The organism is Tepidiphilus succinatimandens (assembly GCF_006503695.1).
Classification (GTDB): Bacteria; Pseudomonadota; Gammaproteobacteria; order Burkholderiales; family Rhodocyclaceae; genus Tepidiphilus; species Tepidiphilus succinatimandens.
In genome coordinates, this window is record NZ_SBIK01000009.1 from 1 (window position 1) to 57,671 (window position 57,671).

At 66.3% G+C, this 57,671-nt stretch carries 43 protein-coding genes and 1 tRNA gene (1 of these 44 running past the window's edge); 24 read left to right on the forward strand and 20 right to left on the reverse strand.

Annotated features, from left to right (window positions below):
* Positions 1–93 precede the first annotated feature (93 nt).
* Both EPD82_RS06635 and EPD82_RS06640 read right to left on the reverse strand, forming a co-directional pair.
* The gene (locus EPD82_RS06635; protein ID WP_170210801.1) at positions 94–2,052 is read right to left on the reverse strand and encodes a putative bifunctional diguanylate cyclase/phosphodiesterase; all 1,959 of its coding nucleotides are present in this window, start codon (positions 2,050–2,052) and stop codon (positions 94–96) included.
* The gene (locus tag EPD82_RS06640; RefSeq protein ID WP_055422790.1) at positions 2,049–2,813 is read right to left on the reverse strand and encodes an oxygen-binding di-iron domain-containing protein; all 765 of its coding nucleotides are present in this window, start codon (positions 2,811–2,813) and stop codon (positions 2,049–2,051) included. Before EPD82_RS06640 ends, EPD82_RS06635 begins: the two co-directional genes overlap by 4 nt.
* Positions 2,814–2,951: 138 nt before the next feature.
* Between EPD82_RS06640 and EPD82_RS06645 the strand changes: the two genes are divergently transcribed.
* Both EPD82_RS06645 and EPD82_RS06650 read left to right on the forward strand, forming a co-directional pair.
* A complete protein-coding gene (locus EPD82_RS06645; protein ID WP_141056192.1) occupies positions 2,952–3,746 on the forward strand; it encodes a thymidylate synthase in 795 nt (264 codons plus the stop codon).
* The gene (locus EPD82_RS06650; protein ID WP_141056193.1) at positions 3,743–4,237 is read left to right on the forward strand and encodes a dihydrofolate reductase; all 495 of its coding nucleotides are present in this window, start codon (positions 3,743–3,745) and stop codon (positions 4,235–4,237) included. The genes EPD82_RS06645 and EPD82_RS06650 overlap by 4 nt, the downstream gene beginning before the upstream one ends.
* On the opposite strand, the gene EPD82_RS06655 is transcribed toward EPD82_RS06650, so the two are convergent.
* From EPD82_RS06655 to apbC, 5 genes are all read right to left on the reverse strand, one after another.
* The gene (locus EPD82_RS06655; protein WP_206202225.1) at positions 4,234–6,330 is read right to left on the reverse strand and encodes a putative bifunctional diguanylate cyclase/phosphodiesterase; all 2,097 of its coding nucleotides are present in this window, start codon (positions 6,328–6,330) and stop codon (positions 4,234–4,236) included. The two genes, EPD82_RS06650 and EPD82_RS06655, sit on opposite strands and share 4 nt — an antisense overlap.
* A gap of 10 nt (positions 6,331–6,340) precedes the next feature.
* A complete protein-coding gene (locus tag EPD82_RS06660; protein ID WP_141056194.1) occupies positions 6,341–7,660 on the reverse strand; it encodes an ABC transporter substrate-binding protein in 1,320 nt (439 codons plus the stop codon).
* A 53-nt stretch (positions 7,661–7,713) separates the two neighbouring features.
* The gene (locus tag EPD82_RS06665) at positions 7,714–9,948 is read right to left on the reverse strand and encodes an arginine/lysine/ornithine decarboxylase (protein WP_141056195.1); all 2,235 of its coding nucleotides are present in this window, start codon (positions 9,946–9,948) and stop codon (positions 7,714–7,716) included.
* Positions 9,949–10,000: 52 nt separating this feature from the next.
* Complete coding sequence (gene dcd / locus EPD82_RS06670; RefSeq protein WP_028874211.1) at positions 10,001–10,567, reverse strand: dCTP deaminase; 567 nt, start codon at positions 10,565–10,567, stop codon at positions 10,001–10,003.
* An 85-nt stretch (positions 10,568–10,652) separates the two neighbouring features.
* The gene (apbC, locus tag EPD82_RS06675; protein WP_141056196.1) at positions 10,653–11,741 is read right to left on the reverse strand and encodes an iron-sulfur cluster carrier protein ApbC; all 1,089 of its coding nucleotides are present in this window, start codon (positions 11,739–11,741) and stop codon (positions 10,653–10,655) included.
* A gap of 111 nt (positions 11,742–11,852) precedes the next feature.
* Here apbC and EPD82_RS06680 point away from each other — a divergent pair, with 111 nt between their 5' ends.
* The 3 genes from EPD82_RS06680 to EPD82_RS06690 are packed head-to-tail and all read left to right on the forward strand — an operon-like array spanning position 11,853 to position 14,807.
* Positions 11,853–12,698, forward strand: coding sequence for a squalene/phytoene synthase family protein (locus EPD82_RS06680; RefSeq protein ID WP_141056197.1), 846 nt, complete (start codon positions 11,853–11,855; stop codon positions 12,696–12,698).
* Positions 12,695–13,870 carry an FAD-dependent oxidoreductase gene (locus tag EPD82_RS06685; protein WP_141056198.1) on the forward strand — a complete coding sequence of 392 codons (1,176 nt, stop codon included), beginning with the start codon at positions 12,695–12,697 and terminating at the stop codon, positions 13,868–13,870. Before EPD82_RS06680 ends, EPD82_RS06685 begins: the two co-directional genes overlap by 4 nt.
* A gap of 28 nt (positions 13,871–13,898) precedes the next feature.
* Positions 13,899–14,807 (forward strand): DMT family transporter, encoded by a 909-nt coding sequence (locus EPD82_RS06690; RefSeq protein WP_170210802.1) that lies wholly within the window; start codon positions 13,899–13,901, stop codon positions 14,805–14,807.
* On the opposite strand, the gene EPD82_RS06695 is transcribed toward EPD82_RS06690, so the two are convergent.
* The gene (locus tag EPD82_RS06695) at positions 14,801–15,499 is read right to left on the reverse strand and encodes an ABC transporter ATP-binding protein (protein WP_055422800.1); all 699 of its coding nucleotides are present in this window, start codon (positions 15,497–15,499) and stop codon (positions 14,801–14,803) included. The genes EPD82_RS06690 and EPD82_RS06695 overlap by 7 nt on opposite strands.
* On the opposite strand from EPD82_RS06695, the gene EPD82_RS06700 reads away from it, so the two are divergent.
* A complete protein-coding gene (locus EPD82_RS06700; RefSeq protein ID WP_141056200.1) occupies positions 15,498–16,184 on the forward strand; it encodes an arylesterase in 687 nt (228 codons plus the stop codon). The genes EPD82_RS06695 and EPD82_RS06700 overlap by 2 nt on opposite strands.
* A 13-nt stretch (positions 16,185–16,197) precedes the next feature.
* On the opposite strand, the gene selD is transcribed toward EPD82_RS06700, so the two are convergent.
* Positions 16,198–17,280, reverse strand: coding sequence for a selenide, water dikinase SelD (gene selD / locus EPD82_RS06705; RefSeq protein ID WP_141056201.1), 1,083 nt, complete (start codon positions 17,278–17,280; stop codon positions 16,198–16,200).
* Positions 17,281–17,302: 22 nt separating this feature from the next.
* Here selD and mnmH point away from each other — a divergent pair, with 22 nt between their 5' ends.
* The gene (gene mnmH / locus EPD82_RS06710) at positions 17,303–18,418 is read left to right on the forward strand and encodes a tRNA 2-selenouridine(34) synthase MnmH (RefSeq protein ID WP_141056202.1); all 1,116 of its coding nucleotides are present in this window, start codon (positions 17,303–17,305) and stop codon (positions 18,416–18,418) included.
* On the opposite strand, the gene EPD82_RS06715 is transcribed toward mnmH, so the two are convergent.
* Positions 18,415–20,067 carry a fatty acid--CoA ligase gene (locus tag EPD82_RS06715; RefSeq protein WP_141056203.1) on the reverse strand — a complete coding sequence of 551 codons (1,653 nt, stop codon included), beginning with the start codon at positions 20,065–20,067 and terminating at the stop codon, positions 18,415–18,417. The two genes, mnmH and EPD82_RS06715, sit on opposite strands and share 4 nt — an antisense overlap.
* A 172-nt stretch (positions 20,068–20,239) precedes the next feature.
* Here EPD82_RS06715 and EPD82_RS06720 point away from each other — a divergent pair, with 172 nt between their 5' ends.
* A complete protein-coding gene (locus tag EPD82_RS06720; RefSeq protein ID WP_055422803.1) occupies positions 20,240–20,548 on the forward strand; it encodes a DUF485 domain-containing protein in 309 nt (102 codons plus the stop codon).
* Entirely contained in the window at positions 20,545–22,293 is a 1,749-nt protein-coding gene (locus EPD82_RS06725) for a cation acetate symporter (protein ID WP_055422804.1), read from the forward strand. Before EPD82_RS06720 ends, EPD82_RS06725 begins: the two co-directional genes overlap by 4 nt.
* A gap of 51 nt (positions 22,294–22,344) precedes the next feature.
* Here the strand turns inward: EPD82_RS06725 and EPD82_RS06730 are convergent, their stop codons facing one another.
* Positions 22,345–23,817 (reverse strand): DNA recombination protein RmuC, encoded by a 1,473-nt coding sequence (locus EPD82_RS06730; protein ID WP_141056204.1) that lies wholly within the window; start codon positions 23,815–23,817, stop codon positions 22,345–22,347.
* An 89-nt stretch (positions 23,818–23,906) separates the two neighbouring features.
* Between EPD82_RS06730 and EPD82_RS06735 the strand changes: the two genes are divergently transcribed.
* Positions 23,907–24,119, forward strand: coding sequence for a YgaP family membrane protein (locus EPD82_RS06735; RefSeq protein WP_055422975.1), 213 nt, complete (start codon positions 23,907–23,909; stop codon positions 24,117–24,119).
* Positions 24,120–24,142: 23 nt separating this feature from the next.
* On the opposite strand, the gene rsmA is transcribed toward EPD82_RS06735, so the two are convergent.
* The 4 genes from rsmA to EPD82_RS12260 are packed head-to-tail and all read right to left on the reverse strand — an operon-like array spanning position 24,143 to position 29,569.
* Positions 24,143–24,949: a 16S rRNA (adenine(1518)-N(6)/adenine(1519)-N(6))-dimethyltransferase RsmA gene (gene rsmA / locus EPD82_RS06740; RefSeq protein WP_141056205.1), complete on the reverse strand. Its 807-nt coding sequence runs from the start codon at positions 24,947–24,949 to the stop codon at positions 24,143–24,145.
* The gene (gene pdxA, locus EPD82_RS06745) at positions 24,946–25,923 is read right to left on the reverse strand and encodes a 4-hydroxythreonine-4-phosphate dehydrogenase PdxA (RefSeq protein WP_141056206.1); all 978 of its coding nucleotides are present in this window, start codon (positions 25,921–25,923) and stop codon (positions 24,946–24,948) included. Before pdxA ends, rsmA begins: the two co-directional genes overlap by 4 nt.
* A complete protein-coding gene (locus EPD82_RS06750) occupies positions 25,920–26,927 on the reverse strand; it encodes a peptidylprolyl isomerase (RefSeq protein ID WP_141056207.1) in 1,008 nt (335 codons plus the stop codon). Before EPD82_RS06750 ends, pdxA begins: the two co-directional genes overlap by 4 nt.
* Positions 26,927–29,569 (reverse strand): LPS-assembly protein LptD, encoded by a 2,643-nt coding sequence (locus tag EPD82_RS12260; protein ID WP_141056208.1) that lies wholly within the window; start codon positions 29,567–29,569, stop codon positions 26,927–26,929. Before EPD82_RS12260 ends, EPD82_RS06750 begins: the two co-directional genes overlap by 1 nt.
* 83 nt (positions 29,570–29,652) lie before the next feature.
* Here EPD82_RS12260 and EPD82_RS06760 point away from each other — a divergent pair, with 83 nt between their 5' ends.
* The 8 genes from EPD82_RS06760 (at position 29,653) to dnaE (ending at position 42,502) form a co-directional block, all read left to right on the forward strand.
* The gene (locus tag EPD82_RS06760; protein WP_141056209.1) at positions 29,653–30,648 is read left to right on the forward strand and encodes an aminoglycoside phosphotransferase family protein; all 996 of its coding nucleotides are present in this window, start codon (positions 29,653–29,655) and stop codon (positions 30,646–30,648) included.
* A gap of 13 nt (positions 30,649–30,661) precedes the next feature.
* Positions 30,662–31,369, forward strand: a complete 708-nt coding sequence (murU, locus tag EPD82_RS06765) for an N-acetylmuramate alpha-1-phosphate uridylyltransferase MurU (RefSeq protein ID WP_141056248.1) — start codon at positions 30,662–30,664, stop codon at positions 31,367–31,369.
* The gene (locus tag EPD82_RS06770; RefSeq protein WP_141056210.1) at positions 31,366–32,724 is read left to right on the forward strand and encodes an aminopeptidase P N-terminal domain-containing protein; all 1,359 of its coding nucleotides are present in this window, start codon (positions 31,366–31,368) and stop codon (positions 32,722–32,724) included. Before murU ends, EPD82_RS06770 begins: the two co-directional genes overlap by 4 nt.
* Before the next feature lie 83 nt (positions 32,725–32,807).
* Positions 32,808–33,914: an FAD-dependent monooxygenase gene (locus EPD82_RS06775; RefSeq protein WP_206202227.1), complete on the forward strand. Its 1,107-nt coding sequence runs from the start codon at positions 32,808–32,810 to the stop codon at positions 33,912–33,914.
* A gap of 190 nt (positions 33,915–34,104) precedes the next feature.
* A complete protein-coding gene (locus EPD82_RS06780) occupies positions 34,105–35,634 on the forward strand; it encodes a GGDEF domain-containing protein (RefSeq protein WP_141056212.1) in 1,530 nt (509 codons plus the stop codon).
* Positions 35,635–35,734: 100 nt separating this feature from the next.
* On the forward strand, positions 35,735–38,035 hold the full coding sequence (locus tag EPD82_RS06785; RefSeq protein ID WP_141056213.1) for an NADP-dependent malic enzyme: 2,301 nt from the start codon (positions 35,735–35,737) through the stop codon (positions 38,033–38,035).
* A 19-nt stretch (positions 38,036–38,054) separates the two neighbouring features.
* Complete coding sequence (locus EPD82_RS06790; RefSeq protein WP_141056249.1) at positions 38,055–39,038, forward strand: quinone oxidoreductase family protein; 984 nt, start codon at positions 38,055–38,057, stop codon at positions 39,036–39,038.
* The gene (dnaE, locus tag EPD82_RS06795) at positions 39,038–42,502 is read left to right on the forward strand and encodes a DNA polymerase III subunit alpha (RefSeq protein WP_141056214.1); all 3,465 of its coding nucleotides are present in this window, start codon (positions 39,038–39,040) and stop codon (positions 42,500–42,502) included. Before EPD82_RS06790 ends, dnaE begins: the two co-directional genes overlap by 1 nt.
* Positions 42,503–42,535: 33 nt before the next feature.
* On the opposite strand, the gene EPD82_RS06800 is transcribed toward dnaE, so the two are convergent.
* The 3 genes from EPD82_RS06800 to EPD82_RS06810 form a co-directional block, all read right to left on the reverse strand.
* Positions 42,536–45,592 (reverse strand): AAA family ATPase, encoded by a 3,057-nt coding sequence (locus EPD82_RS06800; RefSeq protein WP_141056215.1) that lies wholly within the window; start codon positions 45,590–45,592, stop codon positions 42,536–42,538.
* The gene (locus EPD82_RS06805; RefSeq protein ID WP_141056216.1) at positions 45,589–46,743 is read right to left on the reverse strand and encodes an exonuclease SbcCD subunit D; all 1,155 of its coding nucleotides are present in this window, start codon (positions 46,741–46,743) and stop codon (positions 45,589–45,591) included. The genes EPD82_RS06800 and EPD82_RS06805 overlap by 4 nt, the downstream gene beginning before the upstream one ends.
* A gap of 146 nt (positions 46,744–46,889) precedes the next feature.
* Positions 46,890–48,200, reverse strand: coding sequence for an AmpG family muropeptide MFS transporter (locus EPD82_RS06810; RefSeq protein ID WP_072247891.1), 1,311 nt, complete (start codon positions 48,198–48,200; stop codon positions 46,890–46,892).
* A 473-nt stretch (positions 48,201–48,673) separates the two neighbouring features.
* Here EPD82_RS06810 and EPD82_RS06815 point away from each other — a divergent pair, with 473 nt between their 5' ends.
* Complete coding sequence (locus EPD82_RS06815; protein WP_141056217.1) at positions 48,674–49,522, forward strand: thioredoxin family protein; 849 nt, start codon at positions 48,674–48,676, stop codon at positions 49,520–49,522.
* Positions 49,523–49,577: 55 nt separating this feature from the next.
* On the opposite strand, the gene EPD82_RS06820 is transcribed toward EPD82_RS06815, so the two are convergent.
* Positions 49,578–49,654 (reverse strand) — tRNA-Arg (locus tag EPD82_RS06820).
* 39 nt (positions 49,655–49,693) lie between these two features.
* Positions 49,694–52,075: a phosphoenolpyruvate synthase gene (ppsA, locus tag EPD82_RS06825; protein WP_141056218.1), complete on the reverse strand. Its 2,382-nt coding sequence runs from the start codon at positions 52,073–52,075 to the stop codon at positions 49,694–49,696.
* 101 nt (positions 52,076–52,176) lie between these two features.
* Here ppsA and ppsR point away from each other — a divergent pair, with 101 nt between their 5' ends.
* The 5 genes from ppsR to EPD82_RS06850 all read left to right on the forward strand — a co-directional run.
* A complete protein-coding gene (ppsR, locus tag EPD82_RS06830; protein WP_055422824.1) occupies positions 52,177–53,016 on the forward strand; it encodes a posphoenolpyruvate synthetase regulatory kinase/phosphorylase PpsR in 840 nt (279 codons plus the stop codon).
* Between the two features lie 23 nt (positions 53,017–53,039).
* The gene (locus EPD82_RS06835; protein ID WP_055422825.1) at positions 53,040–54,239 is read left to right on the forward strand and encodes a DUF2863 family protein; all 1,200 of its coding nucleotides are present in this window, start codon (positions 53,040–53,042) and stop codon (positions 54,237–54,239) included.
* Positions 54,240–54,257: 18 nt separating this feature from the next.
* Entirely contained in the window at positions 54,258–56,693 is a 2,436-nt protein-coding gene (locus tag EPD82_RS06840) for a DNA internalization-related competence protein ComEC/Rec2 (RefSeq protein WP_141056219.1), read from the forward strand.
* A 110-nt stretch (positions 56,694–56,803) separates the two neighbouring features.
* A complete protein-coding gene (locus EPD82_RS06845; RefSeq protein ID WP_141056250.1) occupies positions 56,804–57,658 on the forward strand; it encodes an alpha/beta fold hydrolase in 855 nt (284 codons plus the stop codon).
* 7 nt (positions 57,659–57,665) lie between these two features.
* A protein-coding gene (locus EPD82_RS06850; protein ID WP_141056220.1) for a DUF2062 domain-containing protein crosses the window boundary here: on the forward strand, positions 57,666–57,671 show its 5' end (the start). Its footprint extends 564 nt past the window's final position; only the first 6 of its 570 coding nucleotides appear in the window; it begins with the start codon at positions 57,666–57,668; its stop codon lies beyond the right edge, outside the window.

Sequence of the window (57,671 nt, forward strand, 5' to 3'; positions counted from 1 at the left end):
GTGCAGTCGAACCATCATGACTTTTGCCTCCGTAGTTCCTCGATCAGCTCACGCATCGTCTCGCGACCTATGAATAATGCACGACGTCGCGGATCAATGCAATCGTCCGGGACCTGACACGAAGTCGAATTCCAGTTCGCGCAGGTAGTGGAAGGAGTTGTAGCCACTGCCGAAATCGTCGAGAGCGAAACGAAATCCTTTCTTGCGCAGCGTCGTGAGGAAACGGCGGATCTTCTCCATGTCGGAAATGGCATCGCGCTCCAGCAGCTCGAAGACGATGCGATGAGGGTCGATCTCCCACTGATAACAAAGGCGGGAGGCAAAGGTCAGTACGTTGCGGTTCTGGATCTCCTGCACCGAGAGATTGAGAAAGAGCAGCGGGGCCGAATCGTTTGCCGTCGGCGGCAGACGGCGCAGGGCATCGAGCGCGGCAGAGATCATGCGACGGTCGAGCTCCCGGCCCATGCCGTACTTTTCGATGGCGTCGATGAAGCGGGCGGCGGAGACGATCTCGCCATCGTCGGCGATCAGCCGCGCGAGCACCTCGTAGGCGACGACCCGGCCACTTCCCGTTTCGATGATGGGCTGGAAATAGGGGACGATGCGCCCCTTGCGTAAAGCGGCGCGCACGACCTCCGCTTCCTGGCGACGGTGCTGGGCGATGCGCTGCACTTCCTCGCCGCGGTCGATGTCGCTGTAGTGAAAGACGCCGTCCTTGCCCCGTTTCTTCGCTTCATAGGCGGCGAAGTCGAGCCGGGTCATCAGATCGTTTTGATTGGCTCCGTCGGCGGGATAGGTGACGATGCCGATCGAGGCGGTGAGATGGAATTCAAGCTGGGAAGCGTGGACGGGATGCTCGCGCAGACGGTCACGGATGGTACGGGCAAGGCGTTTGGCTTCCTCTTTGCCCGTCTCCGGCAAGAGGATGACGAATTCGTCGCCTCCGATGCGGCAGACAAGATCGCCCGGCCGCACACAGGTCTTGAGGTGACTTGCGACCTGGCACAAGGCTTCGTCGCCCACGGGATGGCCGAAGGTGTCGTTGACGTCCTTGAAATCGTCGAGATCGACCATCAGCAGAGAGAATTCGTGCTGGTGGCGCTCGCTGCGCGTGATCTCGTACTGCAGCATGGAGAGAAAATGCCGCCGGTTGTAGAGGTTGGTGAGGGGGTCGTGCAGCGAATAGTATTCGAGCTCGGCGAGCGACTGCCCCAACGCGCGGCTGGAGCCGACCACGATGACGACGATCGCCAGAAGCGAGCGGATCACCGCCTCTTCCTGCGGCGAGAGCTTCTCATGCACGCCGAAGGCCGCCCCGAGGATGCCGGCGAGCTTGGTGTGCCGCTCCGGCACCCGCTCGGTGATCAACATCATCGATTCGACCGGCTTCGCCTCGGCGGGTTGGGTCGTGAGGAAATGCTCTTCGATGTCAAACGCCGCATCGGGAGGCTGACCCAGGGAAGCGAGGACGTGCTGCGAGACGCGATGCAAGAGCTGCTCTCGCATGGCCGATTCCAGCGCCGCAGGGTGGAAGACCTTGAGCGTCAGCCCGTGCTTCTCGGCAAAAGCGACGAAGAACGCATCGAACGGAAAGATCTGGTAAAAATCGGTGAGGATCTCCTTGAGGAACTCCATCCATTGGGAGATGCGCTCATAGGAAAAGATGATGCGTTCGAGCACGGCGCGCTGCCGGTCGATGAGCTCCTTCTCCACCAGGGTCTGGGTGAGTTCGGCGCTGGCTGCTTCAAAGTGGTGCAGCAAGGAGACGATGGCCTCGGTCTGGGCCCGCCCATCCTGGTCGAGGAGCTCGTGGAGCAGACCGACCATACGGTCGAGGCGGGCAAGCTGGGAGCGGGGAGATTCCGCCTCGGCCGTTCCTTCGGCCGGCGGATGCTCGAGCGTCGCCGCCAGACGGCGATGGGCGCGCTCGAGTGCAGCCGCCATGGCCGAAAACCCGAGACGGAAACGGGTCTCATGCTCGAGGATACCGGTGATCGCTCGCAGGCTATCGCGCCGCAGACGCAAGAGATCGGGGGGAATGAAACGGTTCATCGCCGAAACACTCCCCCGGGCTGCAGGAGATCGACGCCGCATTCGAGCCCCTCGAGCCAGCCGAGGAACTGGCCAACGGCAGCGCCGCGATAGACCGGCCCGTGCTGTGGCGCCAGCAGCTCGACCGGCCGCTCGCCCAAGGTTTCCCTCCACGCTTTGATGGCGCGGTTGCTCGCCATGTAGCGGCGATGGAACCCCTCGATGCGGGGCAGATGCGGCGCCAGATCCTCGATGAAGGTCTGCGTCTCGGCACCGCTCAGTTCCGAAGCCCCCACGTCGCCGGAAAAGAGGATCTTCGCCCGCGGATCGTAGACCTGGAAGTTGCCCTCGGAATGCAGGAAGTGCGCCGGAATCAGGTCGAGAACGGCGGAGGTTCCAAGATCGATCTGGGCGCCGGTATCGGGGATGGCGACGATACGATCGGTGTTCGGAAGGCCATAATGAGGGATGAAACGCGTCCACAGGCGCGAGATGAGCACGGTGGCGCGCGTGAGTTCGAGCCAGGAGGCAAGGCCGCCCACGATGTCCGGGTCCTGGTGCGACAAGACGATGTAGCGGATCTGCTCCGGCTCGCAGTAGGCGAGCATGGCATCGAGCACGTCGGGCATCACCCCGAAGCCGCCGGGATCGAGCAGGACGCCGAACTCCTGATGCAGGATGAGGAACTGGTTGGAGTGGATGCCGCCCTCATCGAGCTCCTCGCTTTCGTTGAGCAGCACGCACAGATGGGCATCGTCCCGGTAGAGCTCTACGTTGTGCATGGATGTTCCGTTCCTGAAAAGGGGCATGCCGACGCAGGAAAGAATAACACCGACTCACCCGAGGATAAACCCTGACGGCGGTGTTGCCGCCGCGCAGCTGCGCTAGAATAAGGGTCGATTTTTTCCTCCGACACGGCAATGCGACCCTACCTCGACCTCCTGCGGCACATCCTGGAGCACGGCACCCGCAAGGCGGACCGCACCGGAACCGGCACCCTGTCGGTCTTCGGCTGGCAGATGCGCTTCGATCTGCGCCAAGGCTTTCCGCTGCTCACCACCAAGAAACTGCACGTCAAATCGATCATCCACGAACTGCTGTGGTTTCTGCGCGGCGACACCAACGTGGCGTACCTGCGCGAGCACGGCGTGACGATCTGGGACGAGTGGGCCGACGAGCGCGGCGAGCTCGGGCCGGTCTATGGCAAGCAATGGCGGCGCTGGGAGGCGCCGGATGGGCGTCGCATCGACCAGATCGCCCGCCTCGTCGAGGGGCTGAAGACGAATCCGGATTCGCGCCGCCACCTGGTCGTGGCCTGGAATCCGGCCGAGGTGGACCAGATGGCGCTGCCGCCGTGCCACGTGCTCTTCCAGTTCTACGTCGCCGAGGGCAAACTCTCCTGCCAGCTCTATCAGCGCAGCGCCGACGTCTTTCTCGGCGTGCCGTTCAACATCGCCTCCTACGCGCTGCTCACCCTGATGGTGGCCCAGGTCTGCGGCTATGAGGCGCACGAGTTCATCTGGACGGGGGGAGATTGCCATCTCTACCTCAACCACCTGGAGCAGGCCCGGCTGCAGCTTGGCCGCGAGCCGCGGCCGCTACCCAAGATGAAGCTCAACCCGGAAGTGACCGATCTCTTCGCTTTCCGCTACGAAGACTTCACGCTGGAGGGCTACGAGCCGCATCCGCACATCCCCGCGCCGGTGGCCGTATGAGCGAGTGGGTGATCGTCGCCGCAGTGGCGCGAAATGGCGTGATCGGTCGCGGCGGGGCGCTGCCCTGGCGGCTGAAATCCGACTTGCGGCACTTCCGCCGCCTCACCACCGGGCACGCGGTGCTCATGGGGCGCAAGACCTGGGAATCGCTCGGCCGGCCGCTGCCCCATCGCCGCAACGTGGTGGTGAGCCACGATCCCTCTTTCACGGCCCCCGGCGCGGAAGTCTATCCCTCGCTCGAAGCCGCGCGGGCGGCGCTCGAGGCTGAGCCGGTGGTCTTCGTGATCGGCGGAGCGCAGATCTATCGCCAGACACTGCCGTTTGCCGATCGCCTGGTGATCACAGAAGTGGACGCCGAGCCTCAGGGGGATGCGTTCTTCCCTGAATGGGACCGGAGGCGCTTCGCCGAAGTCGGCCGCGAACGCCCCGAGGCGGATCCTGACGACGAATACCCTTACCAGATCGTCACCTACCGCCACAGCGACGCTTAGCGCCCCGAATCCGTCGGTAGTCCAATTTCCCGCTGGACGAGAAGGAACCCGCGCAAGGTCTCCTCGAAACGCTCGATCGGCACGGGTCGCGCGAAATAATAACCCTGGTAGGCGGGGCATCCTAGCTCGGCCAGGAACTTCCATTGCTCGGGCGTCTCCACCCCCTCGGCGATCACCTCCAGCCCCAGGCTGTGGGCGAGCGCCACGATGGTGCGTGCGATGGCCGCATCGTTGGAGTCGGTGAGCACGTCGCGCACGAAGGACTGATCGATCTTCAACTCGTCGAGCGGCAGGCGCTTGAGGTAGGTGAGCGAGGAATACCCCGTGCCGAAGTCGTCCAGGGCGAAGCCAATGCCTTTCTGTTTGAGAAGACGCATCTTCTCGATGACGCCAGCAATGTCGGAGGCCAAGGTGCTCTCGGTGAGCTCCAGTTTGAGGCGGCGCGGATCCGCACCGCTCTTTTCGACCACCTCCAGCACCTGATCGACGAAATCCGGCTGATAGATCTGGCGGGCGCTGACGTTGACCGAGAGGGTCAGCTGGGCCGTCTCCGGCGTGCTTGCCCAAGAAACCAGCTGCCGGCAGGCCGTCTCCAGCACCCAGCGCCCGAGAGGGACGATGAGGCCGGTTTCCTCGGCGAGCGGAATGAACTCGGCCGGCGAGATCATGCCGCGCTCGGGATGCGGCCAGCGGATGAGCGCCTCGGCGCCCACGGCCTGATGGGGGCCACGCACCTGCAGCTGGTAATACAGGACGAACTGGCCGGCCTCGATCGCCTGCTCCAGATCCCGCTCGAGCTCGGCGCGGTGACGCACGGCGCGCGCCATCTCTTCATCGAAGAAACACAAGCGGTTACGGCCGCTGGCCTTTGCGTGGTACATCGCCAGTTCGGCGCGCTTGAGGAGCTCGTCGAGCCCGACCTGCGCCCCGTGAAACAGGGCGGCGCCGCAGCTGGCGGTGGTGCGCATCTGCGCGTGTCCGATGCGACAGGGTTGAACGAGCAAGGTGCGCAAGCGTTCGAAGAGCGCCTCGATGCGGCCTCTGGCCTCGGCTTCGTCCTCGTCGAGCCCGGTAAGGACGACGAGGAACTCATCGCCACCGGCACGCGCGACTTGCGCTTCGCCTCCCAATCCATCGCGCAAACGCTCGGCCACCTCGCGCAACAGCTCGTCGCCGGCTTCGTGGCCCAAGGTCTCGTTGAGCGTTTTGAAGTCGTCGAGATCGAAGAGCAGCAGCGCCCCATGACTTCCGCCATCGTTGCTCAGAACCTCCCGGAGGTATTCGAGAATGGCTACTCGGTTCGGCAAGCCGGTGAGCTGGTCATAGAAAGCGAGCTGGCGGATACGCGCCTGCGCCTGCTTCTGTTCGGCGATGGTGGCGGCGAGCTTTTCCGTCATCGAATTGATGCCCTGCTGCAAGTCGCCCAATTCGTCGGTGGCGGTGATGGAGATGCGCATCTCCAGGGCTCCGTCCTCGATCTGCTTGAGCGCGCGCAGGGTATGCTGCACCCGGCGCGTGATGAGGCGGTGCGCCAGGAAGACGATGGCAAACGACGTGAAGAGGAGGAAGGCCAGAGACAGCGCTGCGCCCCAGGCAATCACCTCACGGGTGGCGGCACGCAGCTCGGCGGTGTCGAAGGTGAGCACCACGGTATAGAGAGGAGCGGAGGACTCCGGCCCTCGCACGTGCAAGACGGCGGTGAGCCGTTCGGGCGCGAAGAATGCTTCGAACCCTGACCGTACGGAGGCATTCAACCAGGAAGGGTCGAATCCCGGCACTTCATCGGCTTTTTTTCCCAACAGCAGGGGGTCACTTGCGACGATCACCCGGCCGCTGCCGCCGAAGACGAATCCTCCCTGGTAGCCGAGGCCGATGAGGTCGGACATCAGCGCTGGCGTGGACACCGCGTTGAGCGGCAGGTTTTCTTCCCGCAGCATGCGGCCGACGCGCTGCAGCTGCGTCTCGATGCGCCGCTCCATCAGGGTGCGCGAGCGGTCGAGATACACGGCCGTGAGCGCGCCGAAGGCGAGCGCCTCGATCGCCAGGACCAGCCAGGCGATGCGGGCGATGAGACCGAAGCGGGGACGGCGCATGCCTGGCCTCTCAAGGCGTATAGGAAGGAGTTTCCTCGAAGGATTCGAGGCGGGTGGCGTCTTCCCCCTCGTAGCGTGCCTCCTCGGGGCTCAGGTGCCCGAGGATTTTGATGCCGGCAGCGGGGTTGGCGGGATCATGGCGCCAGGTGGCGGTATAGACGGATTGCTGCAGGTGATGGCTTGCCGGATCCATGTAGGCGTCGTCGTGCTGCATGCGCTCGCGCGCGCTCCAGCGCATCGTCTCGAGCGTGCGGATCACGGCATGGTTGTGCGTCGTACCGGCGCGTTCGATCGCCTGCAGCAGCGCCCGCATGGCCAGATAGGCGGCGTGCGTCACGTCGCCGGGATAATCGAGCACCGTGTTGCCGTAGCGCTGCCGGTAGCGTGCCACGAACTCGGCCGTGCCGGGCGTGTCGAGGTTCCACGCCCAGGTGGTGCCGAAGAGCGGCCGCGGCGTACCGGGCGCCGGATAGAGTTCTTCCCAATCGACCTCCCCCACCACCCACGACTGCCGCTCGAAGAGCGCGGGGTCGATCTGGGCGAAGAGCCGGATCTGGTTGTTGCCGCTCAGGTTCACGGCGACGACGTCGATGTCCATGGCGGCGATGCGCGTGGCAAGCCCCGCCGGATCGGGCAGCGAGACGGGCACGACGACCTCCTCGACCACGCTGCCACCGTAGCGCTCGATGTAGCCGCGCGAGGCCGCCGCGTTGCTGTGCCCCCAGACGTTGTCCTCTGTGAGCAGGATGGCGCGCTTGCGCGGATGCCGATCGAGGGCGTATTTCAGGAGCGCCTTGTTGAAGTTGGCTCCGTTGGCGTCGAACACGAACTTGGTGCGATGTGCGTTCTCCACCGCCTCCGAGGGCGAGGAGGAGTTGGTGTTGATGAAGATCACGCCGTATTTCTGACATACCGCCGACATGGCAGCGGCCACGCCCGAGTCGATCGCCCCGACCATGAAGGCGATGTGGTTCTGCGTGATGAGCGCCTCGGCGATCTCGGCCGCCTTCGCTGGATCAGTGGTGGCGTTGCGTGTGAGCAGAACCAGGTCTCGCCCCAGGATTTTGCCGCCGAAATCCTCGATCGCCATCTCCACGCCGCGCCGGTCGGCCTCGGCGTGTAGGGCGAAACGGCCCGTGGTGGGCATCACGTGGGCGATGAGCAGCGGCGGCAGGGTCTGGGCGAAGGAGATGCTACTCAGGAAAAGGAAGGGTAGAAAGCAGGCCCCTGCCTTGCGCCAAGAACAAGAAGAGCGGAAATGCCCCAGGCGCAGCAGGCAAAAGACGAAAAACCTCGCCGCCGCTGGCAGATACCTTCCGAAACGCTGCATGTCGCCCCCCTTTGTCGTCGCTAGCGTGTACGGCGGCGCGCCGCGTTCAGCCGCTACGAACGCACGCAGTCGACATGATAGTTCCCTTCAGAGTCCTTGACCAGACCATGGATATCGGTCTCGAAACCGGGAAAGCGCCGGTTGAAGTCGCGGGCGAACTGGAGATAGCGCACGATGGTGGCGTTGAAGCGCTCGCCGGGGATCAGCAACGGAATACCGGGAGGATAAGGCGTGACGAGCATGGCGGTGATCCGGCCTTCGAGCTCGTCGATGGGGACGCGGTCGATCTTGCGGTGCGCCATCATGGCGAAGGCGTCGGACGGGCGCATCGCCGGCACCATCTCGGAGGTGTACATCTCGGTGGTGAGCCTAGCCACGTCGTGCGCCTTGTAGAAGGCGTGGATGCGCTGGCACAGGTCGCGCAGCCCCCAGTCCTCGTACTGCGGGTGTTTGGCGACGAATTCGGGCATCACCCGCCACAGCTTGCGGTTGCCGTCGTAGTCGTCCTTGAACTGCTGCAGCTCGGTGACCATGGTATTCCAGCGGCCCTTGGTGATGCCGATGGTAAACATGATAAAAAAAGAATAAAGGCCCGTTTTCTCGACCACGATGCCGTGCTCGGCAAGGTAACGCGTCACCACGCCGGCCGGAATGCCCCATTCGTCGAATTCGCCTTCGACGTCCAGCCCCGGGGTAATGATGGTGGCCTTGATCGGATCGAGGATGTTGAACCCTTCGGCCACGGCGCCGAAGCCGTGCCAGCGGTCGTTGGGGCGCAGCAGCCAGTCTTCGCGCTGGCCCACCCCTTCTTCGGCGAGGTAATCCGGACCCCAGACCTTGAACCACCAATCCCCGAGTTCGGCTTCCACGTCGCGCATGGCGCGGCGGAATTCCGCCGCTTCCATGAGGGATTCCTCCACGAGCGCCGTGCCGCCGGGCGGCTCCATCATGGCGGCAGCGATGTCGCACGAGGCGATGATGGCGTACTGGGGCGAGGTGGAGGAGTGCATGAGGTAGGATTCGTTGAACACGTCGCGGTCGAGCTTGCGCGTGCGCGATTCCTGCACCAGGATCTGCGAGGCTTGGGACAAACCCGCGAGCAGCTTGTGCGTCGATTGAGTGGAAAAGATGAGCGAGTGCTCGCAACGCGGGCGATCCTCGCCGATGGCGTGATAGTCGCCATAGAAATCGTGGAAGGCGGCGTGCGGCAGCCAGGCTTCGTCGAAGTGCAGCGTGTCGATGTAGCCGTCGAGCTTCTGCTTGATGGTCTCGACGTTGTAGGCAATGCCGTCGTAGGTCGACTGCGTGATCGTCAGGATGCGCGGCGTGCGGCTGTTGGCCTGATCGATGAAGGGGTGCGCATCGATCTTGGCCTGGATCGAGGCCGGTTCGAACTCTTCGAGCGGAATCGGGCCGATGATGCCGTAGTGGTTGCGCGTGGGCGGCAGGAAGACGGGAATCGCCCCTGTCATGATGATGGCGTGGAGGATCGACTTGTGGCAGTTGCGGTCGACCACCACGATGTCGTTGGGCGCCACCGTGGAGTGCCACACCATCTTGTTCGAGGTGGAGGTGCCGTTGGTGACGAAATAAAGGTGGTCGCAGTGGAAGATGCGCGCGGCGTTGCGCTCGGAGGCCGCCACCGGTCCGGTGTGATCGAGCAACTGCCCGAGTTCCTCGACGGCGTTGCAGACGTCGGCGCGCAACAGGTTCTCGCCGAAGAACTGGTGGAACATCTGTCCCACCGGGCTCTTCAAGAAAGCCACCCCCCCCGAGTGCCCAGGGCAGTGCCAGGAGTAGGAGCCGTCGGCGGCGTAATGGGTGAGCGCGCGGAAGAAGGGCGGCGGCAGGCTCTCCAGGTAATTGCGCGCCTCGCGCACGACATAGCGGGCGATGAACTCGGGCGTGTCCTCGAACATGTGGATGAAGCCGTGCATCTCGCGCAGCACGTCGTTGGGGATATGGCGGCTGGTGCGCGTCTCGCCATAGAGGAAAATGGGGATGTCGTGGTTGCGAAAGCGCACGGCGCGCACGAAGCCGCGCAGCCGGGCGATGGCGCGTGCGGCATCTTCCGGCGCCTGGAATTCCTCGTCGTCGATCGACAGCAGGAACGCGGAGGCGCGGCTCTGCTGCTGGGCGAACGAGGAGAAATCGGCAATGCTGGTCACGCCGAGCACTTCCATGCCTTCGGCTTCGATCGCCTTGGCCAGCACCCGGATGCCCAGGCCGCTCGCATTCTCGGAGCGGAAGTCTTCGTCGATGATGACAATAGGGAAATGGAAGCGCATGGGACCCGCCCTCGCAGCAAGAAACGGCATGGATCGAAGACCGGGAGGCGACTCAGAGACGCGGCAACGTCACGCCACGCTGGCCGAGATATTTGCCGCCGCGGTCGCGGTAGGAGGTTTCACAGACTTCGTCGGACTCGAAGAAGATCATCTGCGCCACGCCTTCGTTGGCGTAGATTTTTGCTGGCAGCGGCGTGGTGTTGGAAAATTCCAGCGTCACGTAGCCTTCCCATTCCGGTTCGAGCGGCGTGACATTGACGATGATGCCGCAGCGCGCGTAGGTGCTCTTGCCCAGGCAGACGGTAAGGACGTTCCTGGGAATGCGGAAGTATTCCACCGTACGGGCGAGCGCAAAGGAGTTGGGCGGGATGATGCAGACTTCGCCCTTGAAATCGACGAAACTGCGCTCGTCGAAGGCCTTGGGGTCGACGATGGTGGAATTGATATTGGTGAAGATCTTGAATTCGTCGGCGCAGCGCACGTCGTAGCCGTAGCTGGAAGTGCCGTAGGAGACGATCTTGCCGCGCTCGGTCTGGCGCACGAGCTCGGGCGCGAAGGGTTCGATCATGCCATGCTCTTGCGCCATGCGCCGTATCCAGCGATCCGATTTGATGCTCATCGTACTCCCGTTCGTGGCCTGGGTCGAAAACGGCGCGACCGGCAACCCTGCGCGCCCAGAATTGCCGCGAAGTGTACGCCAAAACTCAGCGGTTTTGCACCACGACGGTAGGGAATTTGTGGCTGAGATCGCGCGGCGCGCGCGCGAGCGCCAGCGCCACACGGCGGGCGATGTCGCGGTAGCGGGCGGCGAGGGGCCCTTCCGGTTCGGCCACGACGGTGGGCGTTCCCGAGTCGGTTTCCTCACGGATGCGGATGTCGAGCGGCAGCGCTCCCAGGAAAGGCAGGCCGTATTCCTGGGCCATCTTCTCGCCGCCGCCGCTGCCGAAAATGGGCTCGGCATGACCGCAGTTCGAGCAGACGTGGATGCTCATGTTCTCGACGAGCCCGAGGACCGGGACATTGACCTTCTGGAACATCTTCACCGCCTTGCGCGCGTCGAGCAGCGCGATGTCCTGCGGGGTGGTGACGATGAGCGCGCCGGTGAGCGGCGCCTTCTGCGACAGGGTGAGCTGGATGTCGCCCGTGCCCGGCGGCAGGTCGACGACGAGATAGTCGAGCTCGTGCCAGTTCGTCTGGGTGAGCAGCTGCAGCAGCGCCTGGGAGGCCATGGGCCCGCGCCAGATCATGGGCGTTTCGGGATCGACGAGAAAGCCGATGGAATTGACCTGCAGGCCGTGGGCCATGAGCGGTTCCATGCTCTTGCCGTCGGTCGATTCCGGCGGCTGATGCCCCAGACCCAGCATCTGGGGAATCGAGGGACCGTAGATGTCGGCATCGAGCACGCCCACGCGCGCCCCTTCGGCCAGAAGCGCCAAGGCGAGGTTCACCGCCGTGGTGCTCTTGCCTACCCCGCCCTTGCCGGAAGCCACCGCGATCACGTTGGCCACGCCGGGCAGGGGCTGGGTGCCGGGCGGGATCTTGTGGATCTCGATGCGGGAGAGAAGCTCGACCTGCACCGACTCCACCCCGGGCAGCCGGCTGAGCGCCTGCGTCACCGCCTCGCGTACCGCCTCGCCCATCGTCGCCACGGGGTAATCCAGAGCAAGCCGCACGCGCACCGTGCCGCCTTCGGTCTCTAGCCCCGCGATCGCCCTTTTACCCAAGGAGGTTCCAAGGTTGGGATCGGTCAGGGCTGCGAGGGCGTCGCGGATCGCATCAGGGGAAAGGCTCATCTCGGGACTCCAACAGGGTTCGGGTATCATTGCTGCGGGTTTGCCCCGATCTTACTGCAAAGCGCAGGATGGCAAACCCGCCGCCCTTCAGGGTTTCCGTCAGGTCCGAGGATGAGTCCAGACATCGACCATTGCCGCGAGCGTCTCGAGCGCCGTCCCGATGCCCGCTACTACAGCCTTCTGCTGCTGCGTGGCCCGAGGCAGGAGGCGCTCTTCGTGCTCTATGCGCTCATCGACGCGCTGGAAGACGCCGTGCGTTCCTGCCGCGAGCCTGAAGTAGCGCTCACCACCCTTTCCTGGTGGGCGAACGAAGTCGCAGCCGCCTTCTCTGGAACGCCGACCCACCCCATTACGCGGGCGTTGCGCCTCGTGCTGGCGGATCTCCCCTGGGAACGGGCTTTCTTCGACGAACTGGTGCTCGCGGCGCGTCTGCGGGCGGCGACGATGCGCTGCGCTTCCAGCGCCGAGCTGCAGCAATTGACCTATCGCCTGGGGGCGGTGCCGGCGCTGCTGACGGTGCGCGCCCTGGGGGGCTTGGAGCGTGAGGCCCAGCAGGCGGCGCAGGAATTGGGCATGGGGCTCGCGCTTGCCGAGCTGCTGCTGGGCGTTGGGGCGGACGCACGCACCGGGCTCATCCTATTGCCGGTGGATCAGCTGCAGCGCCACGGCGTGCCCGCCGCGCAGATCCTCGAAGGGCGCTGGAGCGAAGCCTTCGCGGCGCTGATGCGGGCCCAGGCCGAGCGGGTGCGGCACCACTTCCGGGCCGCCGACGAGGCGGCCACCGCCCAGATGCGCCAGGCGCTGCGTCCCCTGATGGCGCGCCGCACGGTGACCGAAGCCCTGCTGGCCGAAGCCGAGGGGCTCGACTATCGGCTGCTCGATCGTCGCCTCGAACTGCCGCCGCTGCGGCAGCTGTGGCTGACCTGGCGCGGCTGGCGGAGGAAACCCGGCCGATGAGGGTGGCGGTCGTCGGCGCCGGGGTGGCGGGGTTGGTGTGCGCCCTGCGGCTGGCGGAAGCCGGAGTCCGGGTGGCGGTGTTCGAGCGCTCGCCAAGGCTGGGCACGGGCATCTCCTGTCTGAGCGCGGAAATTTTGCCCCTGTGGGGGGCGAGCCCACACCTTTTTGCCTGCGCCCGCCGCCTGGGCCTGTCGCCGCGCCACCTGAAAACGTCGACGCCAGGATGGACGGTGGTGGGTGCCGGATCGCTCACCCTGCGCACGCGCTGGAGCGGTCTGGAAGTATGGGGCGAGCCGGAAGGAACGCTCTCTAGCAGGGAACGACGCGCGACCAGCCGCGCCTTGCGGCGGCTGCTGCGCGCCGGCCGGCATGGCGGGAGCGCCCTACCCGACCTACCGCTCGCCCAGACGGCATTGCCGTGGGGCGACGAAGCGGCGCTGCACCTCTTGTGGCGCCCCCTGTGCCGCCTTCTGTGCCTTGCTCCGGCCGAAGAGACCCCTCTGCCCCGCTTCGCCCGTCTTCTCGCCGCCGCGCTGGGCGCACGGGCGCACCGCCAGTGGTTCCGCCTGCCGGATTCCTTCGTCGAATGGTTTGCCGTGCCGCTTGCCCGCGCGCTGGGGCGACGCGGCGGCGAGGTGGCGATCGCCGCGCCGGTGCAGTCCCTGGAGCCGGCGGAAGGCGGATGGCGCCTGCCGCAGACCGACGTCCGCCATTTCGATCACGTCGTGCTCGCCGTTCCGCCCCGGGACGCAGCGTCCCTGCTCCGGGGAATCGCCGGGCTCGAAGCGCTGGTCGCACGGCTTTCGAATTGGCCGGAGATCCGGCTCTGGAGCGCGATCGCCCCCCATACCACGCACGGATGGTGCTTCACCCCCGAAGCCGATGCCTGGCAAGCGCCGGCGGGCGGTGGCCGCACCGCATTGGCCTGTCTCGCCCCCCCCGGGCCGGAGCGGCTCCTCCCTTTGGGCGAAGAAGCGCTCGCGGCGCCATGGTGCGACGAGCGCTTTCCGTTGCCTGCACCTTCTCCCCCGCCCCTGCACCCTTTCCCTGGCCTTTGGCTCGCCGGTGGCTGGATGGCGCCGGAACCGACCCTGCCGGGGGCGGAATCGGCGGCGGCCAGCGGCTGGCGCACGGCCGGGGCGATCCTGCGTCCGGCAACGGCGGCAGGATAGAATCGGGTTTTCGGTTCCGGATTCCTCCATGCCGCGTTTCTCCCGCGACCACTTCCTGCTCCTGCTCGTCGCCGCCATCTGGGGTAGCACCTTCGTCGCGCAGCGCCAGGCAATGGCGACGATGGAGCCTTTCGCCTTCAACGCCGCCCGTTTCGCCCTGGCAGCGGTGGCGCTGCTGCCGCTGTGGTGGGCCCTCGAGCGCCAGCGCCGTGGAGTCTCTCTGAAGCGCTGGCTACGCGCCTCGATCGTGACGGGGACGCTGCTCTTCGCGGGATTCGCCTTCCAGCAGATCGGCCTGACCGAGACGACCGCCGCCAATGCCGCTTTCATTACGGCGAGCTACATCGTCTTCGTTCCTTTGCTCGGATGGCTGCGCGGCGTGCGACCGCCGGCAGCCTTCTGGCCCGGCCTGGCCGCCTGCGTCGCCGGCCTCTACTTTCTGTCGGTGCAGGGGAATCTGGAGGTGCATCGCGGCGACCTCCTCGAGCTCGTCGGCGCGATCTTCTGGTCGGCGCACGTGATCGCCCTGAGCCATTACGGGCGGCACTTGCCGACCGTCGGATTCTCTGCCGGCCAGTTCGCCGTGGCCGCCGTGCTCTCGGGCCTATGCACCCTGCTGTGGGAACAACCGAAGCTGGAGTCGCTCGCCCATACCTGGCTGCCGCTGCTGTGGGCCGGAGTGCTCTCGAGCGCCGTGGCCTTCACCTTGCAGATCCAGGCGCTGCGCACGGTGCGACCCATGCACGCCGTGCTGATCCTCTCGCTCGAGAGCGTCTTCGCCGCGCTGGCAGGCGCCCTGTGGTTGGGCGAGACGATGACTCCGCGCCAGTGGCTCGGAGCGGCGATCCTCCTTGCCGGCATCCTCTGGGCCCAGACGAGGGAACGGGGCCGGGAAGCGGCGGAGCTCACGCGCGCCGAAGCGCACACCCCTCACTGAACGAGTCGCCCCGCATGCATCTTCAAGATACGGTCGCAGCGCCTGGCCAGCGAGACATCGTGCGTGACGAGCACGAGCGTGGTGCCTTCGCGCTCCCGCAAGGCAAACATCAGCTCGATCACCGCCTCGCCGGTGGCGGTGTCGAGGTTGCCGGTAGGCTCGTCGGCCAGGATCACCTTGGGCGAAGTGACGAAAGCGCGCGCCAGCGCCACGCGCTGCTGCTCGCCGCCGGAGAGCGTACGGGGATAATGGTGCAAGCGGTGGGACAATCCCACCCGTTCGAGCCACTGACGGGCCCGCTCCGCGGCCGCGGGCACGCCGTTCAACTCCAGCGGGAGCATGACGTTTTCCAGGGCGGAGAGGGTGGGCAAAAGCTGGAAATTCTGGAAGACGAAACCGATCGTGCGGCCGCGCAGGGCCGCGCGTCCATCTTCGTCCAGAGCAAAGAGCGGCGTTCCATCCAGAAGCACCGCCCCCTCGCTGGGGATATCCAAGCCGGCGAGCAAACCGAGCAAGGTCGATTTCCCCGAGCCGGAGGCCCCGACGATGGCCACCGCTTCGCCCTGCAAAACGGCAAGATCGATTTGGTCGAGGATCACGAGCGGCTCCTCGCCGCGGCGTAAAACGACCTTGCGCAGTTTCTCGGCGCACAATATGGGGGTGACGTTTTTTCCCGGAGTCTCATTGCCCATGTCGATCCTTTCTCCGCGCTTCCACCCAAAGGGTGGTCGATTCATTCCCGCGTTGCTCTTCCTCGCGTTTGCCCTGCTCGCAACGGCTTTACCGGCCAGCGCAGCCACGATTCTCGTCTTCGGCGACAGTCTCTCTGCGGGCTATGGGCTACCGCCGCAAAGCGGCTGGCCCTACCTGCTGCAGCGCCAGCTCGATGCGCTCGAACCTGGAGCACACCGCGTCATCGACGCCAGCGTCTCGGGGGAGACCACGGCCGGGGGAGCCTCCCGCCTGCCGAGGCTGCTCGAACGGCACCGACCCGATGTCGTCGTGCTCGCCCTGGGCGCCAACGATGGCCTGCGCGGCCTGCCGCCGAAAGCGATGGAGACCAATCTCGAGCGCATGATCCTCATGGCCAAACAGTCCGGCTGCGAAGTCGTGCTCGTGGGCATGAGACTGCCCCCCAATCTGGGGCCCGATTACACTGCCGAGTTCGATGCGGTCTATCCGCGCCTCGCAGCCCGTTACCCCGTGCATTTCGTCCCCTTCCTGCTCGAAGCGATCGCGCTCGACCCTGATGCGTTCCAGGAAGACGGGCTGCACCCGGTGCTGGAGGCCGTGCCCAAGCTGTCCCAGACGGTGTGGCCGGCGATCGCCTCGGCGCTGGAGGCGGTGCGCAAACGCAGCGCCGCCTCCGGGCGTTGAAACACGCATGCATTCAGCGCAGCACGACCCGCGGCAGGGGCGACTCGACGATCTCGCCGATCTTCCAGCCGCCCAGCGCCTGGTGCGCCCGGATCTCGGCCATCACCCCTTCGGCCGCTTCTGGCGCGCAGGCGATCAAGAGCCCCCCGCTCGTTTGTGGGTCCGTGAGCAGGGTGCGCCACAGCGCCGCCTCCACTTCGTCTTCAGTGAGCGCCGACAGATCGACCTCCTCGCCGTAACTCGCCCAGTTGCGCTTGGAGGCCCCGGTGGCCACGCCCTCTTCGGCATATCGCCGCGCACTGGCGAGCACGGGGATCGCCTCCCGGTCGAGCACCGCCGCCACGCCGCTCGCACGGCAGACTTCCAGGAGGTGCCCCGCCAGGCCGAAGCCGGTGACGTCGGTCATGGCGTGCACCGCTTCGCGACTGGCGAGCGCCTGCCCGGCGCGGTTCAAGGTCATCGTCCACAGCCGCATCTCGGCGTATTCACTGCCGGAGAGCCGACCCTGCTTGAGCGCCGCCGAGAGGATGCCGATGCCAAGCGGCTTGCTGAGAATGAGGACGTCGCCCGGGCGCGCTCCGCCGTTCGTCTTCACCTGCTCGGGATGCACCACGCCCAATGCCACCAAGCCGTAGATCGGTTCGACCGTGTCGATCGAATGCCCTCCGGCGAGCGGAATGCCCGCCTCACGGCACACGCCCGCGCCGCCCTCCAGGATGCGGGTGATCGCCTCCTCGGGCAGCTTGCCGACCGGCATGCCGACGAGGGCCAGCGCCAAAATCGGCCGCCCGCCCATGGCATAGACGTCGGAGAGCGCATTGGTGGCGGCGATGCGGCCGAAATCGTAGGGGTCGTCGACCACGGGGGTGAAGAAATCGGTGGTGGCGACGATCGCCAAATCCTCGCGCAGGCGGTAGACTGCCGCATCGTCGCTCGCCTCGGTACCCACGAGCAGCTCCGGCGGACACAACCCGGGAGGCAGCGAACCGAGCAGGCGCTGCAGCACCGCCGGCGCGATCTTGCAGCCGCAACCGCCGCCGTGGGCCCATTCGGTGAGCCGGATGCCGTGCGCCGAAGTGCTTGTTCCTCGTTCCATATATTTGACCTCCTCGAGATCCATGGCTGCCAAAGACAAAGACCGGATTGTACCGCTCGAACGGATGGACGAATTCGACGCGATCATCGACGCACGCTCGCCCGCCGAGTTTCTCGAAGACCACATCCCCGGCGCGATCAACCTGCCAGTGCTCGACGACACCGAACGGCGCATCATCGGCACCATTTACAAGCAGCACTCGGCCTTCGAGGCGCGCCGGCTCGGGGCCGCCTGGGTAGCCAAGAATCTCGCGCGTCACCTGCAGGAACGCCTGCAGCAGCATCCTCCTTCCTGGCGCCCCCTCGTCTACTGCTGGCGCGGCGGGCAGCGCAGCGGCGCCTTCGTCACCTGGCTGCGTATGATCGGCTGGTCAGCGGCGCAGCTGGCGGGCGGCTACAAGACCTATCGCCGCTGGGTGCTGGAGCGGCTCGCCGAGCTGCCGGCGCACTTTTCTTGGCGCGTCATCGCCGGCCCCACCGGCTCGGGCAAGACGCGCGTACTGCAGGCGCTCGAGCGCCGCGGCCATCAGGTGCTCGACCTCGAAGCCTTGGCGCGTCATCGCGGCTCCATCCTCGGCGCCTGGCCGGGAGGCGAAGCCCAGCCCACGCAAAAAGCCTTCGATACGGCGCTCGTCGCGGCGCTGCGCCGCTTCGACCCTTCCCGGCCCGTCTTCGTCGAAGCCGAGAGCAAGCGCATCGGCCTGGTGCAGCTGCCCGAGGTACTCCACGAAGCAATGCGGCTCGCCCCCATGATCGTGCTCGATACGCCCCAGGAGTGCCGCCTGCAGCTCCTGCTCGAAGACTATGGCTGGCTGGGCGACGAGCCTGAGGCGCTCGCGCGGCGGCTCGAGCGCTTCAAAGGCTTCGTCCCGAACGAGACCTTGCGCCGCTGGCAGGAACTCGCCCTTCGCCGCGATCTGGCAACGCTCTTTGCCGAGCTCATTGCCCGGCACTACGATCCCCTCTACCGCCGCTCGCTCGCCCGCCATCCGGAGCTCGTACAGGCGCCCCGGGTACGGCTCACGGAGCTGGACACCGCCGCGCTGGAGGCCGCCTGCGGGGAGATCGAGGCGTGGGGATCGGCTTCCGAACTCCTTCCCCGACCGTCTTCGGCCGCCGCCTCGGCCCGCCCTCCTTAAGCGGCGCCGTAGCGCTCGCGCAGGGCCCGCTTGTTGATCTTGCCCACGCTGGTTTTCGGGATTTCCTCGAGGAAGACGATGCGATCGGGCACGGCATAGCGCGAGATTTCCCCTGCCTCGGCGGCGCGCCGCAGCGCCTGGAGGATTTCTTCGGAACTCACCGCCCCCGGTCGGGACGGCACGACAAAGGCCAAGGGGCGCTCCCCCCAGCGCTCGTCGGGTACGCCGATCACCGCCACTTCGGCCACCCCCGGCACCCGAAGGATGTGCCCTTCGATCTCGAGCGAACTGATCCATTCCCCGCCCGATTTGATCACGTCCTTGAGCCGGTCGGTAATGCGCAGGAAGCCGTCGGGGTCGATCACGCCGATGTCTCCCGTGTGCAGCCATCCGCCGCGCCACAGGCGCTCGGAGCCCTCGGGATCGTGCAGGTAGCCCTGGGTGAGCCAGGGCGCGCGCACCACCACTTCCCCGGCACTCTTGCCATCGTGCGGCAGTTCGTTCATCGCCCCGTCGACGATGCGCAGCTGCACCAAGGGGATCGGCCGTCCCGTCTTGGCCCGTTGCCGGGCTTGGGCTTCCAGGTCCCACGACAGCATGTCTTCATCGAGGAAGGCCACGGTCAGGATGGGGCAGGTCTCGGACATGCCATAGCCGGTGACGACGTCGATGCCGCGCTCCAAGGCGGACTTGGCCAATGCAGCTGGCAGGGCCGAACCGCCGATGATCACTTTCCAGCCGGACAGATCGGTCGTGGCCGATGCCGGACTCATCAGCAGCATCTGCAAGATGGTAGGCACGCAATGCGAAAACGTCACGCCATGCTCGGTACGCAACTTCAGGAGGCGCTCCGGCACGTAGCGGCCAGGATAGACCTGCTTCAGACCGAGATTCGTCGCCACGTACGGCATGCCCCAGGCGTGGACGTGAAACATGGGCGTGATGGGCATATAGACGTCCCGTTTGTCGAGACGACAGTGCGCCGCAGCGCCCAGCGCGAGCTGGCAGGCGATCGTGTGCAGCACCAGCTGGCGGTGGCTGAAAAACACCCCTTTGGGCAGGCCCGTAGTGCCGGTGGTATAGAAAGTGGTGGCACGGGTATCTTCGTCGAGCTCGGGAAAGAGGTAATCCGGCGAAGCCGCCGAGAGCAGCGCCTCATACTCCCCGGCGCAGCGCAAGCCCTGCAAATCTGCCTCGCGAGCCTTTCCTTCGTCGTCGAGCAGCACGACTGCCCTGACGGTGCGCAATTGCCCGGCGATACGCTGCAGCAGCGGCAAGAACTCGACATTGACGAGCAGGATGTCGTCGGCGGCGTGGTTGATCGTATAGACGATCTGCTCCGGCGAAAGGCGCACGTTGACCATGTGCAGCACCGCACCCATCATCGGCACGGCGTAGAAGCATTCGAGATAGCGGTTCGTATCCCAGTCCATGACCCCGACGGTGCTCCCTCGCCCCACCCCGAGTGCGGCAAGGGCATCGGCCAGCCGTCCGACCCGTTCGCGCAATTGCCGGTACGAATGGCATGTCTGGCCATAGACGATCAGGGAGGCAGGGTGATCGGATACCGCCCGTTCGAGCATGTGCCGTATCAGCAAGGGATAGGGATAGGCAGAGGGAGTCCGCTCGGTGCGTGATGTGGTGTCCATGGTTCGGTCCTCTCCAAGGAAAAAATACTTGAAGGGCGGTGACATCTCACCGCCGCGTTCTTGGCGCGAGATTATCAAATAATTTTTATTTTTGCACGCGTAAGCATTTTGTAAGGCTTCCCCTCTAGCCTACGATCTGCAGACCCCTGCAAACGCTTAGGAGGAGAGCACCATGCAAAACGACATCTACGAGCGGATTCGGGCGAATCCGAAGTACCAGCGCCTCGTGCAGGAGCGCGGGCGTTTCGGCTGGATCCTGACGATCCTCATGCTGATCGTCTACTACGGCTACATCGCGCTGATCGCCTTCGACAAGGAGTTCCTCGCCAAGCCCATCGGCACCGGCGTCACCACCCTTGGTATCCCCATCGGCGTCGGTGTCATCCTCTTTGCCATCATCATCACCGGTATCTATGTGCGCCGCGCCAACACCGAGTTCGACGCCCTGACCGAAGAGATCCTCAAGGAGGTGCGCAAATGAGAACGGCGACGAAACTGTGCGGCGCGCTGACGCTGCTCGCAGCCACTGGGGTTGCCTTCGCGGCCGGTGGCGACCTGGGGCAGACCGTCAAGCAGGAGACGAACTGGACCGCGATCATCATGTTCCTGATCTTCGTCGGTCTGACGCTGTGGATCACGAAGTGGGCGGCGGCGCGTACGAAGACGGCGGCGGCTTTCTACACCGCCGGAGGCGGCGTCACCGGGTTCCAGAACGGACTGGCGATCGCCGGCGACTACATGTCCGCGGCCTCCTTCCTCGGCATCTCGGCGGCCATCATGGCCAACGGCTACGACGGGCTGATCTACTCGATCGGTTTCCTGGTCGGCTGGCCGATCATCACCTTCCTGCTCGCCGAGCGGCTGCGCAACCTCGGTCGTTTCACCTTCGCCGACGTGGCGGGCTACCGCTTCCGGCAGGGGCCGATCCGCACCTTCGCCGCCGCCGGTACCCTGGTGGTCGTGGCCTTCTACCTCATCGCGCAGATGGTCGGCGCCGGGCAGCTCATCAAACTGCTCTTCGGCCTGGACTACTGGATGGCCGTGGTGATCGTCGGCGTGCTGATGATGGTCTATGTGCTCTTCGGCGGCATGACCGCCACCACCTGGGTGCAGATCATCAAGGCGTGCCTGCTGCTCGCCGGCGCTTCCTTCATGGCCTTCGCCGTGCTCTTCCACTTCGGCTTCAACGTGGAGGCGATGTTCGCCAAGGCGGTGGAGATCAAGACCAACCTGGCGCTCAATGATCCCAAGGTGGTCGCCAAGGCGGCCGAGCAGGGCAAGGACGTGATGGAGGTGGCGCAAAACGTCGGGCGATCGATCATGGGACCGGGCAACTTCATCAAGGACCCGATCTCGGCGATCTCCTTCGGCATGGCGCTGATGTTCGGCACGGCCGGCCTGCCGCACATCCTCATGCGTTTCTTCACGGTGCCGGATGCCAAGCAGGCGCGCAAATCCGTGCTCTGGGCCACCACCTGGATCGGCTACTTCTACATCCTCACCTTCATCATCGGCTTTGGCGCGATCATCTTCGTGCTCACCGATCCAAGCTTCCTCGACGCCAAGGGCGCGCTCAAGGGCGGTAGCAACATGGCGGCGATCCACCTCGCCAACGCGCTCGGCGGCAACATTTTCCTCGGCTTCATGTCGGCGGTGGCCTTCGCTACCATCCTCGCAGTGGTGGCGGGACTCACCCTGTCGGGCGCCTCGGCCGTGTCGCACGACCTCTACGCCACCCTCTTCAAGGAGGGCAAGGCGGATTCGGCCTCGGAGCTGCGCGTCTCGCGTATCGCCACCCTGTGCCTGGGCGTGGTGGCCGTGCTGCTCGGCATCGCCTTCGAGAAGCAGAACGTCGCCTTCATGGTGTCGCTCGCCTTCGCGGTGGCGGCTTCGGCCAACTTCCCGGTGCTGCTGCTGTCGGTGCTGTGGAAAGACTGCACCACGCGCGGCGCGGTGATCGGCGGCTTCCTCGGCCTGATCGCCTCGGTCGGGCTCACCGTGGTCTCGCCGGCGGTGTGGGAAGACGTGCTCGGCAATCCCAAGGGTTCGGCCTGGTTCCCCTACACCTCGCCGGCGCTCTTCTCCATGCTGGCCGGTTTCCTCGGCACCTGGCTCTTCTCGGTGCTCGACCAGAGCGAACAGGCGAAGAAAGAGCGCGCGGCCTACGCGGCCCAGCGCGTGCGCTCCGAGACCGGCTTCGGCGCGGCGGCGGCTTCAGACCACTGATCGTCCCTACAAGGCAATCCCTTTCACCCCCGGCCCCGTCCGGGGGTTTTTCTACCTCCTCGGCTCCTCCGCCGTCTCCGCCAATGGGCCGTCTGCTTCGGGATCCTCGCCGAGCAGGCCGAGCGGTAGATTCTTCCCTGGCTTGACTCCCAGAGCCTTGAGCGACTCGGCCCGGTGCAGCAGGTTTCCCCTGCCGGCGACGAGCTTTGCCATCGCTTTGTCGTACTCGCTGCGTGCCTGCTCCAGGCGCTGCCCGAGCGCTTGCAAGTCGGTGACGAAGCCGGCGAGTTTGTCGTAGAGCTCGGCGCCGCGTTTGGCGATCTCCTGGGCATTGCGATTCTGCTGCTCCTGGCGCCACAGATGCGCGACCGTACGCACGACGAAGAGCAGGGTCGAGGGGCTCACCAGCAGCACGTTACGCTGCCAGGCGTCCATGAAGAGCTCTTTGTCATGCGTGACGGCGAGCATGAAGGCCGGTTCGATCGGCACGAAGAGCAGCACGAAGTCGAGCGAGGAGACCCCATAGAGCTGCTCGTAGCGCTTCTGCGACAGCCCTTTCATGTGGGTGCGCACCGAGTCGAGATGGCGCTTGAGCGCACCTTGACGCTCGCCGTCGTTCTCGGCGGCGACGTAGGCTTCGTAGGCGTTGAGCGAGACCTTGGCGTCGATGACGAGGTGGCGCCCCTCGGGCAGGCGAATGACGACGTCGGGTTGCAGGCGCCGCCCTTCGCCGTCGGTGTGGGCGACCTGCACCTCGTACTCTTCGCCGCGGCGCAGCCCCGAAGCTTCGAGCACCCGCTCGAGCACGAGCTCTCCCCAGGTGCCTTGGGTCTTGCTCGAGCCCTTGAGGGCTTCGGTGAGCTGCCGCGCTTCACGGCTCAGGGTTTGGTTGAGCGCCATGAGCTGTCGCACCTGCTCGGCGAGCGCGGTGCGATCCTTTCCTTCGGTGACGTAGGCCTCTTCGACCTTGCGCTGGAATTCGGTCAGACGCAGCTTGAGCGGTTCGAGCAAGGCACCCAATTCGTTCTGGTTCTGCTCGGTGAAGCGGCGAGATTTCTCTTCGAGGATGTCGTTGGCCAGATTCTTGAACTGCTCGGTGAGCTGCTGGCGCGCGTCTTCGAGCAAGCGCAGTTTCTCTGCTGCCGCCCGGCGCTCGGCTTCCAGCTCCTGGGCCAGAGCCGCCTGCCGTTCGGCCAGACTCCGGTTTTCTTCCAGTGTCTGCTGCCAGCGGTCCTGTACCTCCGCAAGGCGCTGCTTGGCCTCGGCGAGCCGCTCTTCGAGCCCGGCGCGATGCGCGAGCTCGCCGCGCAGCTGCGCCACCTCCTCGTGCAGCGCGCGGCGCTCTCCTTCGATCGCTTCGATGCGCTGGCGCAATTCGCTCTGCAGGCGCAGCTCGGCCTCCTGGCGCTGGGCGAGCTCGCGCTCGAAACTCGCCCGCTGGGCCGAGAGCGCCAGACGCGCCCCCAAGAAGGACAAAGCAGCGCCGACGGCTGTGGCCAGCACGATGAGTAGCAAAAAATCCATGACCGGAAACTCCAAAATCCGCCGAAGTGATCTATGATGATACGCGGGTTTACTGGAAGCACAGGAAGCACAGGAGAAGCGAGATGGAAATGAAACGAAACGTCGGCGGCATCGATAAAATCGCGCGCATCGTCGTCGGGGTGGTGCTGATCGTCCTCGCTTTGATGGGTATCGGTACGCCGTGGACGTGGATCGGCGTGCTGCCGCTGGCTACGGGGCTGCTCAACTGGTGCCCGCTGTATACCCTGATCGGCGTCAACACTTGCCAGAAGAAGGAATCCGGCTCCGGTCAGGCCTCCTGAGTTGAGGAGACATCCGTCGAAGCTCAGTCGGCGGATGTCTCTGGCTTCTCGCGCGAGAGCGCATTGGCCAGCCGCACGAAATCGGCCACGGACAGCATCTCGGCGCGCAGACACGCATCGATGCCGGTACGGGAAAAAATCTCGGCCGACGCCAGCGCTTTCAAGGCATTGCGTAGCGTCTTGCGCCGCTGGTTGAATGCTGCGGCCACTACGCGCGCAAACGTGGGGAAGTCGTCCACCTCGTACCTGCCTCGAGGCAACGGGGTGAGGCGCACGATGCTGGAAGTCACTTTCGGCACCGGCACGAACGCGCCCGGCGGCACGTCGAAACACTTGCGCACGGCAAAGCGCAGTTGCAGCATCACCGACAATCGCCCGTAGGCGGCGCTGCCCGGCTCGGCCGCCATGCGCTCGACTACCTCCTTTTGCAGCATGAAAGTCATGTCTTTTATGCGATCGGCGTACCCAGCGAGATGGAAGAGGAGCGGCGTCGACACGTTATAAGGCAGGTTTCCCACCACGCGCAGCGGCGCCGGCAAGGTAGCGAAATCGAAGCGCAGGGCGTCGCCCTCGATGAGCCGCAGCCGCTCCTCGGGAAAACGCTCCCGCAAGCGGACGGCGAGATCACGGTCGAGTTCGATGGCCGTGAGATGGCCGGCAGCATTGATGAGCGGCTCGGTGAGCGCGCCGAGTCCGGGGCCGATCTCGACCAGATGCTCGCCGGGTTTCGGGTCGATGGCGGCGACGATGCGCCGGATGATGTTGGGATCGCGCAGGAAATTCTGTCCGAAGCGCTTGCGCGCCCGGTGGCCTTGTACTTCGGCGCTCACGTACCGCTTTCTCCTTGGGCAGCAAGGCGCTCCTCGACGGAAGCGAGCAGGCAGGCGAGCGTGACCGCTTCGAAGAGGCTGCCTGGATCGGCGCGCCCGGTTCCGGCCAGATCGAGCGCCGTGCCGTGATCGACCGAGGTGCGGATGAAGGGCAGGCCCAGGGTGACATTGACCCCGTTGCCAAAACTGGCGTATTTGAGCACCGGCAGGCCCTGGTCGTGGTACATGGTGAGCTGCGCGTCGCTGCCGGCGATGACGCGGGGGGTGAAGAGCGTATCGGCGGGCAGAGGGCCGATCAGGGTCATGCCCTCGGCACGCAGGCGCTCGAGCACCGGGGTGATGACCTCGCGCTCTTCGCGCCCGATGTGGCCGCTCTCGCCGGCGTGCGGATTAAGGCCGGCCACCAGGATGCGCGGCTGCGGGATACCGAAACGTCGGCGCAGATCCCGATCGAGGATGCGCAGCACGGCTTCGAGCCGCTGCGGCGTAACCGCGGCAGGCACTTCGGCGAGCGGCAGATGGGTGGTGACCAGCGCCACGCGCAGCCCCGCGCCCACCAGCATCATCACCACGAGCGGAGTGCCGCTGCGCTCGGCGAGATACTCGGTGTGTCCCGTAAAGGGGTGACCCGCGTCGGCGATGAGGCTTTTCTGGATTGGTGCGGTAACGATGGCGCTGAAAAGGCCGCCGAGCACGCCGTCGATGGCCGTATCGAGCACTTCGAGCACGTAAGGCGCGTTGGCCGGTTCGAGCCGGCCGGGGATGGAAGGCGCGCGCAGCGGCACATGGCGTATCGACAAGGGTGCGGGATCAGCCGGATCGAACTCGGGCAACGACGACACGCCGCGCTCGCGCAGCAACTTCCGGTCGCCGATCAGCACGAGCGGCGCAGGCCACAGACGGTCGGCGAGCCGGGCGCAGAGCTCGGGCCCTACTCCGGCGGGCTCACCGGTGGTGATGGCGATCGGTTTCATTTCGCCTCCAGCGCATCGCGGCGGATCTCGACGAAGGCCTCGGCCCGGATCGTCTGCAACCAGGCATTATAGGCCTGCTCCATCTTTTGCCGGCGCAGCAACTGCCGGGCGTAGTTGCGGCGGTAGTCCTCGGAGGCGGTGAGCGGACGGCGTTCCAGCACCTGGATCAGGTGCCAGCCAAAGGGGGTTTTCACCGGCTGGGAAATCTCACCCGGAGCGAGCCGGTTCATCGCTTCTTCGAATTGAGGAACGGTATCGCCGGGGTTGATCCAGCCGAGATCACCGCCCTTGAAGGCGGAGCCGTCGTCGGAGTTGGCCTTGGCGAGCTCGGCGAAATCGACGCCATTGACGATGCGCTCGCGCAGCGCCAGCAATTTGGCCTTGGCTGCCTCGTCGTTGGTGGTCTGGTTGGTACGGGCCAGGATGTGGCGCACGTGGGTCTGCGTCACGTTGCCGGCTTCCGCTTCGATGCGGCGCATCACGTCGGGGTTGTTGGCGAGGAAGTGGTCGACCTCGGCATCGGACACCGTCACCCGCCCTTCCATTTCGCGGTCGCGCAGGCGGGCAATGGTCATCTCGCGGCGAATCTGCTCGCGGAACTGCTCGAAGGTGATGCCGTCGGCGGCGAGCGCCTGTTTGAGGGCATCGAGCGTCATATTGTTGCGCCGGGCGATGTCCTCGATGGTGCGATCGATGGCCGTATCGTCGACGGTGATCCCCATGCGCTTGGCCACCTGCAGCTGCAGTTTCTCCAAAATCATCTGTTCGAGCACCTGCTGGCGCAGCTCGTCCTCGGGGATCTGCACCCCTTGCTTGGCCACTTGCCGCTTGGCACGCACCATGTACTGCTGCAGCTCGGTGGAAGTGATCGGTTCGTTATTGACCACGGCCACGACCCGAGTGAGCTCGGCGGCAGCGGTAGATCCTGCCCACAGCGCGAGCAGCAATAGCGCAGAGCGAAAAACCGCCCCGAGCAGCGGAAGCGAGCGTCGTTTCACTGCCATCACATTCCTCCTGCGGATCCGAACAGGGTGCTGGTGGCGGTAGGCGAGATCTTGCCGTAACCCGGCACCGAGCGGCGCAGCAGCGTCTCGGGGCTCGAGCCGAGGCTCCCCAGGCCCGTGAGCTCGAGCTGCACGAAAAAGGCGGTGTTGTTGTCGTTCTCCGACAAGGCGTAGCGGTGGAAGACGGTTCGCAGCACCCAGCAGCCGCCATCGTACTCGAGGCCGAGGATGGCCTCGGTGAGGCGCTCTTCGAGAATCGAGCGGCTCAGGCGCCCCACGCCAACCCAGCCACGGGCAAGCGGCCACTGCGCCCCGATTCCCACGTCTTCGAGCAGATCGCGCGTATAACGGTAGTCGAGATTGAGCACCCGCGCGAATCCGGCCTGATAACGCACCCCGGCGTTGAAGCGCTGCGTCAGGTCTTCGCTGGGGTTGTATTGCCAGAACGATTTGAACTGCATCCGGCGGGTGAGATGCACATCGGCCTCGCCAAGGACATCGGTGCGCCGGTCGACGATGGGGCTCTCGTCGGGCATGAGCACCTCCGGCGTCTCGAAATAATAGCGTTGACCCAGCGTGAGCCGCAGGCGTTCCCAGCCGGTGTCCGATTCCAGGAGACGGGTGGTCGCCGCCACCGTGACCTGGTCGGCATCGGAGATGCGGTCGTCGCCCACGTAGCGGTTCGGATAAAAAATCTGGGCAAAACCGTAGCCGAAGCGCGCCGTGTCGAAGAGCGGGATGTCATCCTGGCGGCGATAGGGGGTTTTCACGTAGTAGATGCGCGGCTCCAGGGTCTGGAGCCAGTCACGGCCGAAGAAGCTCGCGTCGCGCTCGAAGGCGAGCCCCATGTCGAGCGAGGCGATCGGAACGCTGCGATCGATGGACGTGCGCCCCCCCCCCAGGGCCGGCTGATCCAGGTCATAGCTCGTGTAGTGCCACTGCAGGCTCGGTTCGAAATGCCACCAGCTACGATATATGGGCAAAGAGATGGAAGGGTTGAGCACGGCTCGGTCGCCATCGACCCAGTTCATGCCGTAATCGCCGCGCTGGCCGGCGTCGTCGTGACGGAACTGGGTGTAGAGCGTGCGCAGCTTGAACTCGAGCCCACCCGGCAATTCGACGGGCTGGTGCCACAAGGAAAACTCCGGCAGGCGCCGGTAGGGTTCGCTCACCTCCCGGTCGATCGTCTGATACTGCTGCATCAGCAAAGACCCGCCCCAGCCCGAGGAATTCTGATAGTTCAGCACCCCCTGCTGCACGAGATGGGCGGTGGAGGAAAGCTCGATGCGGTTGCTCAGATCGTTGAAATAGTCTTTGTCGCTGACACGGTTGAAATCCAGCCCATAGGACCATTCCGGGCCGAGGCTTTGCTGGTGTTGAAATGAGGCGAGCGCCCGGTTGCGTTCGGCCTCGCGGTCATCGGGCAAGACCTCGGCGCGAATCTGCCCTTGGTAGGAAGGCGTGAGGTAGCGGTATTCGCCCCCCAGCTGGAGGCCGCGCCGCGCGATCGCCCTCGTGGTCAAGGTTGCGTCGTAGTTGGGCGCGAGGTTGAAATAGTACGGCACGGCCACGTCGAAGCCAGAATTGGTCGACATGCCGACGCTGGGGGTGAGGAAACCGGACTTGCGCTCCCGCCCCAACGGAAATTCCGCATAAGGTGCAGCTAGGATCGTCGCGCCGTGGAACACCAGCGCCATGTTTCGCGCCTGGGCCTGGTTGCGGTCGTAGTCGAGCTTGAGCTCGTCGGCCCTCACGTACCAGGCCGGGTCGGGCGCCGCGCAGCTCGTCCAGGTGCCATTGAGCAGGCGGTAGCGGTTCTCTCCTTCGAAGAAGAGTTTCTCGCCGGCACCGTGGCCCGCGCGGCTCTGCTCCTTGACGTTCTCCGGCGGGTCGTAGCGATAGACCGGCTGCTCGATCTCGCCTTCCTTGGCGGTGACGTAGAGTCGGCCGCGAGGTCCTTCGACCTGAAAGCCCTTGGCCGTGTCCTGGATGAAAAGATTCCCCTCGCCGCTCGCCTCGTCGGTGAGCTCGTCGAAGCGCAGGCGATCGCCCTGAATGCGGATGTTGTCGCGCACGAGGATGGCGTTGCCCACGGCTTCGACGGCGGCGCCCCGCTCGCCGCGGATCTCGTCGGCCTCGACGATCGTTCCCTGGGGCAGGAGGGGGATCTCGACGCCGCTTGCCGTGTCGGTGGAGAGGCGGATACGGGGGGGTTCCTGCGGTTGAGCCACTCTTGGCCCGGCAGGGGGCGAAGGAGCCGGAACCGTTCCCGCTGGCGCCTGGGTTGAAGCCGCAGCAGGGGCAGCTGGCGAAGCGGCGGCCGGCGCTTGCGCCGGCTCGGCTGCGGATGGAGTCGCTTGCTGCCGTGCAGAGGGAACGGCTTGGGGTGCGCCGGCCGGAGGCAAAGGCTGGGCGCTTCCTCCCGCAGGCGAAGGAACGACGGTGACCGTAGCGCCGGAAGGCGATGTGGCGGGCGAGGCGGAGGGCGCAGGCGCAGGCTTGGGCGCCGGCGGCAGGCCGAGGAGCTCCGGTTTCACGGGCAAGGGCGGCAAGGGCTGAGCGACCGCCTTGGCGCAGGGTAGGCTCCAGGCCAAGAATACCGCTGCCCAGGCGAGCAAGGCGAAATTTTCCCCGTCACGCAAAATCCTACTCCCCGGAAGTCACGGGCGTGCAGCCTCGGCTTTGTTAAAATCGTCCGCCATTGTACCGCAAGGAACTCTTCCTCATGGATCGATTCGCGCGCCTGTGTCACTGGCTGGCCGATCTGGGCATCGCCGCCGAACCCCGTCCGGCGAGCGCCGACGCCAGTTTCCGCCGCTACTGGCGCGTCGTCCTGCCCGACGGCGGCACGCGCATCGTCATGGACGCCCCGCCCGACAAGGAGCCGCTCGCCCCCTGGCTCGCCGTACAGCGTCTGTTGTACGGGGCCGGCATCACCGTGCCGCGCCTCGAATCGGTCGACGCGGCCGAAGGATTCGTGCTGATGGAGGATTTCGGCGATCTCCCCTACGCCGGCAACGTTTCCCCAGAATCCGCCCACGAGCGCTACGCCCAGGCTCTGGGGGTGCTCGCGGCGATGCAAGCCCTGACGCGCCCGGATTGGCTGCCGGAATACGACCGGGAAAAACTGCTCGCCGAGCTGCGGCTCTTCCCCGAATGGTACCTGCGCCGCCACCTGGGCGTGACCCTCGCGCCGAGCGAAGAAGCGATGCTCGAACGGCTCTTCGAGGCGTTGGTCGCGCGGGCGCTCGCGCAACCGCGGGTCTTCGTGCATCGCGACTACCACGGCCGCAACCTGATGCTGCTCGACGATGGCCGCGGTCCGGGCGTGCTCGATTTCCAGGACGCGGTCTGGGGTCCCGTCACCTACGACGCGGTCTCGCTCTTCAAGGACGCCTACGTCGATCTGCCCGAGGAATTCGCGCTCGACCTGCTGGTACGCTACTGGCAGGTGGCCAAGCGCCTGGGGCTGCCGATCCACGCCGAGTTCGAGGCCTTCTACACCGATTACGAATGGATGGGCGTGCAGCGCCACCTGAAAGTGCTGGGCATCTTCGCGCGACTCGCGCATCGCGACGGCAAGACGCGCTACCTCGAAGACCTGCCGCGCGTGCGCCGTCATCTGCTGCTCACGAGCCGCCGCTACGGGGAACTCGCCCCCTTGCGCCGGCTCCTCGAACGGTTGCATCCCGAGGAACTGGCCGTTGGCTACACATTCTGAGGGTTTCGCGGCCATGGTACTCGCCGCCGGACGCGGCGAGCGCCTGCGCCCGCTCACCGATACCTGCCCCAAGCCACTCGTGGAGGTGGGCGGCAAGGCGCTCATCGACCACTGGCTCGAGCGGCTCGCCGAGGCCGGTTGCAGCCGCGCCGTGGTCAATCCCTGCTGGCTCGGCGAGCGCATCGTCGCCCACCTGGGGCAGCGGCAAAGAAGCACGATGGAACTTCTCTTCAGCCCGGAGCCGGCACCCGGCCTGGAGACGGCCGGAGGCGTGCGCCAGGCGCTGCCCCTGCTCGATGCCGAGTCGTTTCTCGTCGTCAATGCCGACGTCTACTGCCCGCTCGACGTGGCCGCCTTCGTGCGCCGTGCCCGGCAGCGGCTCGAATCCGGGTTCCTGGCGCACCTGCTGCTCGTCCCCAATCCGGCGCACCGTCCCCAGGGAGACTTCGCCCTGGGGGAGGATGCGATGGTGTATCCTGATGCGCAGGAGGCGCGCGGCACTGCACTCACCTTCGCCGGCATCGGTTTTTACCGCGCCGAGCTTTTTCGGCCCCTGCCGGCTGGGGTGCGCACGCCAATGGCGCCGCTCTTGCGCGCGGCGATGCGCGCGGGCAAGGTGAGCGGCGAGCGCCACGACGGCCCGTGGGTCGACGTTGGCACCCCCGAGCGCCTGGAAGCATTGCGCCGCCAACTGTCGGCGGCGAACGAGGAGAAGGCATGAATCCGGATTTTCCCGTCGGCCGTTACCACGAAGACCTGAGCGCCTTCGCCAAACGCCGCGCGAGCCTGCTGACACAGCTCGAGGCCGCCGGCGGCGGGGCGCTGCTACTGCCCACCGCCCCTGAGCGCATCCGCAACGGCGGCACCGCCTACCCCTACCGTTTCGACAGCGACTTCTACTATCTCACCGGCTACCTCGAGCCGGATGCCTGGCTGCTGCTTCGCACCCATGAATCGCCGCGCAGCGTGCTCTTTTGCCGCGACCGCGATCCGGAAAAGGAACTGTGGGAAGGCCGCCGTCTGGGGGTAGCCGCCGTACCCCAGGCGTTGGGGCTGGAAGCGGCGTTTCCGCTTGCCGAGCTCGACGCGAAACTGCCGGAACTCCTCGCCGGAGCTCCGGCGCTGTGGCTGCCGCTCGCGGAGAACGAGGAGATCGACGCCCGGCTGCGCCGCCTGCTGGCGGCCCTGCGCACCAAGGCCCGGCTCGGCCCGCCAGCGCCAGACACGCTACACGACGCCCGCGCGCTCATCGCCCGCATGCGCCGCGTCAAGGACGCCTTCGAGCTCGAGCTGATGCAGCGCAGTGCGACGATCGCCGCTCATGCCCACCGCCGCGCCATGCGTGTCTGCCGGCCAGGACTGCACGAATACGCGCTGGAAGCGGAGCTCATCGCCGAATTCCGCCGCCACGGCGCCCAAGGCCCCTCCTACCCCTCCATCGTCGCCGGCGGCGCCAACGCCTGCATCCTGCACTACACCGACAACCGCGCGCGGCTACAGGCAGGCGAACTGGTGCTCATCGACGCAGGCTGTGAATACGACGGCTACGCTTCCGACATCACCCGCACCTTCCCCGTCGACGGGCGCTTCCGTCCGCCGCAGCGCCTGCTCTACGACCTCGTGCTCGCGGCGCAGGAAGCGGCGATCGCCACGATCCGCCCCGGCGCCACCTTCGACGACCCCCATCAGGCCGCGGTGCGCGTACTCACTCAAGGGCTGCTCGACTTGGGGCTCCTCTCCGGTTCGCTCGACGAGGCGCTCGAACGACAGACCTACAAGCGCTTCTACATGCATCGCACCGGTCACTGGCTGGGGCTGGACGTGCACGACGCCGGCCCCACCCATGAGAACGGCCAGCCGGTGACGCTCGTACCCGGCATGGTGCTCACAGTCGAGCCGGGGCTCTACGTGCCCGAGGCCGACGACGTGCCGCGCGATTTCTGGAACCTCGGTATCCGCATCGAAGACGACGCCCTCGTGACCGAGAAGGGGTGCCGGCTCCTCACGCGCGACGTGCCCGTCGCGGCCGAGGCGATCGAAGCGCTGATGCAGCACGGCGGGAGTGACGCACGATGAACCTCCAGAATCCAGGCGCATCCTCGTTTCGAGAGCCAGGAGAGCATCCGCAGGCGATTGCCCCGCGCTCATCCGATCATGACGTGGCCATCGTCGGCGCCGGCCCCGTCGGGCTGACGCTCGCCCTGTGGCTGCATGAACTCGGCCGAGACACCGTGGTGTTCGACGCCCGCCCGCGCACGCGCCTTGCCGACGATGCTCGGGTGCTGGCGCTGTCGCTGGGCACCTGGCGCCAGTTCGAGCGGCTGGGGCTCGCCCGGCTGCTGCCGGCCACGCCGATTCGCACCATTCACGTCTCGCAGCACGGTTTCGGCCGCGTGCGGCTGGACGCGAAAACGCTGGGAGTGCCTTTCTTCGGTACGGTCGTGCGCGCGGCCGATCTCATCGCGGCGCTGATCGAGGCGGCACAGACACGCGGCATCCCGCTGCTGGACGGGACGCCAGTCGAGACGAGCGAAGTCCAGGGCGAGCGCATCGCCCTCGGCACGCCCAGAGGCGTCTTCCTCGCCCGGCTCTGTGCCCGCGCCGAGGGGCGATTGTCTGGCGAGACGCCGGACGTCGTCTCGCACGACTACGGCCAGAGCGCCCTCATCGGCTGGGTGCACGCCGAGGGGCTCGCGCCGGAGAGCGCCGTCGAACGCTTCACGCCGCAAGGACCAGCGGCGCTCCTGCCCGATCACGGTCAGTGGACCTTTGTCCATGTGCTGCCGCACGGCGAGGCCGGACAGGCCGCTGCCCTGCCCGATGCGGCCTATCTCGAGCGCCTCGAGCGCGCCTTCGGCAACCGCTGGCGGCTGGGCGGGATCCACGGCCGCGCCGCCTATCCCCTGGTGCTGCGCTGGCGCCGCCGGCCGGTGGCCGAGCGTACCGTGTGGCTGGGCAACGCGGCCCAGACCCTGCACCCGGTGGCAGGCCAGGGCTTCAACCTCGCCGCCCGCGACGTCGGCACGCTGGTGGAACTGCTGCGCGAGGCCGACGACCCCGGCAGCGCCTGGACGCTCGAGCGCTACGCCCGGCGCCGCACCCCCGACCGGCGGCTCACCATCGGCCTCACCGACGGCTTCGCACGCGGATTCCTGCCTCGAGAAGGTTTGATCCCGCTCGCACGCGGCGCTGCCCTCTTCGCACTCGATGCCTGCCTGCCGCTCAAAGCGCGCTTCGCGCAGCAGATGATGTTCGGGTGGCGATGATCACTCGCAGGCAGCCAAGGTCTTGCGTCCAATCACCGCGTGTCCTCGCAGCCGAGCAATGCCGCCGCTTCGCACCCCAATTCGCCTAACGGCGCCTCCGCATGGCCCCGAGCGCCGGCACTGGATTGAGGCGCGCTAGCGGCCGCAGTGATACACTGACATCCCTGCCGGCGCTTGCCTCTCACGAACGATGCCTTCCTCTCCCGTCGATCTCGCCAAAGAAACCCTCCTGCGCCTGGCGCAGCTGCAGCAGCCGCCCACCCCAGAGAACTACACCCGCATCTATTGCGAACTCGCCGGGGAACCGGAGCTGCTACCACCGCGGCTCGTGCGCTTGCTCGAGCTGGTCGTGGCCAAACTCCCCCGCACTGGAGAGCGGACCTGCGCCGCACTCGCGCGCGCAAGGGATCACCTCAAGCGCAATGAGACGGCACAGGCTCTGGCTGACGTCGAAGAAGCCTTGCTCGCCCTGCCTCCAGCCCACGAAACGGCGGTTTCGTGGGCCCCCCTGATCCGCCGGCTGATCGACGCCTGGGAGCACGCCGCCCCTGGATGGACGCCGGAGCGCAAGCTCCATGCCTTGGAGACGATTCTCGAGGAGGGACAGAGTCGTTGGCTCCCACGGCGGCTCGAGCGCTTCATCGCCGGACTGCGCCAGCCGCCCGGAGAAACGTCCTCCTCCCCGGCTGCTGCTCCAGAGATCGACACGGCCGCCCTCACGGGAGCGCTGCTCGAGCTGCTCGCCCATACCATGCACGCGCTCGAGCTCGTCGGCGGCGACAACGACGGCATTCGAGCCGAGTTAGGCCGTCTGCGCCACGAACTCCTCCAGCCGGCCACGGACCTCACGCCTCAGGTGGTGCGCCTACTGCAGGAACGGCTCGACGCCCTGCTCGACCCTTTGCAGTGCACCCTCGAGCGCAAGCGCGCAGCCGAGGCCGAACTCAAACGCCTGCTGGCCGATTTCCTCTCCCAGCTGGGGCAGATGAGCCGGGAGACCGAGCAGTACCAGTCCCAACTGCAGCAGGCGGCCGTGGCCATCGAACAGGCCAACGATCTCGCCTCCGTCGCGGGCGAGCTCCGCACCCTGCTGCAGGCGACGCGCCACATGAGCGAGACCACCCGCCAGGCGCGCGAAGCGCTCGAACGCACCCGCCGCGAAGCCGAGGATGCCGATGCCAAGGTGCGCGCACTGGAAGCGCAGCTGCAGGCGCTCAACGAGCAACTCGTGCGCGACCCTCTCACCGGCCTTTATAACCGAAACGGCCTGGAAGCCGCCTTTTCCCGGGCGATCGAGGCACTACGTCAGGGGGGCATCCCTTCGCTCACGCTGGGCGTGATCGATCTCGACGACTTCAAGCGCATCAACGACCTCTTCGGCCACCAGGCCGGCGACGATTCCCTCAAATTCCTCGCCAAGATCGCCCGAAAGCACTTGCGCGAACAAGACGTCATCGGCCGCTACGGCGGGGAAGAATTCGTCGTCCTCTTGCCGGGCGCGAGCGCCGAGACCTCTGCCGAGATCCTGCGCCGGCTGCAGCGCATCCTCACGCGCGAGATCTTCTTCCAGGACGATCGCCATCGCGTCGTCACCTTCAGCGCCGGCGTCGCCGACGTCCGCCCCGAAGACACGTGGGAGAGCGCCTTCGATCGCGCCGACCAGGCGATGTACCACGCCAAGCGCGCCGGCAAGAACCGCGTCTTCGTCGCCGACACCTGAAGCTCACCCCGCGGTATACTTCCCACCTGATGGATAGACCCCCGTTTCGACGTGCGACCGAGGGCGGGCGCACGCATCCAACCGTTCTGGAGAGCTTCCCATGGACAAAACCTTCCGCGACGCCGCGCTCTACTACCACCGCCACCCCACCCCCGGCAAGATCTCGGTGGTGCCCACCAAGAGCCTGAGCAACCAGCGCGACCTGTCGCTGGCCTATTCCCCTGGCGTCGCGGCCGCCTGCGAGGAAATCGTGCGCGACCCCCTCACCGCGCGGGAATACACTTCGCGCGGCAACCTCGTGGCCGTCATCACCAACGGCACGGCGGTGCTGGGGCTGGGCAACATCGGGCCGCTCGCCGCCAAACCCGTGATGGAAGGCAAGGGCTGCCTCTTCAAGAAATTTGCCGGCATCGACGTCTTCGACATCGAGCTCGACGAGAAAGACCCCGATCGAATCATCGACATCGTCGCCGCCATGGAGCCGACGCTGGGCGGCGTCAACCTCGAAGACATCAAGGCGCCCGAGTGCTTCTACATCGAGAAGAAGCTGCGCGAGCGCATGAAGATCCCGGTCTTCCACGATGACCAGCACGGCACCGCCATCATCTCCTCCGCGGCGCTCATCAATGGGCTGATGGTCGTGGGCAAGAAGATCGACGAAGTCAAGCTCGTGTGCTCGGGCGCGGGGGCTGCCGCGATCGCCTGCCTCGACCTGATGGTGCGCCTGGGGCTCAAGCGCGAGAACGTCTATGTGTGCGATTCGCGCGGCGTGATCCGCGTCGGGCGCGAGCCGGACATGGAACCGAACAAGGCGCGCTATGCCCAGGTCACCGACGCGCGCACGCTCGCCGAGGTAATCGACGGCGCCGACGTCTTCCTCGGGCTCTCCTCGGCGGGCGTGCTCAAGCCGGAGATGGTGGCCAAGATGGCGCGCGACCCCCTCATCTTCGCGCTCGCCAACCCCATTCCCGAAATCATGCCGGAAGTCGCCAAGGCCGTGCGACCCGACGCGATCATCGCCACGGGACGCTCCGACTATCCCAACCAGGTCAATAACGTCCTGTGCTTTCCCTTCATCTTCCGCGGCGCACTCGACGTGGGCGCCACCACCATCACGGAAGAGATGAAGCTCGCCTGCGTGCACGCCATCGCCGATCTCGCGCGCGCCGAGCAGAGCGACATGCTCGCGGGAGCCTATGGGGAAGCCGCCCTCACTTTCGGACCGGACTATCTCATCCCCAAACCCTTCGATCCGCGCCTCATCGTGCGCATCGCCCCGGCGGTGGCCAAGGCTGCCATGGAATCGGGCGTAGCCACGCGGCCGATCGAGGATTTCGACGCCTACCGCACCACGCTACAGAACTTCGTCTACCACTCTGGCGTGGTGATGAAAACGGTGTTCTCGGTGGCGAAAAGCGTCCCGCCCGAGCACAAACGCGTGCTCTACGCCGAAGGGGAAGACGAACGGGTGCTGCACGCTGCGCGCGCCGTGATCGACGAGAAGCTCGCCCGCCCCGTCCTCATCGGCCGCCCCGCGGTGATCGAGATGCGCATCAAGCGCCTGGGGCTCAACCTCGTGCCCGAGCGCGACTTTGACGTCGTCAACCCCGAATCCGACCCGCGCTACAAGGAATTGTGGCAGCAATACCTCGAACTCATGTGCCGCAAGGGGGTGACGCCCGAAATCGCCAAGGTGCGCATGATGAGCGACACGACCCTCATCGGCTGCATGCTGCTCAAGAACGGCTACGCCGATGCGCTCGTGTGCGGCACCTTCGGCACCTACCATTCCCACCTGCAGCACGTGCGCGACGTCATCGGCCTGGCCCCGGACGCGCGCCTCTTCGCGGCGATGAACATCCTCATGCTGCCCAAGCGCACTTTGGCCATCACCGACACCTACGTCAACTACGACCCCTGCGCCGAAGACGTGGCCGAAATCGCCCGCATGGCCGCCGTCGAGCTCACCCGCTTCGGCTATGAACCCGCCGTGGCGCTGCTGTCGCACTCCAACTTCGGCTCGGCCGACACCCCCTCCGCGCGCAAGATGCGCCAGGCGCGCGACATCCTGCGCGCCTTGTGCCCGCAGCTCAACATGGACGGCGAGATGCACGGTGACTCGGCGCTCGACCCGGGCATCCGCCAGCGCCTGATTCCGGCAAGCACGCTCGAAGGCGAAGCGAACCTCCTGGTGATGCCCAATCTGGACGCGGCGAACATCGCCTTCAACCTGATGAAAGTGGCCAATGGCGACGGGGTCACCGTCGGCCCCATGCTGCTGGGCGCGGCCATGCCGGTGCAGATCCTCACGCCCTCCTCGACGGTGCGTCGCCTGGTCAACATGACGGCCGTATCGGTGGTCGACGCGCTCGAGCTGCGCAACAAACTCAAAGCGCAATGACCGGGGAAGCAAGGCCATGCTGACGCACGCGATCCGTTTCTCCGCCCACGGCGGCCCCGAAGTCCTGCGCTGGGAGACGGTAGATCTGCCCGATCCCGGTCCGGGCGAACTCCGCATCCGCCACCAGGCGATCGGGGTGAATTTCATCGACACCTACCACCGCACCGGCCTCTATCCCGTCGCCCTCCCGTCGGGGTTGGGTCAGGAAGGGGCCGGCGTGGTCGAGGCCGTCGGCCCTGGCGTGACCGAATTTCGCCCGGGCGATCGCGTCGCCTACTGCGGCGGGGCTCTCTCACCCGTAGGCGCCTACAGCGAAGTACGCAACTTCCCGGCCGAGCGCGCCGTGCGCCTGCCCGACGACATTTCCTTTGAGACCGCCGCCGCGGTGATGCTGAAAGGCCTGACGGCGCAGTGTTTGGTACGCCGCACCCACCGCGTGCAGCCGGGCGACACGGTGCTCATCCACGCCGCTGCCGGCGGTGTGGGACTGCTGCTCGTGCAATGGGCCAAACAGCTCGGCGCCACGGTGATCGCCACCGCAGGCAACGATGAAAAAGCCGAACTCGTGCGCGCGCACGGCGCCGATCACGTCATCGTCTATACGCGGGAGAATTTCACCGAGCGCACCCGTGCGCTCACCAACGGACGAGGCGTCGACGTGGTCTACGACTCGGTGGGCCGCGCCACCTTCCTCGGCTCGCTCGATTCGCTCCGCCCCCTGGGGCTGATGGTCTCCTTCGGCAACGCCTCGGGCAAGGTCGAGCCTTTCGACATCGGGCTTCTCGCGCAGAAGGGTTCGCTCTTCCTCACGCGCCCGACGCTCTTCACCTACATCGCCCGGCGCGAGGATCTGCTCGCCATGGCCGAAGAGCTCTTCGCGGCGATCCGTCAAGGCTGGCTCGACGTCAAAATCGGCCAGCGTTTTCCGCTCAGCCAGGCGGCCGAGGCCCACCGCGCGCTCGAATCGCGCCGCACCATCGGCGCCACCCTTCTGCTGCCCTGATGACGCCCTACGTCCATCTGCGCCTGCACTCGGAATACTCGCTCACCGACGGCATCTGCACCCTCACGGATGCCGTCGCCGCGGCCGCCGCCGACGGCATGCCCGCCCTGGGCATCTCGGATGCGATGAACCTCTTCGGCATGGTCAAGTTCTACAAGGCCGCGCGCGCCAAGGGCATCAAGCCGGTGATCGGCGTGGACGTCTGGATCAGCAACGAAGAGGACCGCGCCCACCCCTGGCGGATGCTGCTCATTGCCCGCCACCGCGAAGGCTATCGCCAACTGTGCGAGCTCCTCAGTCGCGCCTATCTCGAGAACCAGTACCGCGGCCGCGCCGAGATCCACCCGGCTTGGCTCGAACGGGAATCCTGCAGCGGCCTCATCGCCCTCTCCGGGGCGATGGAGGGCGAACCGGGGCGCTTGCTGCTCGCCCAAAAAGAAGAGGAAGCCGAAACGGCGGCGCGGCGCTGGGCCGAGGTCTTCCCCGACGCCTTCTACCTCGAGCTGCAGCGCGCCGGGCAGCCAGACACCGAGCTCTACGTGGAAGCCGCAGTCGGGCTCGCCGCCCGCCTGGGGTTGCCGGTGGTGGCCACGCACCCCATCCAATTCATGCGCCCAGAGGATTTCGAGGCGCACGAGGCGCGCGTGTGCATCGCCCAGGGCACGGTGCTCGCCGACCCCCGGCGCCCCAAGCCCTTTACCGCCGAGCAGTACTTCCTCAGCCGCGCCGAGATGGCCGAGCGCTTCGCCGACCTGCCCGAGGCGTTGGAGAACGCCGGCGAGATCGCGCGGCGCGCCTCGCTCTCCATCACGCTGGGCAAGAATTTCCTGCCGCCCTTCCCCACGCCACCGGGCGTGACGCTGGACGACTACCTCGTCGAGCGCGCCAAGGAAGGGCTGGAAGTGCGTCTGCGCGAACTCTACCCGATCGAGGCCGAGCGCGAACGCCAGCGCCCGCGCTACGAAGAGCGGCTCGCCTTCGAGACCGGAACCATCGTCCAGATGGGCTTTTCCGGCTACTTCCTCATCGTGGCCGACTTCATCAACTGGGCCAAGGAAAACGGCGTGCCCGTCGGCCCGGGACGCGGTTCGGGCGCAGGCTCGCTCGTCGCCTACAGCCTACGCATCACCGACCTCGACCCCCTGCGCTATGCGCTCCTCTTCGAGCGCTTCCTCAACCCCGAGCGGGTATCCATGCCCGACTTCGACGTCGACTTCTGCCAGGATCGGCGCTACCGAGTGATCGAGTACGTGCGCGATCGTTATGGGCACGACGCGGTGAGCCAGATCGCCACCTTCGGCACCATGGCCTCCAAAGCCGTGGTGCGCGACGTGGGGCGCGTACTCGACTTGCCCTATGGCCTGTGCGACCGCCTCTCCAAGCTCATCCCGCTCGAGGGTGTCAAACCGGTGTCGCTCGACAAGGCGCTCGAGCTCGAACCGCAGCTGCGCGAGCTGATGGAAGACGCCAACGACGGCGAGGCGATCCAGCAGCTGTGGCAGCTCGCCCGCCCGCTCGAGGGACTGGCGCGCAACGTGGGCATGCACGCCGGCGGCGTGCTCATCGCCCCGGGCAAGCTCACCGACTATTGTCCCCTGTATCTGGCCGACGGCGAGGACGCCGTGCCCGTGTCGCAGTTCGACAAGGACGACGTGGAAGCGATCGGTCTGGTGAAATTCGACTTCCTGGGGCTGCGCAACCTCACCATCATCGACCTCGCCCTCGACTACGTCGAGCGACTCACCGGCAGTCGCCCCAAACTCGAAACCCTGGGCTACGAGGATCCGGCCACCTACCAGATTCTGAAAGAGGCGAACACCACCGCCGTCTTCCAGCTCGAATCGGAGGGGATGAAGAAGCTCCTCAAGAAGCTCCAGCCCGACCGCTTCGAAGACATCATCGCCGTGCTCGCCCTCTACCGCCCCGGCCCCCTGGGCTCGGGCATGGTCGACGACTTCATCCTGAGGAAGAAAGGCGAGCAGGCCATCGACTATTTCCACGACGACCTCAAGCCCTGCCTCGAACCCACCTACGGCGTCATCGTCTATCAAGAGCAGGTGATGCAGATCTCGCAGATCATCGGCGGCTACACCTTGGGCGGGGCCGACCTGCTGCGCCGGGCGATGGGCAAGAAAAAGCCCGAGGAGATGGCCAAGCACCGCGAGATCTTCCGCGAGGGGGCGCGCAAGAAAGGCTACGACGAGGCGCTCGCCATGCGCCTCTTCGACCTGATGGAGAAATTCGCCGAGTACGGATTCAACAAGTCACACACCGCCGCCTACGCCGTGGTCACCTACCAGACCGCCTGGCTGAAAGCGCACCACTGCGCCGCCTTCATGGCCGCGACGCTGTCCTCCGACATGGACGACACCGACAGCGTCAAGATCTTCGTCGAAGACGCGCGCGCCAACGGCCTCGAGATCCTGCCGCCGGACGTCAACGCCTCCGCCTACCGTTTCGAACCGGTCGACTCGGGCACCATCCGCTACGGTCTGGGCGCGATCAAGGGGGTGGGCCGGCCGGCGGCCGAAGCCATCGTCGCCGAGCGTGAGCGCAACGGCCCCTTCCGTGATCTCTTCGAGCTGTGCGCACGCATCGACCGGCGAGCGGTCAATCGCCGCGTGCTCGAAGCCCTGGTGCGCGCCGGGGCGCTGGACACCCTGCCGGGACATGCCGGACGCGACCGGGCGCAGCTGCTCGCCACCGTCGGGCTCGCGCTGGAAGCGGCCGAGCAGGCGCAGGCGAACGTCCTGCAGGCGGGACTCTTCGACGATCTCCCCCAGGCCGAAGCGATGCAGCCGGCCTTTGCCGCCGTGCGCCCCTGGACCGAGCGCGAACGGCTCAAGGAAGAGAAGAGCGCCCTCGGATTCTTCCTCTCGGGGCACCCCTTCCACGCCTGGGCCGAGGAAGTGCGCCGTCTGGTGTCGAGGCCGCTCGCCAGCCTCGAACCCGGCTGGGACCCGGTGTGGATCGCCGGGGTAGTCACCGCCCTGCGCACCAAGATGGGCAACCGCGGCAAGATGGCTTTCGTCGAGTTCGACGACGGCACGGCCCAGGTCGAGGTGCTCGCCTACAGCGAGGTCTATGAGGCGTGGCGCCACGCCATCGTGCTCGACGAGCCGCTCTTCGCCGAGGTGAAAGTAAGCCCCGACGACTACTCGGGGGGGTTGCGGGTGGTGGCCGAGCGCTTCGCCACGCTCGCGCAGCTGCGCGAAGAACGCGCCCGGGCAGTCGCCCTCACCGTGGCACTCGAACGCACCACGCCGGAATTCACCGCCGAGCTGGAAGCCGCGCTGCGTCCGCATCTCGGTGGCAAGCTGCCGCTCGCGCTCACCCTGCGCCTGGACGGCACCGAAGGAATGCTGCGTCCCTCCCCTACCTGGGGGGTGCACCCACAGGAGACCTTACTCGCCGCCCTGCGCGCAATCCCGGGGGTAGAGCGCGTCGAGGTGCGTTACGCCTAATCCATCCGAAAAACCATCGTCCACTGCCCAACATCACCCTACCGCTCCGACCTGGACTTGGCTGCCGCTTCTCCCCGGGATCACCTCGATGCCGACGTCGATCTGGCGTTTGAGCTCGTCGACGTGGGAGATGATGCCGACCATTCGTCCCTTCTGCCGCAGCTCGCCCAAGGCTTTCATCGCCATGTCGAGCGACTCGGGGTCGAGACTGCCGAAGCCTTCGTCGATGAAGAGGGTGTCGAGCTGGATGCCGCCCGCGTAGGCTTGCACCACGTCCGATAGCCCCAGCGCGAGCGAGAGGGCGGCCATGAAACTCTCGCCGCCCGAGAGCGTGCTGGCCGGCCGAGATCGACCGGTGTATTCGTCGAAGACTTCGAGATCGAGGCCGGAGGCCCTGCGCGCATCGGCCACGTCCTCGCGCCGCTGCAGGCTGTAGCGGCCGCGGCTCATGGTGCGCAAGCGCAGGGTGGCTTGACGCAGCACGTCATCGAGCAGTGCCGCGAGCACGAACCGCTGGAAGGTGAGCTTCTTGCCATTGTCCCCGTTGGCGATGCCGGCGAGGTGCCCCATCACTTCGTAGCGCGACTCGATCTCCCCCAGCTCCTGCCCGATGGCCGCGAGCACTTCGCACGTCCTGCGGTCCTGCCCGATACGCTCTTCGAGACTCTGCTGCTGGGCAACGAGCTGCTCGACGGTGCGCCGGACCTCTTCCTGGGCGGCTTTGAGCGCGGCGAGATTCGGTGGCGTTTTTCCGGCGACCTGGTTTTCGGCGCGCTGCAGGCGTTCCTTGGCTGCCGCCACGGATTCGTCGTAGGACTGGATCTCGGCGCGCAAGGCGGCAATTTCTTCGGGGAAACGCATGGCCTCGCGGAAAGCGGCTTCGTCCGCGAAACCCTGTTCCTGCAGGGCCTTGAGGAAGACGGCGTGGGACTGGTCGAGGCGCACCGAGGCGGCATCGAGCGCTTCGGCGCGCTCCTGCCGCTTCGAACCCGCAGCCGCGTGCGCGGTACTCGCCTGCTGATGCGCTTCCTCGGCCGCTTTGAGCCGGGCGGCGAGCGTATCCGCTTGCTTGCGGACAGCGTCGATCGTCTGCTCGAGCGTGCGTACGTCGCGCAGAGGTTCCGGAATTCGGTCGGAACGTTCGCGGACTTGGGCCGCAGCCGCCGCGGCTTGGATCTTGAAGGTTTCGGTGCGGCTGCGCGCCTGCTCCAGCGCAGGACCGAGCGCGGCAAGACGCTGTTCGCAGGCTTGGAACTCGGCCTTGGCTGCATCGAGCCGTTTGGTCGCTTCGAGCGCTCTTGCCAGGTCACGTTCGAGGTCGGCCAGGCGCGCTTTGGCCTGCTCGAGGCTGGGGGGATCGGGCGGCAGTCCCGCCTCCAAGGTTGAAACTACGGATTCGGCCCCTGCGATCCGACCCAGAACGGCCTGATGCTTGGCACGAGCGCTTTCCAAGGCGGATTCGGCCTGCTGCAGGGCCTTGGCGGCCGCATTCAGTTCTTCCTCGCTCGGCACGGCCTCGCCCGCCGTCGCCGGGGCAGGATGCTCCAGACTGCCGCAAACGGGACACGGAGCACCTTCGCTCAGGTGCAGGGCGAGCACGGCGGCTTGGCCACTGCGCCAGCGCGCTTCCAAATCCTCCTTACGCACCCGAGCGGCATCCCGCCCGGTCTGCGCGGCCTCCAAGGCTTGGCGGCATTTGGTTTCTTCGTCGCGGTGCGCGGCCAGGGCCGCTTTGGCCTGATCGAGTTGCTGCAGCGAGCGGATGAGTCGTTCCTGTTGGGCGAGATCGCGCCGCAGCGCCTCGACCCGCCCAGCCAGGGGAGTATCCGCCTCGATCGCCTGCTGCAGCCGTGCACGCTGCTCGGTGAGGGTTTTGGATTCTCCTTGCAGGCGCGCGAGTTCGGCCTCTGCCGCTTCGGCCGAGCGGGAGAGCTTCTCTGCTTCCCGCCGCGCCTCGTCGAACGTGCGCACGGCCTCGCGCAAGCCTTCGAGCCGCTCGAGCTCGCGAATGGCCCGTTCCCGTTCGGGCGCTCGCGCGCGTTCTTCCTGCAACCGAGATTCGGCCGATTCGCGCTGGCGGGCGGTGGCTTCGACCTCGCCCTCGGCCTGCGCCAACTGCTGGGCGAGCCGCTGCCGTTGCGCAGCGGCGTCCTCGAAGTTCGCATGGGCCGCAAGGACGAGCTGGGCCCGAGAAGCGACATCCAGCTCGCGGCGTCGGGTTGCGATCGCGGCGGCAGCAGCGCTCAGCCCGTCCAAGGCGGCGCGAGCGCGGTCTCGCTCCTCGAATTGCCGCGCCAGAGCTTCAGCAGCCGCGAGCGCGGCGGTGGCGTCCTTCTCTTCAGCGCGGCGACGTCGTTCTTCCTCCGCCAGGCTCGAGCGCTGTGCCGTCGCTTCCTCGATCCGGGCGCGGAGCGCTTCTTCTGACTCCACCCCGGCTTGTTCGAGCAGCGTCTTTTTTCGTGCCTTGGCTTCTTCGGCCTGACGCTCAAGAGCATTCGCCGCCGCTTTGAGCCGTTCCTGCAAGCGCTTGCAGGTTTCGGTGGCGAAGAGCGTCTCCAGAATCTGCTCCCGCTCCTTGGAGTCGGCCGCCAAGAGTTTGCGGAATTGCCCTTGCGGCAGCAGAATGACCTGGCGGAACTGGTCGGCTTCGAAACCGAGGAGCGCGACGAGGCGTTGCGTGACCTCCGTCGCCTTGCTGACGAGAGGCTTCCAGCCATCGCCGTCCCACACCTGCAGTTCGGCCCGGGCCGGGATCTTGACCCGCTGATCCTTCTTGCCCCGCAAGGCAGCGCGTTCCTGCTCGGGCGAACGCTTGACGCGATAGCGCCTGCGCCCCAGTCCGAACTCGAACTCGACCTCGGTGAGTGCATCGTCCGCAGCATGATGGCTGCGCATCTCCTTGGCGCTGCGCTCGCTGCCGGAAGTCTCGCCATAGAGCGCGTAGCAGATGCCATCGAGGATCGACGTCTTTCCTGCCCCCGTCGGGCCGTGGATCAGAAAGAGCGCATCCGGCGGCAGGCGCGTGAAGTCGATCTCCTCGCGTTGAGCGAAAGGACCGAAGGCGTTCAGGATCAGGCGAATCGGTCTCATGGGGCCACCTCCCGTTCCTGCTGGGACAGGGCGACGATCTCGGCATGCAGCAAGCGCCGGGCGGATTCGTCGAGCGCGCGCCCCGTCATTTCACGGTAGAAAGCCTCGAAGAGCTCGTCCAGGCCGACTTTGCGATGGTCGGTGCCCGCTTCGAGCCCAGCTCCCGCTCCGGCAAACTGCGGACGCTCGATGGCAAGCGCATTGGGGTAGGCCGTGCGCAGTTTTCCCATCGCATCGAGGAGCGCCCCCGTATCCGTGAGCCGGGCAAGGACGTAGTCGTCCCGGCCGGGATCGTCTCCGGCGGCAGCCAGAATCTCGTCCAGGCTGCCGCTGAGGATGCGCAGGTCCCGACGCGGCGTGAGCCGCAGTCGTTCGATGCGCGCGCGGCCCTGCCCGTCGAGCTCGACCAGGGAAACGCTCTTGTCGTGGCCGACCTCGGCAAAGGAATATTTCAAGAGCGAACCGGCATAGTCGATGCGACCACCGGCCAGGCTCTGAGGGCGATGCAGGTGGCCGAGCGCCACGAAATGGAATCCCTCGAAGACCTCCGCCCCGACGAGGCCGGTCCCTCCGACCGACAGCGGGCGTTCGGATTCGCTCGCCGTCCCGCCCTGCACGAACGCATGGGCGATGAGCACCGAACGGCGGCTCTGGTCGTGGAGCCGTCGAATGCGCTCGACCTGAACCTGCATCGCCGCGTGGTGGTCCGCGATCGACTCGTCCTCCAGACACTGACGCACCCAAGGGGGCTCGGCGTAGGGCAAGGGATAGAAAGCGACCTCGCCGTAACGGTCTCGCAGCAGCACGGGAGAGACGTCGGCGGTCGCAAGCCCCCGGACCGTGAGCCCGGCTTCGGCCAGAAGACGCGCACCAAAGCCGAGCCGATCGGGACTGTCATGGTTGCCGGCGATGAGCAGGACGGGCGTGCGCTCGCCCACCACGATCCGGGTGAGCGTCTCGTCGAGCAGGCGAACGGCCTCGGCCGGCGGGACCGAGCGGTCGTAGACGTCGCCGGCGATCAGCACCACATCCGGGCGCTCCGAACGCACGAGCCCGACCAGCTGATCGAGCACGTGCGCCTGGTCTTCCAGGAGTGAGACGCCGTGATAGACGCGGCCGAGATGCCAGTCGGCAGTGTGCAGGATCCTCATGTTCCCTCCGGAAGATTTTCCCGTCCGAACCGCGGCAATGCCCCAATGCTACGATAAGGCCATCGCCCGGGCAGGTGCTTGTCCAGCCTCTGATCGATCCATTATATCCCCCGGATCCCTCGAGAGCGGACGAACCAGACTACCCGCTACCTCGACCGCAGTGGCATCGTGCCGATGCCGCCAGACGGATCGAGCCGGCGCTCCGAGTCGCCCCATCTTTCCCCGTTCCAGGGCGCGATCCATTTGAGCAAAAGCATCCCCGGCACGGCCAGCGCCACGCAGCAGAAAAAGAAATTCATCCAGCCCAGCCGTTCGGCGAGTACGCCGGCAAAGGCATTGATCACAGTGCGCGGCACGGCGGCGAGACTCGTGAAGAGCGCGAACTGCGTGGCGGTGTAAGCCGGATGGGTGGTGCGCGCGATGAAGGCGGTAAAGGCCGCCGTCCCCAGTCCGACGCCCAGATATTCGACGGAAATCACGCCGGCCAGTGCAGCGCGCTCGAAGGTGCCGACGTGCGAAAAAGGGCCGAGCCAGGCCAGCCAGGCAAAACCGAGAATGGCGAACATCTGCACCAGGCCGAAGAGCCACAAGGCGCGGTTGATGCCGATGCGCACCATCCACAGGCCACCCGCCAAGCCGCCGAGAATGGCCGGCCACAGACCGGCGTGTTTGGCGATCAGGCCGATGTCGGTCTTGCCGTAGCCCATGTCCAGGTAGAACGGCGTCGACAAGGCGGTGGCGAGCGAGTCGCCCAATTTGTAGAAAAACAGAAAAGCCAGGATCCAGAAGGCATCGCGCCAGCCGCGTCGGCCGATGAATTCCTGCCAGGGTTCGATGCAGGCCGCCCGCAGGGTGCGCGGCCGGTCGACGACGACCGGTTCGCGGATGAAGAGCGCCATCGCCATGCCCGGCAGGATGAACAGCGCCGTGATCCAGAAGACCATGTTCCACGGCAGACGGTCGGCGAGGATCAGCGAAAGCGAACCGGGAACGAGGCCGGCGAGCCGGTAGGCATTGACATGCACGGCATTGCCCAGGCCCAGTTCCCTCTCGGCGAGCAGTTCGCGGCGAAAGGCGTCGAGCGCCACGTCCTGGGTGGCGGAACAGAACGCCAGTAGCGCGGCGAGGCAGGAAATGGCGAAAATGTGCGTCCGCGGATCGAAACCGCCCAAGCCGCCGATGCAAAATAAAAGGCCGATCTGGGTGATCAGCATCCAGCCACGCCGCCGGCCGAGCGGCGGCGCGAAACGGTCGAGCAGAGGCGACCAGAGGAATTTCCAGGTGTAGGGAAACTGGATCAGGGCGAAGAAGCCGATGGTCTTCAGGTCGACGCCTTCGCTGCGCAGCCAGGCGGGCAGCAGGTTGATGAGGAGGTAGAGCGGCAGCCCAGAGGCAAAACCGGTAAAGATGCAGATCAGCATCTTGCGGGTGAGAAGCGGGGCAAGCCAGGCAGGCATGGTCATTTTCTCGGCAATCGGAAGCCTCTTTCAAGAATTGGCCTCGATGGCAAGCCGACGTTTTCCCTTTGAAGACCAAAAGCATGATAAGCCGTCACGACCGGGGCAATCCACGCCGGTCCGACGAAAATCGTCACTCGCGTAACCTGGCCGAAGAGCATGACCACCACGACGAACGCGAGCGCGGCATCGAGATTATAAAACTCATTGTTTCGCCCAAACGAAAATCTTTACGTTGAGGTTGCAATGGGGGCTAAAATCAACTAAAACCCTTGGCAAGGCGATGATTTCCCCCATCAGGCACCCTTCCGGGTTGCCCGGCGTTTCCAGTGTCTTCGGACTATGGAGGGATCTTGGCGTGCTCTGCGCCTTTGCCTTCGTTTTCATCCTTGTCGCGGCCAGGCTTTATCCTCATATCTTGCGCTGAATGGGCTCTCCCAGTCGTCCCTTGTCGAAAATCAGGAAAGGAAACGATGAGTCAATTTTCTTTTGACGTCGACGAACGCACTTTTCCCTCTCTCGTACTCGAACGCTCACACGAGGTTCCCGTCTTGGTCGACTTCTGGGCGCCATGGTGTGGCCCCTGCCGGGTACTCAAGCCCATCCTGGAAAAGCTGTCCGAAGAATACGGCGGACGTTTCCTGCTCGCCAAGGTGAATTCGGACGAAAACGCGGCGCTCGCCGCGCGCTACGGCGTGCGCGGCATACCCAACGTCAAGGCGTTCCGCCATGGCGAACTGGTCGACGAATTCACCGGGGCGCTGCCGGAGCGGGCAGTACGAGAATTCATCGAGCGACTGCTCCCCTCACCGGCAGGCGATCTACTGCGCGAGGCAGTGCAACTACGCGGACGCGGCGACTTGGCTGCCGCCCTGCAGCGCCTGGAAGCCGCAGCGGCACTCGCCCCAGACGACGATGAAGTCAAACGCTCCTTGGCAGAGGTGCTGATCGAGCTCGGTCGACTCGAAGAGGCCCAAGCGCAACTCGACGCCATCTCTACGGCTGGGCGACTCGACGAGGCGACCAAACGGCTCGTGACGCGACTCGAATTCGCCCGCGCGGCGGCGGAAGACGAAATGGCGCTACGCGAGCGCCTCGCCCGCAACCCTGACGACATGGAAGCGCGACTGCGGCTTGCCAAACATCTGGTGGCAGCGGGGCACTATGCGCAAGGAATGGATGAATTGCTGGAGATGATTCGTCGCGACCGACGCTGGAACGACGAGGCGGCGCGCAAGACGCTGCTTTCCGTGTTCGAGCTGCTGGGAGATGACCCGCTCGTGGCCGAGTATCGGCGCAAGCTGGCAAGTGTGCTGTATTGACTCGACACCGATAAAAAAACCCGAAGCCGCACCAGCGGCTCCGGGTTCCGGTTCTTGGCGCGCCCGGCAGGATTCGAACCCACGACCCCCTGGTTCGTAGCCAGGTACTCTATCCAACTGAGCTACGGGCGCGCAACAGAGATTGAAATTATAGCCATTCTCCGCCAGGTGTCAAGCACCCTTTCGCTCGCGCAGGCGCTCGGCGAGCTGAAGCCAGGTGTCGATGACGGTGTCGGGGTTGAGCGAGATCGTCTGGATACCGCGCTCCATCAGCCATTCGGCCAGATCGGGGTGGTCCGACGGGCCCTGGCCGCAGATGCCGACGTATTTGCCGAGCTTGTTGCAGGCGTCGATCGCCATGCCGAGCAGGACTTTCACCGCCGGATCGCGCTCGTCGAAGGATTCGGCCACTAGTCCCGAATCACGGTCCAGCCCCAGGGTGAGCTGGGTGAGGTCGTTCGAGCCGATGGAGAAGCCGTCGAAGTGCTCGAGGAAGGCTTCGGCGAGCAGCGCGTTCGAGGGGATCTCGCACATCATGATGAGCTCGAGCCCGTTCTTGCCGCGCTCGAGCTCGTTGGCCGCAAGGAGTTTGACCACGCGCTCGGCTTCGCCCACCGTGCGCACGAAGGGGATCATCACCTTGACGTTGGTGAGCCCCATGACGTCGCGCACCTTCTTCACGGCCTCGCATTCCATCTCGAAGCACTCGCGGAAGCTCGGCGCGATGTAGCGCGCCGCGCCGCGAAAGCCCAGCATGGGGTTTTCTTCCTCGGGCTCGTAGATCTCACCGCCCAGGAGCTTGCGGTACTCGTTCGATTTGAAATCGGACAGGCGCACGATCACCGGCTGCGGATAAAACGCGGCGGCGATGGTGGCGATGCCTTCGGCGAGCTTTTCCACGTAGAAAGCGCGCGGGCTGGCGTAGCCACGGGCGCGGCGCGAGATTTCCTCACGCAGTTTGGCCGAGATCTGGTCGAATTCGAGAATGGCGCGCGGATGAACTCCGATGACGTTGTTGATGACGAACTCCACCCGGGCAAGACCCACGCCGGCATTGGGGATCTGGGCGAACTCGAAGGCGAGCTCCGGGTTGCCCACGTTCATCATGATTTTCACCGGTAGCTCGGGCAGCGTTCCGAGGTCGGTGCGCTGCACTTCGAAGTCGAGCTTGCCGCGATAGACGTAGCCGGTATCCCCTTCGGCGCAGGAGACCGTGACCACTTCCCCTTCTTGCAGCACTTCGGTGGCGTTGCCGCAGCCGACGATGGCCGGGATCCCCAATTCACGGGCGATGATGGCCGCGTGGCAGGTGCGTCCGCCGCGATTGGTGACGATGGCCGCGGCGCGCTTCATCACCGGCTCCCAGTTGGGGTCGGTCATGTCGGTGACGAGCACGTCGCCGGGTTGCACGCGCTCCATCTGGCTGGGATCGGTGACGATGCGCACCGGCCCCACGCCGACTTTCTGCCCGATGGCGCGCCCATGCACCAGCGCCTTGCCGTGCTGCTTGAGGCGGTATTTCTCCATCACGCGGCCGCTTTCCTGCGACTTCACCGTCTCGGGGCGCGCCTGCAGGATGTAGATCTTGCCGTCGATGCCGTCCTTGCCCCATTCGATGTCCATGGGACGGCCATAGTGGCGTTCGATGATGACCGCGTAGCGAGCGAGTTCGAGGATGTCGGCGTCTTCGAGGCAGAAGCGGTTGCGATCGGCCTCGGGCACGTCGACCACCTTGACGCGCACCCCCTCGCCGGGCTCGCCGAAGACCATCTTGATGAGCTTGGAGCCGAGATTGCGGCGGATGATGGAAGGCTTGCCCTGCATCAGGGTGGGTTTGTGGACGTAGAATTCGTCGGGGTTGACCGCCCCTTGCACCACCATCTCGCCCAGACCGTAGGAGGCGGTGATGAAGACGACGTCGCGGAAACCGGATTCGGTGTCGATGGTAAACATCACGCCGGAAGCGCCCACGTCGGAGCGCACCATGCGCTGCACGCCGGCCGAGAGCGCCACTTCGGCGTGGCGGAAACCCTTGTGCACGCGGTAGGCGATCGCCCGGTCGTTGTAGAGCGAGGCGAAGACTTCCTTGATGGCGTGCAGGATGTTCTCGATGCCCGAGACGTTGAGCAAGGTTTCCTGCTGGCCGGCGAAGGAGGCATCGGGCAGGTCTTCGGCCGTGGCCGAGGAGCGCACGGCAAAACTCGCCCCCTCGCCTTCGCGGGCGACGAGCTCGGCGTAGGCTTGGCGGATCTGGGTTTCGAACTCGGGCGGGAAAGGCGTCTCCATGATCCAGCGGCGGATCTCGGCGCCCGTCTTGGCGAGGGCGTTGACGTCATCGACGTCGAGCGCCTCGAGCGCCTCATGGATGCGCTGCGCCAGGCCATTTTGCGCGAGGAACAGGCGGTAGGCCTCGGCGGTGGTAGCGAAACCGCCCGGCACGCGCACGTCCGCGGGCAGTTGGCTGATCATCTCGCCGAGTGAGGCGTTTTTGCCGCCGACGATGCCGACGTCGGTCATGCGCAGCTCGTTGAACGGGATCACATATCGAGTCATCGCAGCCTTTCCTGAGTTCGTGAGGCACGGAAAAATGGTATTCTAAGGGTTTTCCCCCATTTTGGTAAGCGCAAAGCGCCGCTCGCGCCTGCTCCCCCGCCATGCCGGATACCCCCAAACGCACCGTATTCTACGTCTCCGACGGCACGGGCATCACCGCCGAAACGCTCGGTCACAGTCTGCTCGCGCAATTCCCCGAGTTCGACTACGACGAGGTGCGCGCGCCCTTCATCGATGCGCCGGAAAAAGCGAGCGACCTCGTCGAGCGCATTGAACGGGTGAAGCGACGCACGGGGCTGCGCCCCATCGTCTTCAGCACGCTGGTACAGCCCGCCGTGGTGGCGGTGCTGCATCGGGCCGAAGCCCACATCGTCGATCTCTTCGGCACCTTTCTCGGGCCGCTCGAGCGCGAGCTGGGCATGCCGAGCACGCACGCGGTGGGGCGGTTCCACGGCATCCTCGACAACCGCAGCTACCAGCGCCGGATCGAAGCGATCAACTTCGCGCTCTCGCACGACGACGGAATCATTCAGGACGGCACGCTCGACGACGCCAATATCATCCTCATCGGGGTGTCGCGCTCCGGAAAGACGCCGACGAGTCTGTACCTGGCCATGCAATACGCGGTGAAGGCGGCCAACTACCCGCTCATTCCCGAGGATTTCGAGCGCAAGGCGCTGCCGGCGCCGCTCAAGCTCCATCGCGCCAAGCTCTTCGGGCTGACGATCGCCCCCGAGCGCCTGGCCCAGATCCGCCAGGAGCGCCGCCCCAACAGCGTCTATGCGTCACTGGAGAACTGCCGCAAGGAAGTGGAAGAAGCCTTGGCGCTGATGCGCCGCGAAGGGATCCCCTGGATCGATTCGACGACCAAATCGATCGAGGAGATCGCCGCCGTGATCATGCAGCACCTGCAAAAGATGCAAAAATACGCCGATCTGTGAGACGGGTTTTTTGGAGCAACGCCATGAAGAAGAAAACCCGCATTTCCCGCCCGAGCGGCCTGCCGCGCGATGCCGAGCGCCTGTGCTGGCTCGCCAAGGGGCTGGCCCAGTCGGGCAGCCGCATCGAGGATCGCTATTGGGAACGTCTTCTCAGCGAGACGGTCCGCGCCCTGCTCGAAGCCGGAGACGAAGCCGCGATCGAGCGCGCGCTCGATCATCTCTATCAGAGCGAGCTGCAGGCCTATGAGGAGCTGAGCGACGTGCTCGACTCGGAGGCCGAGACACTGGCCGATTTCGACAAGAGCCATGACCTGGTGCTCGTGGCTGCGCCCGTGCTCGCCTGGTCGCGGTTCCAGATCCCGGCCCGCCCCATTCCCCAGGCGGTGCGCGAGAACCTGCGCGTGCATCTGGGCGCGCACATCTTCGCCGCCGGGGTGAAGTTCGCCCTCTTCGACTACCTCTTCAGCCCGGACCAGCTGCCCGAAGGCTTCGTCGCCACGCGGCGCTGGCTGCAGGCCGCGGGCAAGGATGCCCTCGCCGGGCGCGACCATGCCGTCGATCGCGACGCGCTGCCCGAGTCGGCCGTCTTCCTCTCCGACATCCGCTACGTGCTGGTGGCCGCCGCCGCGCCCAAGGAGGGTCCCATCTTCACCTGGCAGGAAGCGGAGGGCGATCGCGAGTTCGCCTTCGACCAATGGCGCAAGCAGGCCGGGCCGGTGCTCGCGCAGATCATGCCCGGCTGCGGCACCGAAACGGAATTGCCCGATGCCTACTTCACCGCCTCGCGCAAGGCGAACCGCGATGCCCGCCCCTTTGCGATCCATGCCGCGATCGCCTTTCTCGCCGCCGAGGCCGACATCGCCGCGAGCCATCTGCGCGCCGTGATTGCGCCATGCGAGAGCCAGGGCGAATTCGAATACCGCATCGGACTCGCCCTCAAGCACGGCGGCCAGGTGGTGCACGGTGTGCCGTGGCCCTTGCTCGGCGCCGACGAGACGGAGGCCGAGGCGCAGCGGCAGATCCAGGAAACCCTCAAGGCGGTGGGCATCCAGGACGTCGTGACGCTGCGCCGTACCCTGCCGCTCGAATTCTGCGAGGACTGTGGCGCTCCGCTCTTTCCCAATGCCGAGGGGGAGCTGGTGCACGCCGAGCTGCCCGCCCAAGAGGAAGACGAGGGCGACACGACCGGCCACACGCCGTCGGGGCCGCGCTACCTGCATTGAGCGGCGGGATGCCCAGCCGTGATCGTCACGCTCGCGCCCGGCTGGCTGCTCGGCTGCATTGCGCTGCACCTGCTGCCGGCGCTGCCGGGCCGAGGGGCGTTCGCGGCCCTGTTCCTTGGCGGAGCGCTCGCCTTCGTCCCGGGATGGCGGCGCTGGCGTAAGGCACCCGAGGCGCCGGATCTTCCCACGCATGGGCTCGTCTTTCTTGCCGCCGTGCTGCTCGCCTTTTCTTCGAGTGGCTGGCGCAGCGCGCTGCGCCTGGCCGATCGCCTGCCGGAGGCGCTCGCCGAGCGTGAGCTCGTGGTCGAGGGCTACGTGCGCGCCCTGGGGGTGGAACAGAGCTTCGGCCGTTCTTTCGCCTTTGCCGTCGAGCGCGCACCGGCGGGAGTGCCTTCCGTCCTATGGCTGCTTGCGCCGACGACGCGCAAGGACGTCACCTTGCCCGACGCCTTGTGGCAGCCCGGTTCGCGCTGGCGGCTGCAGGTCGAGCTGCGCCCGCCGCACGGTCTGGCCGATCCGGGCGTCTTCGATCGCGAATTCTTCTGGTTTTCCCGCGGCATCGGCGCCACTGGACGGGTGACGGCAGCGCCGACGGCCCTGCCCGGCACCGTGTGGACGCCGCGGGTGGCGCTCGAGCGCTGGCGCGAGGCGGCGCGGCAGCGGCTCGAACGCACGGGTTCGCACCATGGCGAATGGCTCGCGGCGCTGGCGATCGGCGACATGCGGGGGTTCGACGAAGAAGCCTGGCAAACGATCGCAGCCACCGGCACGGCCCACCTGGTGAGCATCTCCGGCTTGCACGTGACGCTGGTGGCGGTGCTCGCCGGGGGCATGGCGGCGGCATTGTGGCGGCGCAATCCCGCCCGGCTGCTGATCTTGCCGGCACGGCCGGCGGGGCTGGCCGCCGGCGTGCTCGCGGCGCTCGCCTATGCGCTTCTCTCGGGCATGGAAGTGCCGACGCAACGCGCCGTGGTGATGCTGCTGGCGGCAGCCGGCGCGCTCTTCAGCGGCCGTTTCGTCTCCGGCTGGACGGTGCTGATGCTGAGCCTGTGGGCGGTGCTCGTCTTCGATCCCTGGGCGGTGGGCGCGCCCGGGTTTTGGCTTTCCTTCCTCGCCATGGGGGCGCTCATCGTCTATGGTGCGCCGGCGACGCAAGACACCGCGGCCGAAGCAAACGCCGCCGAAGAAACCCTGCCGTGGTACCGTCCGCTGCTGTCCTTCGGTCGGAAACTCGTCACAGTGCAATGGCGCCTGACGCTGCTGCTCGCGCCGGTGGTGCTCGGCTGGTTCGGCAGCGTCGCCGCGCTCGGTACCCTCGCCAACCTGGTGGCCATCCCTTGGGTGAGCTGGGTGGTCACGCCGCTCGCGCTGCTCGTGCTCGTCTTCCCGGCCGGATTGTTCGTGGTGGCGTTCGATGCGAGCGTGGCCGCGCTCGAGGCGGTACTGCGCTTGTGCGCATCGCTGCCTGGCGCGACGTTGATCCTGCCGCATCCGCCCTGGCCGCTGGTGCCCGCCGCCACGGCTGCGATTGCCTGGATGCTGCTGCCGCGCGGCACGCCGGCCCGATCGATCGGTCTCGTCGGAATCGCTTCGATCCTTTTCTGGCAGCCGCCGCGGCCGGGACCGGGGGAGGCGCGCCTCACGGTGCTCGACGTCGGACAGGGACTCGCGGTACACGTGCAGACCGCCGCGCACGACCTCGTCTTCGACACCGGCCCCCGGCAAGGCGGGTTCGACGCCGGCAGCCGCGTGCTTCTGCCCTACCTGCGTGCCCAGGGCGTGCGCCGGCTCGACCGCGTGATCCTCTCGCATCCGGACGAGGACCACATTGGCGGTTGGCCCGCGCTCGCGCGGGCGCTGCCCGCAGCCTCCGTGCGCGCCGGCGGCATGGACGAAGCCCGCCTGGCGGCGCTGCCTCCGCTGGCACTACCCTGCAGCCGCGACGATCGCTGGGAATGGGACGGCGTACGCTTTGCCATCCTCCATCCCGACCTTGCCGACCCCTGGAAAGGGCGCGGGGACAACGACGCCTCCTGCGTGCTGCGCGTGGAGGCGGCCGGCGGGGCGGCGATCGTACCGGGCGACCTGGGGCAGCGCGGCGAACGCCATCTGCTCGCCACCCTGCCGGCGCAGGCGCTGCGCGCCGAGCTCGTCGTGGCCGGGCACCACGGCAGCAAAACGAGCTCCTCGCCGAAGTGGATCGCCGCCACCGGCGCGCGCCACGTCGTCTACGCCGCTGGTTACCGCAACCGTTTTCACCATCCGGACTGCGGCGTGGCCTCGGCCTGGCGGCGGGCCGGGGCGCAGGCGTGGCGCAGCGACCGCGACGGCGCGGTCACGGCCTTCTTCGCGACCGAGGGCTTGAGCGTGCGAACTCACCGGGCAGAAACGCGGCGCTACTGGTATTCTGTATGGCAAGACCCTTCCTGCGAAGAAGAGGAGCCATCCCCATGAATCTTGCTCATTGGATCGAACGCGCCAAGCGCTGGCTTACCGGCGCGCGCCCCACGCCACGCACTTCCGCCGGCGAATCTGCGCCGCGCCACGACGGCCATCCCACCGAGATGCGCACCGACCACATCATGTGCGTCGGTCCACACGGCATCCATCGCATGGTCTACTACGAATGGGGCGATCCGACCAACCCCAAGGTGCTGCTGTGCGTGCATGGCCTCACGCGCACCGGGCGCGACTTCGACGAGCTCGCCCGCGCGCTCGCACCCCACTACCGCGTGATCTGCCCCGACGTGGTCGGACGCGGGCTCTCCGACTGGCTCACGGTCAAGACCGACTACACGATTCCGCTCTACGTCTCGGACCTCTTCACCTTGCTCGGCAAGATCCGCCCCAAGACCCTGCATTGGCTCGGCACCTCCATGGGGGGATTGATCGGCATGACGCTCGCCGCCCAGCCCATGAGCCCGATCGACAAACTGGTGCTCAACGACGTCGGTCCCGTGCTCTCGGCCGCCTCGCTCGAGCGCATCGGGCGCTACGTGGCCGAAACACCGCACTTCGCCACGCTGGAAGAGGCCGAAGCCTACCTGCGGCGCATCCACGCCCCCTTCGGGCCGCTCACCGACGCGCAATGGCGCCACCTCACCCGGCATTCGGTGCGCCAGGACGTGGACGGGCGCTGGGTGCTGCGCTACGACCCCGGCATCGCCGTCCCTTTCCAGACGCAGCCGGCGCTCGACGTCGACCTCTGGGCACTCTGGGACGCCATCCGCTGTCCCACCCTGGTGCTGCGCGGCGCCGAATCGGATCTGCTCACGCGCGAGACCGCCGAGGAAATGACCCGCCGCGGCCCGTGCGCCAAGCTGGTCGAGATCCCCGGCGTCGGCCATGCTCCGGCGCTGATGGACCCGCAGCAGATCGCCGTCGTGCGCGATTTCCTGCTCGATCGCTCCTCACCCTGAGGCTCCCATGCGC

What these genes read in the sequence shown, in the direction of transcription:
- EPD82_RS06635 (WP_170210801.1), bottom strand. Translation starts at nt 2,052, where the DNA reads ATGAACCGTTTCATTCCCCCCGATCTCTTGCGTCTGCGGCGCGATAGC.
- EPD82_RS06640 (WP_055422790.1), bottom strand. Translation starts at nt 2,813, where the DNA reads ATGCACAACGTAGAGCTCTACCGGGACGATGCCCATCTGTGCGTGCTG.
- EPD82_RS06645 (WP_141056192.1), top strand. Translation starts at nt 2,952, where the DNA reads ATGCGACCCTACCTCGACCTCCTGCGGCACATCCTGGAGCACGGCACC.
- EPD82_RS06650 (WP_141056193.1), top strand. Translation starts at nt 3,743, where the DNA reads ATGAGCGAGTGGGTGATCGTCGCCGCAGTGGCGCGAAATGGCGTGATC.
- EPD82_RS06655 (WP_206202225.1), bottom strand. Translation starts at nt 6,330, where the DNA reads ATGCGCCGTCCCCGCTTCGGTCTCATCGCCCGCATCGCCTGGCTGGTC.
- EPD82_RS06660 (WP_141056194.1), bottom strand. Translation starts at nt 7,660, where the DNA reads ATGCAGCGTTTCGGAAGGTATCTGCCAGCGGCGGCGAGGTTTTTCGTC.
- EPD82_RS06665 (WP_141056195.1), bottom strand. Translation starts at nt 9,948, where the DNA reads ATGCGCTTCCATTTCCCTATTGTCATCATCGACGAAGACTTCCGCTCC.
- dcd (WP_028874211.1), bottom strand. Translation starts at nt 10,567, where the DNA reads ATGAGCATCAAATCGGATCGCTGGATACGGCGCATGGCGCAAGAGCAT.
- apbC (WP_141056196.1), bottom strand. Translation starts at nt 11,741, where the DNA reads ATGAGCCTTTCCCCTGATGCGATCCGCGACGCCCTCGCAGCCCTGACC.
- EPD82_RS06680 (WP_141056197.1), top strand. Translation starts at nt 11,853, where the DNA reads ATGAGTCCAGACATCGACCATTGCCGCGAGCGTCTCGAGCGCCGTCCC.
- EPD82_RS06685 (WP_141056198.1), top strand. Translation starts at nt 12,695, where the DNA reads ATGAGGGTGGCGGTCGTCGGCGCCGGGGTGGCGGGGTTGGTGTGCGCC.
- EPD82_RS06690 (WP_170210802.1), top strand. Translation starts at nt 13,899, where the DNA reads ATGCCGCGTTTCTCCCGCGACCACTTCCTGCTCCTGCTCGTCGCCGCC.
- EPD82_RS06700 (WP_141056200.1), top strand. Translation starts at nt 15,498, where the DNA reads ATGTCGATCCTTTCTCCGCGCTTCCACCCAAAGGGTGGTCGATTCATT.
- EPD82_RS06695 (WP_055422800.1), bottom strand. Translation starts at nt 15,499, where the DNA reads ATGGGCAATGAGACTCCGGGAAAAAACGTCACCCCCATATTGTGCGCC.
- selD (WP_141056201.1), bottom strand. Translation starts at nt 17,280, where the DNA reads ATGGAACGAGGAACAAGCACTTCGGCGCACGGCATCCGGCTCACCGAA.
- mnmH (WP_141056202.1), top strand. Translation starts at nt 17,303, where the DNA reads ATGGCTGCCAAAGACAAAGACCGGATTGTACCGCTCGAACGGATGGAC.
- EPD82_RS06715 (WP_141056203.1), bottom strand. Translation starts at nt 20,067, where the DNA reads ATGGACACCACATCACGCACCGAGCGGACTCCCTCTGCCTATCCCTAT.
- EPD82_RS06720 (WP_055422803.1), top strand. Translation starts at nt 20,240, where the DNA reads ATGCAAAACGACATCTACGAGCGGATTCGGGCGAATCCGAAGTACCAG.
- EPD82_RS06725 (WP_055422804.1), top strand. Translation starts at nt 20,545, where the DNA reads ATGAGAACGGCGACGAAACTGTGCGGCGCGCTGACGCTGCTCGCAGCC.
- EPD82_RS06730 (WP_141056204.1), bottom strand. Translation starts at nt 23,817, where the DNA reads ATGGATTTTTTGCTACTCATCGTGCTGGCCACAGCCGTCGGCGCTGCT.
- EPD82_RS06735 (WP_055422975.1), top strand. Translation starts at nt 23,907, where the DNA reads ATGAAACGAAACGTCGGCGGCATCGATAAAATCGCGCGCATCGTCGTC.
- pdxA (WP_141056206.1), bottom strand. Translation starts at nt 25,923, where the DNA reads ATGAAACCGATCGCCATCACCACCGGTGAGCCCGCCGGAGTAGGGCCC.
- EPD82_RS06750 (WP_141056207.1), bottom strand. Translation starts at nt 26,927, where the DNA reads ATGGCAGTGAAACGACGCTCGCTTCCGCTGCTCGGGGCGGTTTTTCGC.
- EPD82_RS06760 (WP_141056209.1), top strand. Translation starts at nt 29,653, where the DNA reads ATGGATCGATTCGCGCGCCTGTGTCACTGGCTGGCCGATCTGGGCATC.
- murU (WP_141056248.1), top strand. Translation starts at nt 30,662, where the DNA reads ATGGTACTCGCCGCCGGACGCGGCGAGCGCCTGCGCCCGCTCACCGAT.
- EPD82_RS06770 (WP_141056210.1), top strand. Translation starts at nt 31,366, where the DNA reads ATGAATCCGGATTTTCCCGTCGGCCGTTACCACGAAGACCTGAGCGCC.
- EPD82_RS06780 (WP_141056212.1), top strand. Translation starts at nt 34,105, where the DNA reads ATGCCTTCCTCTCCCGTCGATCTCGCCAAAGAAACCCTCCTGCGCCTG.
- EPD82_RS06785 (WP_141056213.1), top strand. Translation starts at nt 35,735, where the DNA reads ATGGACAAAACCTTCCGCGACGCCGCGCTCTACTACCACCGCCACCCC.
- dnaE (WP_141056214.1), top strand. Translation starts at nt 39,038, where the DNA reads ATGACGCCCTACGTCCATCTGCGCCTGCACTCGGAATACTCGCTCACC.
- EPD82_RS06800 (WP_141056215.1), bottom strand. Translation starts at nt 45,592, where the DNA reads ATGAGACCGATTCGCCTGATCCTGAACGCCTTCGGTCCTTTCGCTCAA.
- EPD82_RS06805 (WP_141056216.1), bottom strand. Translation starts at nt 46,743, where the DNA reads ATGAGGATCCTGCACACTGCCGACTGGCATCTCGGCCGCGTCTATCAC.
- EPD82_RS06810 (WP_072247891.1), bottom strand. Translation starts at nt 48,200, where the DNA reads ATGCCTGCCTGGCTTGCCCCGCTTCTCACCCGCAAGATGCTGATCTGC.
- EPD82_RS06815 (WP_141056217.1), top strand. Translation starts at nt 48,674, where the DNA reads ATGAGTCAATTTTCTTTTGACGTCGACGAACGCACTTTTCCCTCTCTC.
- ppsA (WP_141056218.1), bottom strand. Translation starts at nt 52,075, where the DNA reads ATGACTCGATATGTGATCCCGTTCAACGAGCTGCGCATGACCGACGTC.
- ppsR (WP_055422824.1), top strand. Translation starts at nt 52,177, where the DNA reads ATGCCGGATACCCCCAAACGCACCGTATTCTACGTCTCCGACGGCACG.
- EPD82_RS06835 (WP_055422825.1), top strand. Translation starts at nt 53,040, where the DNA reads ATGAAGAAGAAAACCCGCATTTCCCGCCCGAGCGGCCTGCCGCGCGAT.
- EPD82_RS06845 (WP_141056250.1), top strand. Translation starts at nt 56,804, where the DNA reads ATGCGCACCGACCACATCATGTGCGTCGGTCCACACGGCATCCATCGC.